Origin of the sequence: Microbispora triticiradicis, assembly GCF_005864065.1 — a bacterium.
Taxonomy (GTDB): Bacteria; Actinomycetota; Actinomycetes; order Streptosporangiales; family Streptosporangiaceae; genus Microbispora; species Microbispora triticiradicis.
The window spans coordinates 57,672-114,657 of record NZ_VANP01000006.1 but is presented as its reverse complement, the minus strand read 5'-3'; the positions used below and the strand labels follow the sequence as shown (position 1 = coordinate 114,657).

The following is a 56,986-nucleotide window of genomic DNA, read 5'->3' as shown; positions in this document are numbered from 1 at the left end:
GCGACCTGATGGCCGCCTGCGACGGCGAGCTGTACCTGGGCGACGCCGCCCAGCTGGGCCGGGAGACGGGCGGCCTGATGATCGGCGCGATGTCGCTGCCGAACATCCTGGAGCGCCTCACCGAGGGCCTCGCGGTCGTCGTCCCGGCCGACCGGGCCGCCGCGCTGGTGCCTGGCCTGCTGGCCGCGCACAAGTCGCGCACGTTCCCCGCCCTGTCGGCCATCATCCTGAACGGCGGCCTCGAACTGCCCGACGCGGTCGTCCGCCTGCTGAAGGGCATGGACATCCGGCTGCCGATCATCACGACCCCGGGCGGCACGTTCGAGACCGCGACGAAGCTGTCGAAGGCCGAGGGGCGGTTCAGCCCCGACGCCCCCGGCAAGATCGACACGGCGCTCGGGGTGTTCGCCGAGCACGTCGACGCCGCGGCCCTGCTGCGCAGCCTGCGGGTCACCAAGGCCGCCGCGATCACCCCGCTGATGTTCGAGTACGACCTGCTGGACCGGGCCCGCGCCGACCGCAGGCACATCGTGCTGCCGGAGGGCGCCGAGCCTCGCATCCTGCGCGCGGCCGACAGCCTGCTGCGCCGGGGCGTCGCCGAGCTGACCCTGCTGGGCGACGAGCGGGAGATCCGGCTGGCGGCGAACACGATGGGCCTGGCCGTCGACGGCGCCCGGGTGGTGAGCCCCTTCGACCCCGAGCTGCGCGAGCTGTTCGCCGAGGAGTACGCCCGGCTGCGCGGGCACAAGGGCATCACCCTCGGGCAGGCCCGCGACATCGTGACCGACGTGTCCTACTTCGGCACGATGATGGTCCACCTCGGGCTGGCCGACGGCATGGTCTCGGGCGCCGCCCACACCACGGCGCACACGATCCGGCCGTCGTTCGAGATCATCAAGACGTCGCCGGGCGTCGGCGTCGTCTCCAGCGTCTTCTTCATGTGCCTCGCCGACCGGGTGCTCGTGTACGGCGACTGCGCCGTCGTGCCCGATCCGACGGCCGTCCAGCTCGCCGACATCGCGATCTCCTCGGCCGCCACCGCCGCCCGGTTCGGGGTCGATCCGCGCGTGGCCATGCTGTCGTACTCGACCGGCGAGTCCGGGGCCGGGCCCGAGGTGGACAAGGTGCGGGAGGCGACGGAGCGGGTCCGCGCGCTGCGGCCGGACCTGCCGGTGGAGGGGCCGATCCAGTACGACGCGGCGGCCGAGCCCAGCGTGGCGCGCACCAAGATGCCGGACAGCCAGGTGGCCGGGCGGGCGACGGTGTTCGTGGTGCCCGACCTCAACACGGGCAACAACCTCTACAAGGCCGTGCAGCGCAGCGCCGGCGCGGTCGCGATCGGCCCGGTGCTGCAGGGTCTGCGCAAGCCGGTCAACGACCTGTCGCGCGGGGCGACGGTCGGCGACATCGTCAACACCGTCGCGATCACGGCCATCCAGGCCCAGGTGCGGGAGGAGGCGCCGTGAGCGCGCGGGCGCGGGAGGAGAAGCGGTGAGCGCGCAGGCGCGAGGAGACGGGGTGGGCGGGCAGGTCCTGGTCCTCAACACGGGGTCGTCGTCCATCAAGTACCGCCTGATCGACATGGCGACCCGCACCGGTGTGGCCGGCGGGCTCGTCGAGCGCATCGGCGAGGACGAGAGCGCGCTCGTCCACGACGGCGTGCGGGTCGAGCGCAGGGTGGCCGACCACGAGGAGGGCCTGAAGGCCGTGCTCGCGGCGTTCGCGGAGCACGGGCCGTCGCTCGACGGGGTGACCGCGCTCGGGCACCGGGTCGTCCACGGCGGCAGCCGGTTCGTCACGCCCGTTCTTATCGACGACGCGGTCGAGCGGGCCATCGAGGAGATCGCGCCGCTGGCGCCGCTGCACAACCCGGCCAACCTGGAGGGCATCCGGGTCGCCCGGCGGGCCTTCCCCGGGCTGCCCCACGTCGCCGTGTTCGACACGGCCTTCCACGGGACGATCCCGCCACACGCCCACACCTACGCGGTCCCCCGCGAGTGGACCCGCAAGCTCGGCGTGCGCCGCTACGGCTTCCACGGCACCTCCACCGCGTACGTCTCGCGCCGGGCGGCGGCCCTGCTGGGACGGCCGTACGGCGAGGTGAACTCGATCGTGCTGCACCTCGGCAACGGCGCGAGCGCGACGGCCGTGCGGGGCGGGCGGAGCGTGGACACGTCGATGGGCATCACCCCTCTCGCCGGCCTGGTGATGGGCACCAGATCCGGCGACGTGGACCCGGCGCTGCCCGCCTACCTCGCCCGGGTCGCGGGGATGGGGCTCGGCGACGTCGACACGGCGCTGAACAAGGAGAGCGGCCTGCTCGGCATGTGCGGCGCCAACGACATGCGGGAGGTCTGGCGACTGGCCGACGCGGGCGACGAGGACGCCCGGCTCGCGCTCGACGTGTACGGCTACCGGGTGCGCGCCTACGTCGGCGCCTACTACGCGGCGCTCGGCCACGTCGACGCGGTCGTGTTCACGGGCGGCGTGGGGGAGAACAGCGCGCGGGTCCGCGCGCTGGCGACGGCCGGTCTCACGCGGCTCGGCATCGAGGTCGATCCCGCCCGCAACGCCGCCGAGTCGGCGGAGGCCAGGGCGATCTCCCCGGAGGGCGCCGAGGTGACGGTGCTGGTGGTGCCGACCAACGAGGAACTGGAGATCGCCGAGCAGACCGCGGCCTGCCTCGAAGAGGGGTGACGTCGGTGACCGTGGCCAAGGGCCCGGCTGGCTATCGTGGGCAGCGGATGGGGGTGAGCCGTGTGGCTACGGCTGAGAGCGGTCGGACGGGCGATGAAGAGGGAGAGTCGCGGGGCCTGCTGGACCGGGTGCGCGCGACTCCGGCGGGCCGGCTGACGCTGCGGATCGTCATCGGGGTGATCGGGACCGCCCTCGTCGTCGGCGGGCTGATCATGGTGCCGTTCCCGGGGCCGGGCTGGCTGGTGGTCTTCACCGGCCTCGCCGTGCTGGCCACCGAGTTCGCCTGGGCGAGCCGGGTGCTGGAGTTCGCCAAGCACTGGGTCAGGCGGGCGACGGACTGGCTCAAGCGGCAGAACTGGTTCGTCCGCATCGTGGCGGGCGCGCTGACCCTCGCCTGCGCGGCCGTGATCGTCTGGGTGTCGGTACGGCTGACCCTGGGCGTCGACCTGATCCAGAAGGCCCGCGAGCTGCTGAGCTGACCCTCATGCCGACCTGAGCCGTGCTCGCGAGCCCGCGGGCGACGGTCAGACGGTGGCCCGGGCCAGCCTCCGGATCGCCAGTTCGGCCAGCAGCGCGGCGCCGTCGGCCAGGATGGCGTCGTCGAACTCCGCCTCCGCCGAGTGGTTCGACGGGGCGGTGGCGAGGTCCCGTCCGGGCGGGCAGGCGCCGACCACGAGGAAGGCCCCCGGCACCTGCTCCAGCACGTACGAGAAGTCCTCCGAGCCGGTCGCGGGGGTGGGGAGCGGGAAGTACCGGTCCTCGCCGAGCGCCTCCCGCACCGTCCGCGCGGCGAACTCGGCCTCGGTGTCGTCGTTGACCGTGACCGGATAGCCGATGCCGAAGACGCAGTCGACGGTGAGCCCGTGCGCCTCGCCGATGCCGCGGGCCAGCCGTACGAGGCCCTCCTTGACCCGGTCCCGCGTGGCGGCCGAGAACGTCCTCACCGTGACCTCGAAGCGCGCCTCGTCCGGGATCACGTTGTCGGTGGTGCCGGCGTGGAAGCTCCCCACCGTCACCACGACCGGGTCGAACACGTCGTACGTCCGGGTCACGTGGGTCTGCAGGGCCGTCACGATCTCGCAGGCCGCGGGGATCGGATCGAGGGCGCGATGCGGGGCGGAGCCGTGCCCGCCCCTGCCGCGCACGGTCACGGTCAGCGTGTCGGCCGCGGCGAGCACGGGCCCGCCCTTGGTCAGGAACAGGCCGCGGGGGATCGTGGTCGAGAAGACGTGCATGCCGTACGCCGCGACGGGCCTGTCGCCCGCCGCGTCGAGCACCCCCTCCTCGATCATGAGTTTGGCGCCCTCCTCGCCCTCCTCGCCGGGCTGGAACATGAGCACCACGTCCCCTTCGAGGTCGGAGCGCCGGTCGGAGAGCAGGCGGGCCGCCCCCACGAGCATCGCCGTGTGCAGGTCGTGCCCGCAGGCGTGCATGCGGCCGTCGACGCGCGAGCGGTACGGCAGGTCCGTCTTCTCGTGCACCGGCAGTGCGTCCATGTCGGCGCGCAGCAGCACGGCCGGCCCCGGCCGCGAACCCCGCAGCACCGCGGTCACCGAGGTGAGCCGCTCCCCGGTCGTGATCTCCAGCGGAAGGCCGTCGAGCGCCGCGAGCACCCTCTCCTGGGTCCGGGGCAGGTCGAGCCCGATCTCGGGCTCCCGGTGCAGAGCACGGCGAAGTTCGACGAGATCGTCCTGAAGGGTCATGGGCCGCCGATCGCGCGAGAAGGGTCGATGTCGCCATCACATTAGAGCGCGGCCGGGTGGTCCAGGCAGGGGTTGTGCGACGGGTTGCGCGACGGGGTGTGCGACGCGTCCGCCCGCCGTCGCGACAGTTGCGAACGCACCTGGCCGCCCCCCGGTAGTTGCAGAGTTTCTTAATTCCCTATAATGGCAACAGTGTCCGCCGACGAGGAGGCGATGGCTGTGGGGCGTGGCCGGGCCAAGGCCAAGCAGGTGAAGGTCGCTCGTGCTTTGAAATACAGCGGTGGCGGCGATCTGGAGTCCCTGCGGCGGGAGCTGGGCGTCGACGCGACGCCTGCCGCACCCGCACGTACGGAGGCCGGCGACGGCGCGGGCCAGGCGGACCTGGACCGTGAAGGTGAGCCGCGCGCGTGAGTTCCTTCGAGGAGAGTCTCCGGCAGCGGCTGGCCGCGACGCGCCGGGCGCTGGCGGCGGCACAACGGGACGGCGATCACTTCGGCGTGCAGACGCACGCCTCGGAGGCGGAGGAACTGGAACGGCTGGGCGCCGCCCACGGAGTCGTCGTCACACCCGAACCGGCGGACGGGCCGGCGGTCGAGGGTGAGGCCGGGTGATGCCGGTCCCGCTCTACCAGGCCAAGGCCGAGCTGTTCAAGACGCTCGGCCATCCGCTGCGCATCCGGGTGCTGGAACTGCTGTGTGAGGGACCCAGGCAGGTCCGGGAACTGCTGGCCGCGATCGAGGTGGAGGCGCCGAATCTGTCGCAGCAGCTGGCGGTGCTGCGCCGGGCGGGGCTGGTCACCGCGCGGCGCGACGGGACGACCGTGGTCTACGAGCTGGCCGGAGCGGACGTGTCGGAGATGATGCGCGCGGCCCGCCGCATCCTCACGGAGCTGCTGGCCGACCAGTACGAGCTCCTCGCCGAGCTGGAACAGACGAGGTGAACCTCCGGGAAGTGCCGCGCCGCTTCGCGGATCTGCTGCCCGGACGGTCGGACTGGACCGCCGCGCGCCGCTCACCCGGCCGGGACCTGGTGGCCGGGCTGATCGTCGCGGTGGTGGCCCTGCCGCTGGCACTGGCGTTCGGCGTCTCCTCCGGGCTCGGCGCCCAAGCCGGCCTGGTGACCGCCATCGTCGCCGGAGCGCTCGCGGCCGTGTTCGGCGGCAGCAACCTGCAGGTGTCCGGCCCGACCGGCGCCATGACCGTCGTCCTCGTCCCCATCGTGCACGCCTACGGCTCCGGCGGAGTGCTGATGGTCGGCCTGATGGCCGGGCTGGTCCTCCTGGCCCTGGCCGCGCTGCGCGCGGGACGGTTCGCCCAGTTCCTGCCGACCTCGGTCGTCGAGGGCTTCACCGCCGGGATCGCCGTGGTCATCGCGCTGCAGCAGGTCCCCGCCGCGCTCGGCGTGACCGCCGGAGACGACGGGAAAGTGTGGCAGGTCGCGGCCGGAGCCGTGGCGCACTTCGCGGCCCATCCGACCTGGGCGGCGCCGCTCATGGCGCTGGCGGTGGCCGCGGTGATGCTGGGCGGCGCCCGGCTGCGGCCGGGTGTCCCGTTCTCCCTCCTCGGCGTCGCGGTCGCGACGCTGGCCGCTCAGGCGTTCTCGCTCGACGTCGCCCGGATCGGGGCACTGCCGGCCGGGCTGCCCGCCCCGTCGCTCGGTTTCCTCGATCCCGGCATGGTGGGAACGCTCCTGCCGTCCGCGCTCGCCGTGGCGGCGCTGGCGGCGCTGGAGAGCCTGCTGTGCGCCACCGTCGCCGACGCGATGAGCGTCGGCGAGAGACACGACCCCGACCGGGAGCTGTTCGGGCAGGGCATCGCCAACCTCGCGGCGCCCCTTCTCGGCGGCGTGCCGGCGACCGCCGCGATCGCCCGTACCGCCGTGAACGTGCGCGCGGGGGCCCGGTCCCGGCTGGCGGCGCTCACCCACGCCGCCGTCCTCGCCGGGATCGTGCTGGCCGCCGGCCCCCTGGTCGGCCGGATCCCGCTCGCGGCGCTCGCGGGGGTGCTGCTGGCCACGACCGTCCGCATGGTCGAGGTCGGCTCCCTGCGCGCGCTGGCCCTCTCGACGCGCGGCGACGCCGTCGTGCTCATCCTGACCTTCGTCGTGACCGTCGTGTTCGACCTCGTCACCGCGGTGGCCGTCGGTCTCGGCCTGGCCGTCGTGCTCGCGCTCCGCGCGGTCGCCCGGACCTCCCGGCTCGACCAGGTCCCGCTCGACGCCGGTGACCACAGCGCCGAGGAGCGGCGACTGCTGAGCGAGCACATCGTCGCCTACCGGTTCGACGGGCCGCTGTTCTTCGCCGCCGCCCACCGCTTCCTGCTCGAACTCTCCGAAGTCGCGGACGTCCGCGTGGTCATCCTGCGGATGTCACGGATCACCGCCCTGGACGCGACCGGCGCCCAGATCCTCGGCCACGCCATCGTCCGCATGGAACGCCGGGGTATCACCGTCCTGATCTCCGGCGTGAAACCCGGACACGGTCAGGTCCTGGCCGCCCTCGGCATCGCCGGTCACCTTCGGCGCGACGGTCTGATCTTCCCCGACACCCCCACCGCCATCGCTCACGCCCGCGGCCTTCTGCACGACCACGGGCTCCTCCCGGCCGCCGCGGAGACCGGCCGCGTGACCACCACGGCGGATCTCGGCGGTGGGGCCTGACGGGCGAGTGCGGCGGCGGACCCGGTGGTGCGGCGCACGACGGGTCAGAGGTAGAGGCCGGTGCCGTGGTCGGTCTGCTGCGTCGCCACGGCGTGCAGGTCCCGCTCGCGCAGCACCAGGTAGAGCTGGCCCTGCACCTCGACCTCGTACTGGTCCTCGGGGTTGAACAGGACCTTGTCGCCGGTCTTGACCGTGCGCGCGCCGACTCCCGCGCCGCACACCTCGCCCCACACCAGCCGGTTGGCCATCTTGACCGTGGCCGGGATGACGATGCCCGAGGTGCTGCGCCGTTCCTCGGACTCCCGCTCGACCCTGACCATCACGCGGTCGTGGAGCATCTGGATCTCGAACTTCGGGTCAGGCACCCTCGCAGTGTACGCGGAGGCCGCCCGGGCGCCGTCATCGGAGGCGGACGGGGGTCAGGCGCTCACGAGCGGCCCATGGCCAGGTCGTAGCCGGTCCCCGAGTGGCGGTAGACGCGGCCCTTGCCCCACTTCAGCACCTGGAAGCGCACATGGACGGTGTTGGAGGCGACGCCCGTCAGGTCGGCCATCATCTTCTCGGAGAGGTCGACGATCGCGGGGATGTCGTGCTGGGCGACGGCCCACTCGGCCGGGCCGAAGTCCTCGACCACCCCGACCGCGCTCTTCCCCCTGTACGTGATCTTCACTTTCGTGCCCAGGGGCCAGTAGGGGCTGGCGAGCGTCGCGTACCGCATGCGCTTGCCTGAGGCGGTGGAGGCGTCCCAGAAGGACGTGGCGGTCGCCTTGCCGGAGGGAAGGGCGGCGATCCGCTTCGCGTCCGCGGCGGCCGCGCGGAGGGCCGCGTTGAGCGCGGAGCCGATGGCGACCGGGTCCAGGACCGGGCGGGGCGCGTCGGCGGGGGAGAGCGACGCGGTGGGCGGAGCCTGAGGCGTCACCGCGGCCTGGGCGGCCGTGGTGGCCGTGCCGAGGAGAAGGGTGGTTCCGGCCAGGGCCGCGGTGACCGCCTGACGGGCTCGCTTGTGCATGGAGTTCCTTTCGGGTCGCTCGCGGCGCGGTCCTCTGGGGGGAGGGCCGCACGTCGTGGAGGGCTCCCGGCCGGGGGCCGGGTCCCCGTACGCGCGTCCGGGCAGCGCGACGCAGCCCCGGGACGGGGTGCGAGTGCCGATCGGGCGCGCGGCCCCTGGGGGAGGGGCGATACGAGTCACGCGAGTGGTGGGGCTTGCAAAAGCGTCAAACGTGATGTGAGGCACGAGTATATGGAAAGAGATAGTAAATAGGACAAAACGGAGTCACTGCTTGGTAGATCGTCCTTGACCGGGAGGCCCTGAGAGCGCTCTCATAGGCAGATTCCGGCAAAGCGAAGGCAAGGGGGCGTCATGGCGTTCGAGGGATTCACCTGGGTCAACGAGCCCGCCGAATGGTCGGGGAACGGGGAGGGGCTGCGGGCCGTCGCCGGCGCCCGGACCGACCTGTGGCAGAAGACGCATTACGGGTACTCGTTCGACACGGCGCACATGTTCGGCCGGGAGGTGGCCGGAGACCTCCGGCTGACGGTGACGTTCGGCGCGGACTACGCGGAGCAGTACGACCAGGCCGGGGCGGTGCTGCGGATCGACGAGGAGAACTGGATCAAGGCGGGGGTCGAGTTCGTCGACGGCGGCCACCAGCTCAGCGTGGTCGTCACGCGCGGCTTCTCCGACTGGTCCGTCACGCCCGCGCCCGCCGGCCTCGTCTCCGCGACGTTCGACTTCGAGCGCGCGGGCGACGCCGTGACGGTCCGGTACGGCGTGAACGGCGCGGAGCCGGAGCACATGCTGCGCCTCGCCTACTTCCCGCCGAAGACGCCCGCCCTCGCCGGGGTCATGTGCGCAGCTCCGAGCGGCGACGGGTTCGAGACCCGCTTCACCCGGGTGTCGCTGACGTCCTAGCCGGGGGCAGGACCAGTTCGGCGAAGATCGCACGGTGGTCGGTCACCGGCAGCCGGTGGACGCCGAACGCCCGCACGGCGACGCGCGGGTCCACCAGGACGTGGTCGATGGTCACGGGCGGCACCGGCAGACCCCTGAAGTCCCACTGCCGGTACGGCCAGGTCCCGGCCAGGCCGTCGCCGGTCGCGTCGGCCGCGTCCCGGTAGCCCGCGTCGAGCAGGCGCCGGACCCGGCTGTGGTCCAGCGTCGCGTTGAAGTCCCCGGAGAGGATCCGCACCTGCTCACCCGGCTCGGGAAGCGCGGCGAGCACGTCGGCCCAGCAGGTGAACCGGGACACGTAGCGCGGTGCGCACGGGTGCACGGACACGACGCCGACGGGCTCCGCGCCGGGCACCTCGACGCCGCCCTGAGCCTGCCGTGAGTCGCCGGGGCCGGTGAGCGTCTCCGGGCGCAGGGGGAACCGGGTGAACAGCCCGGACCCGCCCGAGCCCTCCCGCGCCCGCTCGTCCCCGTACGGCAGGAGCCGGGTCAGGCCCGCGCCCCGCAGGCCCTCCAGGGCCTCCGGGGTCAGCTCCTGCACGGTGAGCACGTCCGGGCGCAGCGCCCGCACGAGATCGACCAGCGCGGCGGGCGGCACCGAGCCCTTCAGCAGGTTGGCCGACAGCAGCCGCAGGACCGGCCCGCGCGCGGCCTGCCCGCCCGCCGCCCGCACGGCGGGGCCGGACCCGGCCCGATCCGGGCCGGACAGCGCACCGTTCGGGCCGGGGAGAGCACCGTTCGGATCGGAGAGAGCACGGGGCAGCACGCAGGCCACGAGCACGGCGGTGACCGCCACGCCCGCGACCAGCGCGGCCCGGCGCCGCGCGAGCAGCGCGACCACCGGCGCGGCGACCGAGGCGAGGGCGGCGTACGGCGTGAACGCGACGAGTTGCACCCAGCGGAAGTGGACGTCGCCCGGCACCAGCCGCAGCAGGGCCCACAGCGCGAACGGCGCGACCACGAGCCAGGCGAGCAGGCCGCGCAGGAGGTTCCGGCAGCCCGCCCCGCCACCGGCGGTCCGCTTCGTCATCCTCGGCCCCTTCGCCAAGCCGCTCGGAGTGATGATCCACCCTACGCGCCGGACACCTCGCTCCTCAGGTGTCCACACCGTGGCGGGCAGGCCGTACATTTTCGGCATGGATGTCGAAGCGAGGGTCCTGGACGCGATCGACGAGGCCGAGACCGTGGGCCTGCTGGCCGATCTGGTCCGGGTGCCGAGCGTCACCGGCAGCGACGCCGAGTCGGACCTGCAGGACAGGTGCGCCCGCATGCTGGCCGAATGGGGCCTCGACGTCGACATGTGGAAGCTCGACCTCGACGATCTCCGCTCCCGCGAGGGGTTCCCGGGGACGGAGGCGGAGCGCGCCGAGGGGTACGGCGTCGTCGGCGTCACCGAGGGCGAGGGCGTGCCCGCGCTGATCCTGCAGGGGCACGCCGACGTCGTGCCGATCGGCGACCCGGGCAAGTGGGAGGGGCAGGACCCCTTCGGCGCCCGCCTCACCGCGACCACCCTGCACGGCCGGGGCGCCTGCGACATGAAGGCCGGTCTCGCCGCCAGCCTCGCCGTCGTCCGCGCGCTGCGCCGGGCCGGCGTACGGCTCGCGCGCCCGCTGGCCGTCCACTGCGTCGTCAGCGAGGAGGACGGCGGTCTGGGCGCCTTCGCCACCCTGGCCAGGGGGCACACCGGCGAGGCGGCCGTGATCACCGAGCCGACGAGCGGCGCGCTGATCACCGCCACCGCCGGGGCCCTGACCTTCCGCCTGGAGGTCGCCGGCCGGGCCGCGCACGGCGCCACCCGCTACGAGGGCGTCAACGCCGTCGAGGCGTTCTGGCCGGTCCTGCGGGCCGTGCGGGAGCTGGAGCGGGAGCGGAACCGGGACCGCGACGCGCTGTTCGGCGGCAACCCCGTGCCGTACCCGATCGAGATCGGCACCGTGCGGGCCGGAGACTGGGCGAGCACGGTGCCCGACCTGCTCGTGGCCGAGGGACGGCTGGGCGTGCGGCTCGGCGAGGACCCCGCCGAGGCGCGGGCGGCCCTGGAGGCGGCGCTCGCCGCCCTCGACGACCCCTGGCTGCGCGACAATCCCGTGCGCGTCACCTGGCCTGGAGGGCAGTTCGCCAGCGGGCGGCTGCCCGACGGACATCCGCTGGCGGAGGAGACGGCCGCGGCCGTCGCCGACGCGACCGGCGCCGCGCCGTCCCGGACGGCCGCGCCGTACGGGAGCGACCTGCGCCTCTACGCGGCGGCGGGCGTGCCGACCCTGCACTACGGCCCGGGCGACGTCCGCTTCGCGCACGCCCCGCGCGAGCAGGTGGACCTGCGGGAGGTCCGCGACGTCACCCGCGCCCTGGCGCTGCTCGCCCTGCGCCGATGCGGCGTGCGCTGAGCAGGCGGCGGCCGGGTCGTCAGGCGTTGACGACGGAGGCGATCTCGTTGAGGGGGAACTCCAGGTAGTCGCCGGCCTCCTCGCACCAGGCGTCGAGCACGCCGCTGCGCAGCTCGCCGTGGCTGACCGTGGCGGTGACCCCGTCGGCGAGCGTGATGAGCGCCCGGACGTCGCGGTCCACCACGAAGCCCAGCAGCGACTGCTGGGCCGCGGGCAGCCGCGTCGCCATCCGCCCGATGACCGCCCACGTCTGGCGGGCGCGCGCCTCGCCGGCCGACGGCCCGCCGCTGACGATCAGCCGCCGGGCGTGCTCGCGCGGGTCGGGCGGGGGTTCCAGGAGGTGCGCGGGGGGATCGAGCTCGGCGACCCGCCCGCCGGGCAGGAGGATGAGCCGCCCGCCCTGCGGCTCCCGCCTGACCGTGATCTCGCCGGTGTCGTCCACCGGCACGGGGGCGTATCCCGCCTCGCGAAGGGCGGCCAGCGTGGCCTTGGCGGGCGCCGCGCCCGCGAGGACGGTCGGCGCCAGCAGCCGCAGGCCCAGCCTGCCCAGTTTCTGGTGCCCGGCGATCTCCGCGAGCAGCGCGGGATCGGAGCCCTGGATGATGCAGCCGACGGACGACACGGTGACCTCGCCGTGGCGCCGCGCCACGTCCCGGATCAGGTACGTCAGGGGCTGCGGGAGCGTCCCGGCCTCCGTCAGGCCGGCGATGAGCGTCTCCGCGGTGTCGCCGGCGTCCAGCGCCCGCCGTACGCTCGCGGGGCCGAAGCGCCACACCGACGCCGTGCCCTGCGACTCCCGGTCGGCCGCGCGGTCGAGCAGCGCGGCGAGCTCGACCGACGGCGGGCCGGTCACCACGGCGGTGAGGTCGGCGCCGAACAGCGCGGTCCGCTGGGCGCTCGCCATGGCGTGGGTGGCGGCCCCGGCGAGCCCGGGATCGTGCTCGACCTCCGGCACGCACTCGTGGCTCTCGTTCCCGGCCACGGCGGCCAGCGGGGCCAGCGCCCGGCCGAGGCCCGTGAGCATGTCGCACGCGGCGAGCCCGAGCAGGCGGGCCTCGTCGAGGACGGCCGCGGCGCAGTCGGCGAGCAGTTCCCGGTCGAGCAGCGGGGCCCGCCAGTGCACCCGCTGCACGAGCTCACGGAGCGTCGCGAAGGCCCTGCCCTCGGGGATCTCGGCGAGCGCGGCGAACAGGGCCCACCGGATCCGGGCGATCGTCTCGCCCGCCGGGTCGTCGCCGAGCGCGGCGGGCTGACGGCCGTCCACCCGGCGCAGCGACGAGCGCTCCATGCGCCACCAGCCCGCGAGCAGGACGCACAGCCGCGCGGGGGCCTCCTCCAGCCGCCACGCGTCGAACCCCGCCGTCACCGTCAGCCCGCCGGCCTCGTCGTCGACGGCGATCAGCCGGGCGACGGCGCAGACCTCCAGCAGCAGCCGGGTCTCGTCCTCCGCGCAGCCGATCTCCCTGGCCAGCCGCTTGATCTCCCGCACGCCGACCCCGCCGTTCTTCAGCAGCGGCAGCGTCGTCTTGTCGATGTTCTCCAGCAACGCCGCCGCCCGGTCGAGCACCCGCGGCGCGGCCAGGCACATCGCGTGCTCGACCGCGCCGGCGTCGGCGCCGGACGTGGCCAGGTCGGGCGGGTACGGCGTGAACGGCCCGCGGTAGTCGGGCCCGCGCAGGGCCAGCGCCACCTCGCGGGGCATCCCGGCCAGGTTCCACTGGGTGCGGAAGAGCAGCCCCCGGTCGAGCGCCCATTTCTCCGGGGTGCCGGGGGTGACGAAACGGTCGCCGTCGACGCTGCGCACGGGCCCGTCCCAGGCGAAGTCGTCGAGCATGCCGAGCGTGCCGTCCGGGGCGTCGTCGAGGAGCGCCCCCAGGCGCTCGGAGTCGCCGAGCAGCGCCGTGATCCGCGCGACCACCTGGCGCCTGCCGCCGTGCCCGGGCAGGTCGAGCATCCGGCACACCCGGCGCAGCGCCTCGGTGCTGAGCTTCCAGGAGTCGAGGTACGCCCCGAGCGGCTCGCCCAGGCCGCAGGGCGCGGTCCACCAGCGGGCCACGGCCTGGGCCAGGGTGATCCGCCCGTCCGCGCCCGGCCAGGCGACGGCGTGGTCGTAGAGGTGATCGAGCCAGGGGATGACCTCGGAGGTGCTCACCCCGAGGAAGCGGGCCAGTTCGTCCTCCGTCGGGTGGCCCCCGACGACCAGGCACGCCTGCAGGAGTTCGAGCGGGGGCAGGGGGAGGCCGCGCATGACCTCCATGACGGAGAAGGTGTCGGTCAGCCGGTGCGCGAGGGCGTCCATGCGCCGGGGCCACGGCGGTGCGATCGCGTCCGGCCGGTTGGCCAGGACGCGGGCGAGCCTGTCTTCGTCAAGACTGGTCAGCCAGCCGATTATGTGATCGTCCATCGTTGATCTCTCGGGAGTCCCAGGCAGACACCGTAGTGCAGATCACAGCCTCGGCGGGGTCCGCGCACCGGTGGACAGATCGCGCTCACGAATTCCGGGATCACGATATGTCTCCGCCGATCAGTGGGAAACGGGCGTGCTGTTGGGCCGCTCCGGCCCGATGTCTGCACATCATCGCCCGCCACGCCCACGCTTCGGGAGTGTTCCGGGGAATCCGGGCCGCCGGCCGGAGGGCGCTCCCATGCATTCCGGGCTGCACGGGAGCGCTCTTCGGCCGGCGGACCGCGATCGGCGACAGCAAGATCTAACGACGGAGTTAGGTTTTCGGAGGGCGCGCCGCCTTCCGTCCGTCTTCCCGGCTCCGGGCCGGGGCTCAGGCCGCGAGCACGGCCCATACCGCCTTGCCCTGCGGGACGAGGGGACACCAGCCCCAGCACGCGCTCAGCGACTCCACGATGTGCAGCCCCAGCCCCCCCGGCTCGAAAGGGGAGGGGTCCCGCAGCACCGGCGCGTTCGACCCGGGGTCGGTGATCGCGCACGCCACGTGCGGTCCCCGGCGGATCAGCGACAACCGGATGACCTCCCTCGGGCGGTCGCAGGTGAGCGTCATGCCGTGCCGCAGCGCGTTGGTGGCCAGTTCGGAGACGACCAGCTCCATCCCGTCGAGCAGGTCGGTCATCCCCCAGCCCGAGAGCGTCCCGGCGGCGAAGCTCCGTGCCGAGTGGACCGACTCCGCGCGGGGCGGGAGGACGAATGTGGCACTGGCGCTCGCCGAACCGGGCTGGAGGAGGCCGCGTGCGGGCTCCGGCCACCAGCCGATAGGCGGCCACCAGTCGAGCGCCGACCAGTGAATCTGGCCACGAGTCAGGTTCGTGGACTGCACGAGATCATGATGAGGGACACTCCCGTGCATGTGCAAGAGCGAATGCACGTGCAAGCGCGTTGTGCAGGCGCTACCGTTACCCCCGACACCACTGGGACGAAGGGGGCGATCTTTGACAGACTGTGAACCAGTCCACAAAGCGGAGGAATAGCACGTGTCCATAGATCCGCCCGGATCCGGTTCCACCGTTCGGCGAATCATGCTCGGCGCGAGCCTTCGACGCCTGCGGGAGGAGCGCGGACTGACCCGTGAGGTCGCCGGCTTCCACATCCGTGCCTCGGAGTCGAAGATCAGCCGGATGGAGCTCGGCAGGGTCGGGTTCAAGACACGTGACGTCGAAGACCTGCTCACGCTGTACGGCGTCCACGACGACGACGAACGGCGTGGCCTGCTGGAGATGGTCCGCGAGGCGAACACGCCCGGCTGGTGGCACAAGTACGGCGAGGTGCTGCCGAACTGGTTCGTCACCTACGTCGGCCTGGAGGAGGCCTCCAGCGTGATCCGCACCTACGAGGTGCAGTTCGTGCCCGGCCTGCTGCAGACGGCGAAGTACGCCCGGTCGGTGATCCAGCTCGGTCATCCGGACGCCACGGAGGACACGCTCGATCAACGCGTCAACCTGCGGCTCCAGCGGCAGGAGAGGCTCACGCGCAAGGACGGCCCCCGGCTGTGGGCCGTCATCGACGAGGCCGCGCTCAGGCGGCCCATCGGAGGGAGTGCGACGATGCGGGAACAGCTCCAGCACCTGCTGGAGGTGTCCACGCTGCCCAACATCACCCTGCAGGTGATGCCCCTTCGCTACGGGATGCACGCGGCTGAGGGAGGCGCGTTCACCATCCTCCGCTTCCCGGAGTCCGATCTTTCGGACGTGGTCTACGTCGAGCAGCTCTGGGGTGCGCTCTACCTGGACAAACGTGAGGACATCGATCCCTACCTCACGGCCATGGAGCAGCTGTGCGTGGAGAGCACCACGCCCGGCGGCACTGCCGAGATCCTCGGCGATCTTCTCAGAGAGACATGAATGCAGACATATAACGGGATGCCCGCAACCGACCTCTCCGGGGTCACCTGGCGGAAGAGCGCCCACAGCAACTCGACCGGCAACTGCGTGGAACTGGCCGAGCTTCCCGACGGCAGTGTGGCCGTACGGAACTCGCGTTATCCCGAGGGGCCGGCCCTCATCTACACGCGGGACGAGATCCGGGCACTGGTGCTCGGGGTCAAGGACGGCGAGTTCGACGGCCTTCTGGTGTAATCCTCTGTTCACTCGCTTCTCGCGGGCGTAACACCACAAGGCGGGCGCCGTAACAAGGATCCGGCACATTGGACCCCAGGAGAATCACAAGGGGGACCCTCGTGCTGGAGCAGATGACTCTTTACCCGGTGGCCGACGACGTGCTCTTCGCACCCGGCGGCCGCGTGGTTATCCGCACCTACGGCGTCGCCTCCCCGGCCGACCCGCAGGACGGGCGGCCCAGGGCGGTCGCGTACCGGACGTGGGTCACCGGGGTGCGGGAGCAGCCCAGGTACTGGCGGTGGGGGCACTTCGAGGACGCCCGCCACGGCCACCGCAAGGTCCTTGAGTGGCTGACCGGCCGAGGGCCGCAGCCTCAGCCGGTCGCGCAAAGCTGATTTCAGAGCTGATTCAGAGCTGGTCCGAAGCTGATTCAGGGCTGAACGGGCCGGCTCAGGCGGGGGCGTTCCAGCGGAGCAGGACCGGCTCGTCGCCGTGCTCGTGGCCCAGCACCGAGTACGTCCCGGTGTCGAGGCGGAGGTACCTGCCGTGGGCGGGCGGCAGGCCGAGCCAGCGGGCCGCGAGCACGCGCAGGATGTGCGCGTGCGCGACGACCAGCACGTCGCCGTCCGTGGAGCGGATCCGGGCCAGGACCTTGTCCGCCCGCTCCCCGACGCGCTCCACGGTCTCGCCCGGGTGGCCCTCGTCACCCGGGACGACGCCGTCCCGCCAGACGTACCAGCCCGGGTGCGACTCCCGGATGGCGGCGGTGGTCACGCCCTCGTAGCCGCCGTAGTCCCACTCCCACAGGTCCGGGTCGACCTCGTACGACCCGGCGCCGGCCAGTTCGGCCGTACGCCTGGCCCGGCGGGCGGGGCTGACGAGGACCTGGGCGAACGACCGGCCCGCCACCAGGCGGGACAGGGCGCGCGCCTGCTCCTCGCCGTGCGGGGTGAGCGGGACGTCGGTGCGGCCCGTGTGCCGCCCGGCCTTGCTCCACTCGGTCTCGCCGTGTCTCAGCAGGATGACGTTCATGGGCTCCCACTCTTGCCGATGCGGCGCAGGCCAAGCGCACCGCCCCCGCCGAAAGGTGGGCCGCCGGGGTCCGAGGCCGCTGTCCGGCAGCCGATGCACGTGCATACGACCTTCTCGCCGCCGACGGCTCACGCGTGAACCTTTCACGCGTGGCGCCGGACGTGTCCCCCGGTGTCACAGGCATGAGCGCGTGGTGCGGCGGGGAAACGGACAGACTTAGCCGAGCGGATCCAAACAAGTCAAGGATGGTGGCGACGTCCGCGCTCTGCCAGGATTGCGCCGTGTCTGCCGGTCGGTCGCCCCTGCGCGCCTTACGCGCCGCGGTGTTCGCGGTGGCGTGCGTGCTGGTCTCGGCCGCGCTGCACGTACTGGCCGGAGGCGCTCCCGTGCGTGCGGGCGCCCTCGTCGCCGCGCTGGCGCTGACCTGGCTGGGCGCGTTCCTGCTCGCGGGCCGCCGGCGTGGCATGGACGTCCTGCTGGGCGCGTGCTTCGCCGCGCAGTACGGCCTGCACCACCTGTTCACCCTCGGCGCCGCGCACGAGTCGCCGCCCAGGTGGACGGGGGAGCACGGCACCGGGCTGGGCATGCTGCTGATCCACGCCGCGACGGCGGTCCTGTCCGCCTGGGCCCTCGAACGCGGCGAGTCGGCGCTGGACGTGATCGTGCACCTGGCCGTCACGCCCGTGCGCCGGCTGTGGGCGATGGCCGTCGTCCTCGCGGGCCCGCCGGCCGGCGTCGCCCCGATCCCCGCGGGGGTCCTGGGGCGGTTCTCCCTTCCGCTCCCGCGCCGGGCCGACTTCGCCGTGGTCGTCGCCCGGCGCGGTCCGCCTCCCGTCTTCTCCGTTCTCTGATCCGGGCTCGCCCCCTCCGGGGGCGGCGGCTGTCACCATGCCGCACGCCCGTTCCCGGCCGCCTGGACCGCGCCCCGCGCGGCCGCGGCTCGTGTCCGGCACGCACGCCCCGCCGCGCGTGGCCCGGGTGACGCCTCGCCGCGCCGCCGCCCACCCGCGGTGACGCCTCGCGGGCTCGGAACGCTCTCGCAGGGCCTGGAGCCGCCGGCCGGAGCCCCGCTCCGGCCCGATCCGCCGTGCGACGCGTCCACCCGGGTTCCGCTCGTGAAGGGCGGCGCTCGCCGGACACTTCCCCCCTGCCCTGGTGAGGCGTGCCCGCGGGCGCGCGCTCACGGCCGAACGGAGAGACCCCCCATGACCTCGACCGCCGACGTTCATCCCGTCGTCGATCCCCCACGCCCTCCTCGCGGCAGAAGCGCGACCTGGGCGGCGCTGCGCCCGCTCGTGGTCCGCCTGCACTTCTACGCCGGGATCCTCATCGCCCCCTTCCTGCTCGTCGCGGCCGCCACGGGCCTGCTGTACGCCGCCTCCTTCCAGATCGAGAACGTCGTCTACCGGCACGAGCTGACCGCGCCCGTCAGCCAGGTCACCGTCCCCCTCAGTGAGCAGGTCGCCGCGGCCCGCCGGGCGCTGCCTGAGGGGAAGGTCGCCGCGGTGCGTCCCGCGGCCGAGCCAGGCCTGACGACCCGAGTGCTGTTCGATGTGCCGGGCCTGCCGGAGAGCACCCGGATGGCGGTCTTCGTCGACCCCGGGACGGGTCAGGTGCGCGGCGCCCTGGAGAGCTACGGCGGCTCCGGGGCGCTGCCCGTGCGCGCCTGGATCTCCGACCTGCATCGCCGCCTGCACCTCGGTGAGCCCGGCCGGATCTACAGCGAGTTGGCCGCCAGCTGGCTGTGGGTGGTCGCCCTCGGCGGGCTCGCGCTGTGGCTGACCCGGCGCCGCCGCGACGGCCGCCGCCTGCGCGGCCTGTTCACCCCGGACCGCGCCGCGACCGGGTCGCGCCGCACGCTGTCCTGGCACGGCTCGGTGGGCCTGTGGGCGCTGCTGGGCCTGCTGTTCCTGTCCGTCACCGGCCTGACCTGGTCGAAGTACGCCGGGGACAACATCGCCGGGCTGCGTACGGCGTTCGGCTGGGAGACTCCCACGATCGACACCGATCTCGGTGCGCACGCCGGGCACTCGGGGCACGCCGGGCACGCCGCGAGCGGCGGGCAGGCCGGCGACACCCCGGACGTGGGGATCGACCAGATCACGCGGGCGGCGGCGAGCTGGCGGCTGTCCGGCCCGCTGGAGGTCGTCCTGCCGGGCGAGCCCGGGGACGCGTACGTTGTTAAGGAGATCCGCAAGACCGTCCCCACGCGCCTGGACCAGCTGGCGTTCGACCCGGCGACCGGGCGGTTCGTGGGCGAGCTGCGGTTCGCGGACTACCCGCTGGCCGCGAAGCTCACCGAGTGGGGCATCGACGCGCACATGGGGCTGCTCTTCGGCCTGGCCAACCAGATCGTCCTGGCCGCGATCGCCGCCGGGCTCATCACGCTGATCGTGCTGGGCTACCGCATGTGGTGGCGCCGCCGCCCGACCCGCGGCTTCGGCCGGCCCCACCCCCGGGGCGGCGTGCGGGGTCTGCACTGGGGGCTCTTGGTGCCGCTGGCCCTGCTCACCGCCGTGGCCGGCTACTACCTGCCCCTGATGGGCATCTCCCTGGCCGTGTTCCTGGTGATCGACGTCCTGCTCGGGCTCCGCGCCAGGCGGGCGGGCTGACGCCCGAAGCTGGCGTACGGCGTCGGTCCGGGCCGGTCCGCCTGCAGGGGGCCGGCCCGGGCGACGCCGCGCCTCGCCACGGCCCGCGTCCGCAGGAGGTCATCGACGTGGCGGAGCGGCGACTGCGGGCCGGCTGACCAGGCACAGGCCCCCGACCAGGGCGATCGACGCGATGACCGGCGCCGGCCCCGGGGCGAAGCCGGTCAGCGTGAGGGTGAGCAGCGCGCCGCCGACGAGCGGCGCGGCGACCGCCACGTGCCGTCCGGTGGCGGCTCCCGCCGGCTCCTCCCATCGGCCGAACAGGGCGGTGAGCCCGAGCAGGACCGGCGCGAGGGCGGCCGGCCACAGCGGGGCGCCGCTCCACCAGGCCGCCGAGCCGGGGAGAGGAGTAGTCGGCCCGAACCCGATGGTCGCGAGCCCGGCGACGGCGACGAGCGCCGTCATGTGCCACAGGTAGACGGTCATCATGCGGGGCGCGAGCGCGGTGAGCACCGCCTCGGCGCGGGGCCGGCGCGCCAGCGCGTTCAGGGCGGGGCGCAGCAGCATCGCCAGGCCGAGCTGGCCGGCGAAGAGCGCGAGCAGGCACGCGCTCGGCGGGGCCATGTTCGAGATCGCGCCGGGCATCCCGATCATGCTGGCCGGGTACGGTCCGGCCGCCACGAGGGCCGCCACCATCGCGAACCCGGCCACCGCGAGCGCCGCCGCGCGGCGTCCCCGCAGCCACTCCAGGCCGCCGTCGGCGTACCGGAAGCCGACCTGGTGGACGGCCAGCCACACGAACGCGACGTTGAGATAGCCGGCGGCCTCCAGCCCCGAGAAGCGGACCACGTCCGTCAGCACCGCGCCGCCCGCCAGCACGGGCAGCGCGACCCCGGCCCGTACGCGCAGCAGGCAGGGGGTGGCCACCACCGCGAGCAGGTAGACGGCGAGGAACCACAGCAACTGGCCGACGGTCCGCGCGGCCACCTCGACCGGCTGCGGGGGCACGCCGAGCGCCGTCAGGAGGTGGGGGAGCGGCAGCCAGACGGCCGCGAGCGGCGCCACCGGCCAGGCCAGGCGGCGCACCCGCCGCGCCGTCCACTCCCGCGCCGTCCACTCCCAGGCCGTCCGCTTCTCCGCGCTCGGCCGCCGCGTCGACCGCTCCCGGGCCGCCCGGCCCGTCTCGCCCGTGTCCGGCAGGCCGGCGCGGCGTGCCGCGGACCGGAAGCTGATCGCGTTGGCCGCGCCACCGGCGAAGAAGACCAGCGGCATCACCTGGGAGATCCAGGTGACGAACGGAGCCGCCGCCAGGGCGTTGCCCGTGGTCAGCCGTCCTCCGGCGTACGACAGGACCGGCATCGCCCAGTGCTGGACGACCACGAGGACCATCCCGAAGACGCGCAGGATGTCGATGAAGCGGTCCCGGGGCCCGGGGGCGGCCGGGGCCCGCGCGGGGGCGGGGGGAAGCATGGTCAGGGACACGGGGGAGCCGCCTTCGGTGTGTCGATCGTCGGTTGCCGGACGCCGGTCGTCCGTCGCGGACCCGGCCGGAGAGCGGACCGGAGCGGGGAGCGGTCGCGACCGCGCGATCCGGCGCCGGCCCGAGATATGAGGAGCGGGAGAGACAGTGAGCGGGGAGATGGACCGTCAGGAGCTTCTGCCGGGAACCGCCCGGCCGCTCCAGGGTCCCGCCCGGCCGCCGTCCGGCGCAGCGACGGAGCCACTACTCCCGATCATGGGCGAGCCCCCACCATCGGGGTGGGGCCTGCCCTACCACCCCGGCGTACGGGCAGGCGGGCGGACCTCGGCGGCCGGGGGAGGATGACGGCGCCGCGAGGCGGGTTGGTACCGTTGCGTCCGACGCGCGCAGCGCAGCGAAGTCCGGTGAGAACCCGGCGCTGTCCCGCAACTGTGGTTCCCCGCCCCCGGGGACGAGCCAGGTCGCCTGCGTTGTGCGCCGACGCCGTCAACCCTCGTGGAAAAGGGTGATCCGTCCAATCCCGCGGGTCTCTCGATTTCCCGGCTTTCCCCCTTTGGAGGACCCTCGTGAGGCCCCTGCGTACGGCCGTCGCGGGTGTGGTGCTGGGCATGCTCGGACTGGCCGGCTGCGGCCAGAGCGACGGCTCCGCCACTTCCGCGTCCCCCGCCGCCTCGAACCCCGCCGCTTCGAACTCCGCCGCCTCGGGCGGCGCCTTCCCCGTCACCGTCCAGGCGGGCAACGGCGCGGTGACCATCGCCAAGCGGCCCGAGCACATCGTGTCGCTGTCCCCGACGGCCACCGAGATCCTGTTCGCGATCGGCGCGGGGGCCCAGGTGGGCGCGGTGGACGACCAGTCGAACTACCCGCCCGAGGCGCCGAAGACGTCGCTGTCGGGCTTCAAGCCCAACGTCGAGGCGATCGCCGCCGCCAAGCCCGATCTCGTCGTGCTCGCCAACGACCTGGAGGGCGTGGTCGCCGGCCTGGGGAAGGTCGGCGTCCCGGTGCTGCTGGAGCCAGCCGCGACCAAGCTGGAGGACACCTACGACCAGATCAGGGACCTCGGCGCGGCCACCGGCAACGTGGACAAGGCCGAGGAGGTGGCCGGCGGCGTCAAGCAGAAGATCGACGCGCTCGTCGCGGCGGCGCCCAAGGGCAAGGGCCTGACCTACTACCACGAACTGGACACCACGCCGTACGCGGCCACGTCGAGCACGTTCATCGGGCAGGTCTACAGCCTGTTCGGGCTGAAGAACATCGCCGACGAGGCCCCCGACGCGGCGGGGGGCTATCCCAAGCTGTCGGCGGAGTTCGTGGCCAAGGCCGACCCCGACCTGATCTTCCTCGGCGACACCAAGTGCTGTGGTCAGAACGCCGCCGCGCTGGCCAAGCGGCCGGGCTGGTCCGGCCTGGCCGCCCTGAAGCGGGACCGTGTGGTGGAGCTCGACGACGACGTCGCCTCCCGCTGGGGACCGCGCGTCGCCGACCTCGCCCAGGTCGTCAGCGACGCCGTCCAGAAGGCGGCGGGCTGAGCCGGTGGTGACGCGCAGGCCCCCGGTGACGCGCACGCCCCCGGTAACGCGGTGAGAGCGGTGCCGCGGCGGGTCCGGGTGACGGGGTGACGGCGGCGGGCCGGTCACGCCGGGCGTTGCTCGTCGTGTCCGTCGTGCTGCTGGTCAGCCTGATCGCCGGCCTGGCGGCGGGCGCGGCGGTCATCTCGCCCCGCGCCATCGCGCTGGCCCTGCTCGACCGGCTGCCGCTGGTGTCCCTGCACTCCGGCCTGCAGCCGAACGAGGAGGGCATCGTCTTCCAGCTCCGGGTGCCCAGGGTGCTGCTGGCCGCCGTCGTGGGCGGCCTGCTCGCCCTCGCGGGGGCGGGCTACCAGGGCGTCTTCCGCAACCCGCTGGCCGATCCGTACCTGCTCGGCGCGGCGGCCGGGGCCGGGCTCACGGTGACGCTCGTCGTGGTCTTCCTGGGCGGCGACGCGGGGGTGGCGGCCGTGCCGGTCGCCGCGTTCGCGGGGGCCGTCGGCGGGGTCGTCCTCGCGTACGCGCTGGGACACACGGCGGGCCGGGGTGGCGGCACCGCGACGCTCGTGCTCGCCGGGGTCGCGGTCACCTCGTTCCTCACCGCCATCCAGACCTTCGTGCAGCAGCTCAAGGTCGACGAGCTGCAGCGCATCTACTCCTGGATCCTCGGCGACGTCGGCGGCGGGTGGGAGCAGCTCCGCATGATCGCGCCGTACGCGGTGGTGTCGACGGTGGTCGTCCTGCTGCACGGGCGGCTGCTCGACGTGCTGTCGGTCGGCGACGAGGAGGCGGTCAGCCTCGGCCTGCACGCGACGCGCGTGCGGTTCACCGTGCTGCTGGCCGCCTCGCTCGCCACCGCGTCCGCGGTGGCCGTCAGCGGATTGATCGCCTTCGTCGGGATCGTGGTGCCGCACGTCGTCCGGCGGCTCGCCGGGTGGTCCTACCGCGTCGTGCTGCCGCTGTCGTTCCTCGGCGGGGCGGCGTTCCTCGTGCTGGCCGACACCATCGCGCGTACGGTGCTCGCCCCGGCGGAACTGCCCATCGGGGTGGTCACCGCGTTCGTCGGGGCGCCCTTCTTCGTCGCCGTCCTGCGGATGACCCGGCGGGTGGAGACGTGAGCGGCGACGCCGCCGGCCCCGGCGTCCCGGCGGTGGAGGCGCGCGGGCTGGGCGTCACGCTGGGCGGGCGGCCGGTGCTCGCGGACGTCACCCTGTCGGCCGCGCCGGGGGAGTGGCTTGCGGTCATCGGCCCCAACGGCGCGGGCAAGTCGACGCTCCTGCGGGCCGTCGCCGGGCTGGTGGCGCGTCAGGGCGAGGTGCTCGTGAACGGCGCGGCCGTGGACGGCCTGCGCCCGCGCCGGCGGGCCCGGCTGGTGGCCTACGCCCCGCAGAGCCCGGCGCTGCCGCCCGACATGACCGTGTACGAGTACGCGTCGCTCGGCCGCACCCCGTACATCTCCTATCTGGGCAGCGAGAGCGCCAGGGACCGCGAGGTGACGAGGTCGGTGCTGGAGCGGCTCGACCTGGACGACTTCGCGACCCGGCCGCTCGGGCACCTGTCGGGCGGCGAGCGGCAGCGGGTCGTGCTCGCCCGCGCGCTGGTGCAGCAGGCGCCGGTGCTGCTGCTGGACGAGCCGACCACCGCCCTCGACCTGGGGCACCAGCAGCAGGTGCTCGAACTCGTCGACCGGCTGCGCCTGGCCGACCGCCTGACCGTCGTGACGACGTTGCACGACCTCAGCCTCGCCGGGCAGTACGCCGACAGTCTGGTGCTGCTCGCCGCGGGCCGCGCGGTCGCGGCGGGCCCACCCGGGCGGGTGCTGGCCGAGCCGCTGCTGACCGAGCACTTCGGCGCCCGCGTCCGGGTGGAGCCCGGCGCCGACGGGCGGCCGCTCGTCCACCTGGTGCGCCCGCCGCTGCCTGCACCGATCTCCGCCGGGGACGAGAGGTGACCGGCCTGCCGCGGCCGTCGCTGACCCACCGGGCCGAGGACGGCGCGCGTCTCGGCACGCTGCTGTGGCGGTTCGGGCCGGGCTGGCGGATGATCTCCTCGGCGATGCTGGGCGGCGGGATCGGCCCCCGGGAGTGGGTGCTGAACGCGCAGGTCGCGAGCGGCTACGCGCGCATGGACCCGGTGGAGCACATGGCCTCGCTCGGCCCTGAGGGCCCCGGCGTCGGCATGATGACGGCGGCACCGGTCGAGCGGCTCCGCGTGGCGGCCGACGGCGGAGCGGAGGCCGCCGCCACGGTCGGCCTGGGCGTGCCCACCTGGGCGGCGTCACCCGAGGGCGTGCCCGACCCCGGCCTGCCGGCCGTCCCACAGCCCGGGCGGAGGCCCCCAGGGCATGCCCCGGAGCGCGGGCGGGAGGCGACCCGGGAGACCCCCGGCCCGGGGGACGCGACGGCGTGCCTGCCCCGCCCGGGGACGGTCAACATCCTGGTGGCGGCGCCCGTGGCCTTTTCCGACGCGGCGCTGGTCAACGCCGTCATGACGGTTACCGAGGCCAAGACCCAGGCGCTGCTGGAGGCGGGTTTCGCCTGCACCGGCACCGCGTCGGACGCGGTCTGCGTGGCCGTACGGCGGGAGGGCCCGGCGGAGCCGTTCGGCGGCCCGCGCTCCGTCTGGGGCGCGCGGATCGCCCGGGCGGTCCACCGGGCCGTCCTCGACGGCGCCCGCGACTGGGCGGAACGCGCCGCTGAGTGAAGGCGGCTGCTCCGTGAGGGCGGCTGCTACTTGAACGTGACGGTGTTCACCATGTGGTCGATCAGGCCGCGGTCGCATTTGCCGGTAGGGCAGAAGAACGTGATCAGCACCGCGGTGCCGGTGTCGCCCTGCCGCACGAGGTAGGCGTAGAAGTCGAGCCGGCCGCCCTGCTGGGGGTCGCTCAGCACGCCCTCGATTTGGAACGCCGGCTTGGCCCCGACCGTCGTGGGGGACGGGACGCCGGTGTAGGCGACCGTGCCGGGGAAGGCCGTCTGCAGGCTCTCCTGGAGCTCCATCGGCGAGTCGGAGAGGCTCAGGGTATTGCTGACCTGGGCGAACACCCCTCTGGCGCGATCCGGCTGACCCGTGATGATCGGGTTCACCCTCGACCAGTCGGTGTTGCCCGGCACCGCGAACAGCGCGTCGAACTCGTCGCGGGCAGGGGAGGCGATCATCCACTGGTCGGCGTTGGTCCTGGCCTCGCCCCAGGTCGAGGGGTAGGCCATGGTGAACGGCGCGGCGGTGCTGCCCGGGTAGGTGTTCCACGTAGCGGCGGTGTCCCCGCCCCTGGTGAGCAGCAGCGTGGCGGCGACGGCGATGGCCGTCAGGACCGCCAGGCCGCCGATCAGCGGTCCGAGAGGGAGTTTGCGCCGGGCCGGCGGCCTCCCCGTCCCCGCCGCGACCGTGGCCTGCGTGTGGGACGACCCAGGGGGATACGACCCGTGATGCGAACCGTGGGGTGAGCCGTGATGCGAGGCCGCGGCCTGTGCGCCGGAGGGATGCGAGCCCGGAGGATACGACCCCTGATGCGAACCGGGGTGGGATCCGGGGTGCGATCCGGCCTGGCCGCCGGGGTACGAGCCCTGGTGGGGGCCGGGTTGTGTGCCCGGGTGGGTGGCGGGATACGAGCCGTACTGGGCGCCGGGGTAGGAGGCCGGCTGCCCGGCGGAGGGCCGGGAGACCGGCGGGACGGACGACGGCGGGACCGAGGACGGCGGGACCGAGGACGGCGGGACCGAGGACGACGCCGGGGGATACGACCCTGCCGGTTGGGACTGGGCCGGCTGGGACTGGGCCGGCTGGGACTGGGCCGGCTGGGACTGGGCGGGATGGGACCCGCCGGGGTAGGAGACCGGCGGGTAGGAGGAGGCCCCCTCCGCCGGGCCGCCCGCTCCGCCGCTGATCGCGTCACGCAGGGCCGACACGAACGCCAGGCAGGTCGCGTACCGGTCCTCCGGCGCCTTGGCGAGCGCCCGCGTCAGCACGGCGTTCACCGCGTGCGGCAGGTCCGGCCGGTACGGCGTGAGCGGCGGCGGATCGTGCGAGACGTGGGCGTAGAGCAGGGCGAGTTCGGTGTCCCGCTGGAACGGCGGCTGCCCGGCGAGCGCCTCGTAGACGACGCAGGCGAAGGCGTAGAGGTCGCTGCGCCCGTCGACCGGCAGGCCGCGGATCTGCTCGGGAGCGACGTAACGCGGGGTGCCCATGAAGTGCCCGTGACTGGTCAGCCCGGCCTCGGCCGACGAGCTCTTGGTCAGCCCGAAGTCGGTGAGGTAGACGTGCTCGGACCGGGTGACCAGGATGTTGGCCGGCTTCACGTCCCGGTGCACCAGGCCGTTGGCGTGCGCCGCGTCCAGCGCGGAGGCGATCTGCGCGAACAGCGGATTGGCCCGCCCGACCGGCAGCGGCCCCTCCGACTGCACCAGCTTGCGCATGTCGTAGCCCTCGACGTACCGCATCGCGATGAACAGCAGCTCGTCGCGCTCGCCGGCCTCGTACACGGGGATGATGTTGGGGTGGTCGATGCTCGCCACCAGCCGCGACTCCCGTACGAACCGGTCGCGGAAGCGGTCGTCCTGGGCGAGCTGCGGCGCGAGCACCTTCAGCGCCACGGCCCGCCCGAGCCGCTGGTCCCGCGCACGGTAGACCGTGGCCATCCCCCCGCGCCCGACGACCGCCTCGACCGTGTAGTCGCCGAGTCGCCGCCCGATGAGCGGAGGCATCACCGGCCCCTCCGTCATGCGGATTCCCCCCTGAACGTTCTTCGGATCACTGGTCGACCGGGTTCCCGCAGAAGCCGCAGAAACGATGTCCCTGGCCCAGTCGCATGCCGCACTGCGTGCAGAACTTCAGCTGCGCCTGTCCCCGTGGCGGCGAGAGGTCCGGCGGGTACGACCGCCCCTGCGGCGGCGACGGGTCCGGGGGGTGGGAGTGCCCGCCGGGCGGCGACGAGTCCACCGGCGTCTGGGCGGCCGGTCCACCCGAGGGCGCCGGCCGCATGACCTCGGGCGACCGGGCGGCCTCGGCTCCGAAGACCCGGGTGACCGCGTACGGCGGCCAGGAGGGGCCGGCGTCACCGGCCTCGCCCGCCGACCCGCCGCTCGGGTGACTGACGGGATAGGCGTCATGGTGGGCGTCGGCGTGGGCGAGGTCCTGGGGCTCGGGAGCGGCGCGGTCGGCGGCGCTCCTGCGCCGCAGCAGCACGACGCCCACGACGAGCAGGACCAGGACCACGACACCGCCCGCCGCCCAGACCAGTGGCGACACGGACGACTTGGGCTGCTCCGCCTGCACCGGACGGGTCGGCCGCTTGGCGCCCGAGTCCTCCGCCGTGCCCGCCTTGGCCTTGGCGACCCGCAGGTGGTCGGCCGCGACGGCGTGGTCGGGCCGGAGCTTGAGCACCTGCTCCAGCACCGGCGCCGCGTTCGAGTAGAGCTTGTTGTGGTAGGAGGCGAGCGCGTTCTCGTAAACCACGTCGACCGGGCCGCGGCGGGGGGTGATCCCGACGCCGACGAGCGCGGTGCGGATCTCGTCGGCGGGCGTGATGGTCAGCGGGACGTCGCCGCCTCCGGCGAGCAGCCCGACGACCTCGCTCTTGCCGTCGTCGATGAGGGCCGCGCCGGGCGCGCCCTCGGCGAGGAGCCCGGCGAGCTTGGCGCGCTCGTCGTCCTTGAAGGTCCGGCTGCCCGGCGGGTCGAGGTGCGCGGTGTCGAGCTTGGGCGGCAGCTTGGCCGACGGCCTGCCGGTCAGCGTCATCACGTCGAGCGACGCGATGCTGCCGGCGATCGTGGTGCCCAGGGGCGCCGTGGGCAGAGACTGCTTCTCGCCGCCCTTGGTGACCTTGAGCACGGCCGGGGCGGCCGGGGAGGTCCCGGTCGTGAGGATCTGCGCGGGCAGCCCTCCGGTCGGCGGGTCGAGGTAGGGGTAGACGGTGACGTTGGTGGTGACCGTCGCGATGCAGGTCGAGTCGCTCTCCTGGGGCGGGTAGCACCCCTGGAGCCGCCGGTCGAGGTCGGGATCGTCGAGCGTGTGCCGTTTGAAGTCCGCCGGCACCTTGACCTTGAAGTATTCGGCGAACACCCGGTTCGCGGCGTACACCCGGGGGTCCTGGGCCGACTGCACGACCTGGGTGGCGGTCACGACCACCCCGTCGGGCGTGATGGTGAAGCCGCTGCCTCCGTCGAGGTCCACGTCGTACTTCCGGGCGATCTGCTTGATCACGCCGCGGTCGTCCAGCAGTGTGATGGACACGGTGGAGGACGACTCGACGCGTACGGCACCCGGGGTCACGCGGTCGGTGGAGCCGCTCGGGTGTGGGTGGAGCATGGGCGCCGCGAGCACGGCTAACGCGCCCAGCCCCGCGACAAGAGAGTGCAGGCGGGGCATTCTGCGTCTCCTCGGCCTTCTCGGATCGGTTAAAGCGTCTCAGTGCGGACGGTGCTCGACAAGCTGAGCACCGTGACTGACATCCACTTGATACAGGGCAATGATCAGTCAGTCACTTGACAACCACTTGCAGGGCGATTGCTGGGCAGATTCGACTGATGCGCGTTATGCCGGATAAGAGTTACGCTGCGCGTCATGCGCGTTTCCCCCCTTCGCTCGGTTCCCCGCGTCGATCTGCTGATCGGCCTGGCCATCATGGCGCTGGGCACCCTTGAGGCGTTCACGGTCGCCGGCAGTTACGGCGCGGCCGAGACACCCGAGCTGTGGTGGGTCGGGCAGGCGGTGGTCACCGGCGTGCTGGTCTGGTACCGCCGCAGGTCGCCGGTGACGGTCTTCATCCTGATGATCCTCGCGCAGTACGTGTGGCACCGGCAGGGCTACGAGCAGTGCCCCGTCTGGCAGCTCGCCGCGCTGCTCATCGTCTTCCACACGATCGGCGCCCATCTGCCGGTGCGGCACGGCGGGCCCTGGGGGCTGGCGGGCATCCTGATCTTCGACTCGGGCGCCGTCGACCACCGGTTCCTGCCGTTCGAGGAGGTCATCTTCCTCACCGTGATGTTCGGCTCGGCGTACGCCACGGGCCTGGCCCTGCGCGGCTACCTCCTGCGCGCGCACCGGATGGCCGATCGGGCGGCGCGCCTGGAGATGGAACGGGAGCGGCGGGCCGCCGAGGCCGTCGCCGCCGAACGGAACCGCATCGCCAGGGAACTGCACGACGTGGTGGCCCACAGCGTGAGCATGATGGTCATGCAGGCCGGGGCGCTGCGGCGCAGGATGGGCGTGGCGCGGGAGGACGGCCCCGGCCCGGAGGCGGCCATCCTCTCCGGCATCGAGCAGGCGGGCCGCGACGCGGTGGAGGAGCTGCGGATCATGCTCGGCGCGCTGCGGATGCCGCAGGACGAGGCGCTGCCCCAGCCGGGGCTCGACATGGTGCCCAACCTCATCTCGACGGTCGCGTCCTCCGGCCTGCGCGTCACGCTGGAGACCGAGGGCGACCCTGTACGGCTCGCGCCCGGTCTCGACCTGTCGGCGTACCGCATCGTCCAGGAGGCCCTCACCAACGCGGTCAAGTACGCCGGCGAGGCCGACGCCCGCATCGTCGTGGCCTACCGTCCCGACCGGCTGGAGCTGGAGATCGCCGACAACGGCGGGCGGGCCGCGACGGCGCTGTCCACGGGCAACGGGCTCATCGGCATGCGGGAGCGGGCCGAGCTGTTCGGCGGACGCCTGGAGGCGGCGCCGCGGCCGGAGGGCGGCTTCCGCGTCCGCGCGACGCTGCCGATCGCGCAGGCGGCGCCGATGAGCGAGGCGGCGAGTTGACGATCCGCATCGTCCTCGCGGACGACCAGGCCATGATTCGGGCGGGGCTGCGCATGGTCGTCGAGAGCGAGCCCGGCATGGAGATCGTGGGCGAGGCCGCCGACGGCGCCGAGGCCGTCGCCCTGGCGACCCGGGTGCGGCCGGACATCGTGCTGATGGACATCTCCATGCCGCGCATGGACGGCCTCGCCGCGGCCAGGCGGGTGCTCGACTCGCCCCATCCGCCCAAGGTCATCATGCTGACCACGTTCGACACCGACGAGAACCTGTACGCCGCGCTGCGGGCGGGCACCAGCGGCTTCCTGCTGAAGGTGTCGCCGCCCGAGCAGCTCGTGGAGGCGATCCGGGTCGTCGCCGCGGGGGACGGACTGCTCGACCCCGCGGTCACGACGCGGGTGATCGCCTCGTTCGCCGGCCGGCACGAGCCGGTGCGGCCCCCGCAGCTCGCCGAGCTCACCCCGCGTGAGCTGGAGGTGCTGCGGATGCTCGCCCGCGGCCACACCAACGCCGAGATCGCCAAGGAGCTCTTCGTCGGCGAGGCCACGGTCAAGACCCACGTCGCCCGCGTGCTCATGAAGCTGAACCTGCGCGACCGCGCTCAGGCGGTCGTGTTCGCGTACGAGTCGGGCGTGGTGACGCCGGGGTCGGCGCTCGGGTAGTACGACCGCCACTGGGCGTTCGTCATCTTGAGCACCTTGAGGCCGAGGTAACCCATCGCGATGACGGGGGCGCCCCAGAACGGGATCGTCGCCGGGCTGTAGGGCACCGCCACCGCGCCGAGGTAGCCCACGGCGACCACGGCCGGCACCCACCAGTGGACGAACCCGGTGCGCGAGACGGCCAGCAGGAGCAGCGGCAGCCCGACCATGCCGAAGTAGATCCACGGCAGCGTGAAGCCGAAGACGACGCCGGGGATGTCGAACACCTCGTTGAACATCTTCTCGCCCTGCTCGACCGGGTAGTGCTGCCCGAACCACCACTCCACGGGGTCCATGAGGAGCAGGGCCGAGACGCTCATGTACCCGATGATCGTCATGCCGCCCGCGATGTGCCCGAGAATGACGGACTTCTTGCGCACCAGGTGCAGCAGGCCGAAGGCCGCGATCGGGACGAGCATCCAGCTCCAGTGGTAGAGCGCCGACTCCAGCTGGGCCAGCGCCGGGTTGGCACCGTAGCTGACCATCTCGCGGTCGTCGCCCCACGTGCCGGGGTCGACCAGGAGCGCGACGAACTGCAGCAGCGGCGCAACGAACAGCAGGACTCCGGTGACGCCTCGCCGGAAGGCCACCGAGTCGGACAGTTTGAACATCGATCTTTCCCCTTCGGGTCCGTCTTCCTACAGCCGGGGACCGTAGGTGACGGAACGCGGCGGACTCGTCCGCCGCCCGGATGATGCGTCCTCATCCGCTGGGGCTACTTATCGCCTTCAGGCGAGGTATGTGTATATTTTTCGGAAGACGGCTCACACTACGGGAGATTTTTCATGAAGGCTTTCCCGTCGGTCCTGTTCGACGAGGCGCACAGCGAGGCCTGGACCATCCGGCGGGAGGTCGCCGAGGCCATCAATCCCGCCCATCCCGACGACAACAGCTACGCGGAGGCCGCCGGGACGCTGCGGCGGCTCGGCCACACGGTCCGCGCGCACACCGAAGGTCCCGTCACCCCGGCCGTACTGGACGGGTGCGACGTCTTCGTGGTGGCGCACCCCTCCGACGCCCGCTGGGAGCGCACGACCGGCTCCGGCAGCCCGGTCTTCGCCGACGCGGAGATCGACGCCGTCGAGGCGTACGTCGCGGGCGGCGGCGGGCTGATCGTGCTGGCCGAGCACGAGCAGGACAAGTACGGCAGCAACCTCGGCGCCCTGCTCACCCGCTTCGGGGTCACGGCCGAGCACGCGACCGTGCAGGACCCCGGCAACTGCCACAACACCGTGGCCACCTGGGTCCTCGGGGTCCCCTCCGCGCAGGCCGTGACCGAGCCCGGCGGCGTGGCCCAGGATCTGCTGGCGGAGGTTCGGCGGGCCTGCTTCTACCGCGCCGGGACGCTCGGCGTCCCCGCCGGGGCGACCGTGCTGTTCGCCGCCTCCGCGTCGGCCGACCCCGCGGGAGCCCCGCTCGCCGTCGCCGTACGGCACGGCAGGGGCCGGGTGGTCGTGCTGGCCGACTCCGACCTGTTCGGCGACGACTCGATCCGCGACTACGACCACGAGAAGCTGTGGGGCAACCTCGTGACCTGGGCCGCCCGGGTGCCCGAGGCGTCCGGAGCCGCGGCGCGCGACGCGCGGCACGAGGAGGTCGCGGCCGGTTTCGCCGCGCTCGCGGCCGCCGTCGAGCGGCTGCGCCCGCTGCAGGCCAAGGACGGCTCGGTCACCGGCGACCACGACGAGGCCGTGGCGTGCATCAGCGAGATCGTCGACGGCGTCGCGCGGCTCGCGCCGCACTTCCCGCACGACGCCGAGTATCTCGACGCCGTGATGAAGGACTTCCGCGCGTGGGTGGCGGCCGGGCTGGGCGTGCCCGACTTCCTCGACTCGCTCAACGCCTTCCACCCCGACACCCAGCGGACCGACGGCCTGGAGCACCTGGTCGTCTTCCCGATGTACACCCAGAACGGCAACCTCAACCGGAACGTCGAGGCGGTCTGGATCCGGGTCGTGTGGCCGGCGTGGCTGGCCGAACTGGAGCGGAACGGCTACGACAACCCGATGTTCGTGCCGATCGCGTTCGAGGGCTTCACCTCCGGCTACGACACCAACTCGGCCGTGCTGTTCCCCGAGACCGTCGCCGTGCGGCAGACGCCGCCGCGCTTCACCTGGGGCGGCATCTTCTGCGACCGCGAGGCGGCCCGGTTCCGCCGGGTCAGCGAGGCGGCCGCCGCCACGCTCAAGCTGGAACTGCCGCCGGACGCCGCCCGGCTGCTGGCCTCGCAGGACCTCGCCCAGGACACGTTCGTGCTCTGGGACCTCGTCCACGACCGCACGCACAGCCACGGCGACCTGCCGTTCGACCCGTTCATGATCAAGCAGCGCATGCCGTACTGGCTCTACAGCCTGGAGGAGCTGCGCTGCGACCTCACGGCGTACGGCGAGGCCGTGAAGCTGGAGGCCGCGGGCGTGCCGCACGCGCGGTACGTGCAGTACGCCATCCTGTTCGACCGGCTGTTCCGGTTCCCGATCACCGGTGAGCGGGTGCGCAACTACGACGGGCTCGGCGGCCAGCTGCTGTTCGCCTACCTGCACCGGCAGGGCGTCGTCCGGTGGACCGACAACCGGCTCTCGGTCGACTGGCCGCGGGTCGCGGACGGCGTCGCCGACCTGCGGGCCGAGGTGGAGAAGCTCTACCGGGACGGCATCGACCGGTCCAAGCGCGCCCACTGGCTGGCCGCGCACCGGCTCGTGTCCGCGTACGTCGAGCCCGACCCGGCCTCGGTGTGGCAGCGGGGCGCGGAGGCGCTGCCCGCCGAGCAGAAGGCCATGGTCGACGCCGTGCTGCCCGACGAGTTCCCCCTGAGCATGTTCTATGAGGCGCTGCGCCGTAAGCTCACCGACGTGGTGGAGTCGACCCGGGGCATCCGGGCGTGAGCGCGGACCTGGAGGAACGTGCGATGAGCAGGGTGATCGTGGTCACCGGGGCGGGCGGCCCGGCCGGGCGCGCCGTCGTCGGGCGGCTCGCCGGCCGGGGCGACACCGTCGTCGCCGTGGACAAGACCGGGGCGGACGGGGCCCTGGCCGTCGACCTGCTCGACCGGGACGCCGTACGCGGCCTGGCCGAGCGGGTGCGGGCCGAGCACGGCCGGGTGGACGGCGTCGTCCACCTGGTCGGCGGCTGGCGCGGGTCGAAGACCTTCGCCGAGACCTCGCTCGACGACTGGGACCTGCTGCACGACCTGCTGATCAGGACCCTGCAGAACGTGTCGCTGGAGTTCGAGCCGCTGCTGCGGGCGAGCGGGGACGGCCGCTTCGTGATCGTGTCGGCCCGGGCGGCGCGCAAGCCCGTGAAGGGCGGCGCGGCCTACGCCGCCGCCAAGGCCGCCGCCGAGGCGTGGACGCTGTCGCTCGCCGACGCGTTCACCGGCACCTCCGCCGCGGCCGTGGTCCTCGTCGTCACCGCGCTGGTGCACGACGAGATGCGGGCCGCGAACCCGGAGAAGCCGTACCGTACCTTCACGGACGTGCGGGACCTCGCGGCGGCCGTCGAGGCCCTGTGGGACCAGGACGCGGCGGAGGTCAACGGCCGGCGGATCGACCTCACGCCCGATCCGGTCGGCTGAGCCGGCGCTGTTCCGCTGAGTGTTGTGGGGAGAGATTTCGTGACAACCGATGCCGTACGGCGGCACGACCCGGCGATCCGCACCTTCGCGAGCGACAACTACGCGGGAGTGCATCCGGAGATCCTGGAGGCGATCGCCCTCGCCAACGAGGGGCACCAGGTCTCCTACGGCGACGACGTCTACACCGAGGCGCTGCAGGGGGTCTTCCGACGCCACTTCGGCGAGCAGGCCGAGGCGTTCCCGGTCTTCAACGGCACGGCGGCCAACGTGGTGTCGCTGCGGTCGATGTGCGCGCACTGGGAGGCGGTGATCTGCCCGGAGACCGCCCACGTCAACAACGACGAGGGCGGCGCCCCGGAGGTCGTCGGCGGGTTCAAGCTGCTGACCGTGCCCACCCCGGACGGGAAGCTCACGCCCGATCTCCTCGACCGGCAGGCGTGGGGCTTCGGCGACGTGCACCGGTCCCAGCCCCGGGCCGTGACGATCTCCAACGCGACCGAGGTGGGCACCGTCTACACGCCCGACGAGATCAGGGCGCTCTGCGACCACGCGCACGAACTCGGCCTGGTCGTCCACCTCGACGGCTCGCGGCTCACCAACGCCGCCGCCGCCCTGGACGTGCCGCTGCGCGCCCTGACCACGGACGCGGGCGTCGACGTGCTGTCGTTCGGCGGCACCAAGATCGGGCTGATGCTGGGCGAGGCCGTCGTCGTGCTCAACCCGTCGGCGACCAGGGGCCTGCCGTACCTGCGGAAGACCGGCATGCAGCTGGCTTCGAAGATGCGGTTCGTGTCGGTGCAGTTCGAGGCGCTGCTCGCGGGCGACCTGTGGCTGCGCAACGCGCGGCAGGCCAACGCGATGGCCCGGCGGCTCGCCGCGGCCGTACGGGACCTGCCCGGCGTGACCGTGCCGCGGCCGGTCGAGGCCAACGGGGTCTTCGCGATCCTGCCCGCGGACGTGGCCGACCGGCTGCGCAAGCGGTTCCGGTTCTACAACTGGGACGAGCAGGTCGGCGGGGGGATGATCGAGGTGCGGTGGATGTGCGCCTTCGACACCACCGAGGCCGACGTGGACGCCTTCGCCGCCGCGCTCGCCGAGGAACTGCGCGCCTAGGGAGTGCGTCTCCCCGGGATCAGGGACCTGGACTGCCGGCCGACGGGAGGTCCGGTCCGGCGGGAGCCTCCCGGCTGGGCCATGCGATGTCGTCGACCGCCAGAAACGGCTCGCCCGCCACGTTCGCCGGGGTCACCCCGATGAACTCCATGACGTCTCGATGCAGATGGGACTGGTCGGCGTAGCCGGCTTCCACCGCGACTCGGGCCGCGCTGTCGCCCGCGACCAGGCGGTGGGCGGCGTGATCGAAGCGGACCAGCTTCGCGGCGCGCTTGGGCGGCAGGCCGATCTGTGCGTGGAATCGGGACCACAGGCGCTTACGGCTCCATCCGAGCTCGGCCGCCAGCCGATCGACCCGGACCAGGCCGCGACCTCCGGCGATCCGGCGCCAGGCCCAGGCCACCTCAGGGTCCACCGGCGGCCCCGCCTCATGCCGGCGGGCGAGCAGCGCGCCGGTCAACGCGAAGCGATCCTCCCAGGAGGAGACGTCGGCCAGCCGCTCACGGATCCGCGACGCCTCCCGGCCCCACAGGTCGTCGAGGGCCACCACGGCGCCGCCGAGGTCGGCGGGGGAGACGCCCAGAATCGCGCGGGCGATGACCGGGGACAGGCGTACCTGCACGCACTCGACGTTCTCCCCCCGTGCCCAGGCCGCGCCTCCGGACCCGAGCCCGGGCCCCGCGACGAGGCTTCCGCGCTGCCGCCGCCCGGCGGCGTAGTCCACGACGGGCGAACCGGCGCCGAATTCCAGCAGCAGCGTCACGGCCGGGTGCGGGACCATCCGGAGCGCGTCCAGGTCACCGACGCGGAACCCGGCCATGGTGACACCGGCCACCCGGCCGGGCCCCCGTGGACAGGCGACGTCCCACACCGTCTCACCGTGCACGAAAGCCGACACGACCGCCAGGCTATGCCGAGCGCCGCGCGGAACGACCGGAGGGAACGACCGAGGGGAACAACCGGGGGGAACATTCGTCCAAGACGCCTGCGCGCACCGGCGGCGACAGTGGGCGCATGACTGTTTCCGACGGCGATCGGCATGCGCAAACCGAGACCACCGAAAGTTCGACGCTGTCCCTGGACGACGGCGACATCCACGTGTGCCAGGACGGCCCCCGCGACGCCCCGGCACTCCTGCTGATCCACGGGTCCGCCTCCTCGGCCCGCTCGTGGGACTCCCTGGTTCCGCTGCTGACCGGCTCGCATCGCGTCATCCGGATCGACCTGCTCGGGCACGGGCGGTCGGCCAAACCGGCCGGCCCGAGCTACGCGACCCCGGACCAGGGACGCCGGGCCGGCGTGGCACTGGACCGGCTCGGCGTCGAGCGCGCGATCGTGGTCGGTCATTCCAGCGGCGGCGCGGTCGCCACCGCTCTCGCCGAGCGACGACCCGACCTGGTGATCGCGCTCGTGCTCATCAACACCGGACCCGGCATGGCCGCCTTCATCGCATCCGAGTCCGCCGTGATCGCACCGTCGCAGTGGCCGCCGGCCGACGAGCAGATCCGCCGGTTCGCGAGCACCGGTTTCAGCCGCGCGGGCTATCAGATCCCACAGGAGCTTCTGGACGAGGTACGCATGATGACCTACCACACGCTCACCGCGACAATGGCGGGCACCCGCGCCTACCTGGAGGAACAGGCGCTCCCCGAGCGGCTGACGGCCCTCGGCAAGCCGCTTCTGGTGATCTTCGGCGAGGACGACCGCAGGTGGCGATCCTCGTCCGCCGCCGACTACCGGACGGTTCCGGGCGCGAAGGTCGAGTTGCTGCCCGGTCTCGGGCACTCGCCCATACTCGAGGACCCGGCGAGGACCGCCGGCCCCCTGCTGGCCTTCACCGCGATCCACGCCGGGAGGGGCTGAAGGCCCGCCCGCCGTCACCCCCAGCCGACGGCGGGCCGGCCGGAGAGGGTCACGGTGCGGAGAGGGTCACGGTGCGGGGAGGGTCACGGTGCGGGGAGGGGCTGGGCGCCGCGGGCGGCCAGGAACTCCTTCATCGTGCGGATCTCGGCGTTCTGGCTGTCGACGATGTGCTGGGCGAAGGCCCGCACCTCCTCCCGCGACGAGAGCCGGAGCAGGCCCTCGGCCATCTCCACCCCGCCCTGGTGATGGCGGATCATGAGCTGGAGGAAGAGGATCTCGGCGTCCTTGCCGGTGGCCGCCCTCAGCCTGTCCATCTCGGCGGGAGTGGCCATGCCGGGCATGGTCCCGCCGGGCGCCATGGCGGTGGCGGCCCCGCCGCCGTGGCCGTGCCCGGACATCCAGGCCATCGGGGGGCGGCTCGCACTCTGGTCCAGACCCCACTGCTGCAGCCAGCCCATGAAAATTCCACGTTGCGTGCTCTGCGTCGTGATGATGTCGTACGCCAGGCCGCGCAGCGCCTGGTCGGAGGTCTTGTCGCGGAGGGCGAAGGACATCTCGACCGCCTGGGCGTGGTGGACCCCCATGTCCCGCGCGAACCCCGCCTCGGGCGAGGAGTCCGAGGGCGTTCCCTGCCTGGTGAAGAACACCACGAGCACCGCCGCCGCGAGCAGTACGGCGATCAGCCCGAGGAGGGGGAAGGAGCGCCGGGGCGGGGAGGCGGTCTCGACCGCGGCGTCGAGGTCAGTGCTCATCACCCACAGGGTACCGCCGCCAAACAAGATCTACCCGAAGTGGTAGGTATAACCACTATTCTCCATACCCAGCGGGGGCGTCAGTGATCAGTGCTTGGAGGAGCGATGACCAAGGAGAAGGCGCAGGCGAGGCGTGAGCACCTCGCCCGCATGCGCGCCGACCAGAAGCGCAAGGAGCGGCGCGCCGCGCTTCTCATGTGGGGCATAGGCGGCCTCGTCATCGTGGTCCTGGTCGCTCTTGTCGCCGTCTGGGTGGTGAAGGACCGTTCGGGCAAGTCGCTCGGCGCGGTCAAGTCCTTCAACTACAAGGGCTCCGACCACTCTTGGGCGAAGGTGGACTACAAGGAGAACCCGCCCGTCGGCGGCCAGCACAACTACTACTGGCAGAACTGTGGCATCTACGACAAGCCCATCCACAACGAGCACGGCGTCCACTCGCTGGAGCACGGCGCGGTGTGGATCACCTACCGTCCGGACCTGCCGAAGGCGGAGGTCGACAAGCTGAAGACCATCGCTTCGGCCGACTACATGCTGCTGAGCCCGTACCCGAACCTGCCGGCCAAGGTCGTCGCCTCCTCGTGGGACCACCAGATCATCCTCGACGGTGCTGAGGACCCCCGCCTGCCGGAGTTCGTGAAGAAGTACAAGCAGAACCCGACCTACACCCCCGAGTACGGCGCGTCCTGCACGGGCGGCGTCGGCACCACCTCCGAGCAGCCGCTCCCGCCGCCGCAGGCGGAGACCAGCCAGGAGCCGATGCCCGGCGCGTCCCCGTCCTCCTGACCGGGGTAGTAGCCCCTTCTGGAGGGAGTCAGGGAACCAGCAGGCGGTCCACGGGCACGGCTTCGAGCCCGTGGGCCTCGGCCACCGGGCGGCTCGCGAGGTGGCCTTGATGGGTGCTCAGGCCGAGGGCGAGCGCGGGGTCGGCGGTCAGCGCCCCGCGCCAGCCCAGGTCGGCGATCGACAGCGCGTACGGAAGCGTCACGTTGGTCAGCGCGTACGTCGAGGTGTGCGGCACCGCCCCGGGCATGTTGGCCACGCAGTAGAACACCGACCCGTGCACCCGGTAGACCGGGTCGGCGTGCGTGGTCGGCCGGGAGTCCTCGAAACAGCCGCCCTGGTCGACGGAGATGTCGACGAGCACCGACCCCGGCTTCATCCGGGCCACGAGATCGTTGCTCACCAGGGTCGGCGCCTTGGCGCCCGGCACGAGCACCGCGCCGATCACCAGATCGGCGTCCACCACCGCCCGCTCGACCTCGTACGCGTTGGACGCGACGGTCTGGCAGTCGCCCCGGAAGACCAGGTCGGCCTGGCGCAACCGGTCGACGTCGCGGTCGAGCAGCAGCACCTGGGCCCGCATGCCGACGGCGACGGCGGCGGCGTTCATGCCGGACACGCCCGCGCCGATCACTACGACCTTGGCCGGATAGGTGCCGGGGACGCCGCTCATCAGCACCCCCCGCCCGCCGCCCTGCCGCATGAGGTGGTAGGCGCCCACCTGGGGAGCCAGCCGCCCGGCGACCTCCGACATCGGCGCGAGCAGCGGCAGCGTGCGGTCGGGCTGCTGCACGGTTTCGTACGCGATGCCGGTGACGCCCGACTCCAGCATGGCCCGGGTGCACGGCTCCGATGCGGCGAGGTGGAGATAGGTGAACAGCACCTGGCCCGTACGCATCCGGTGGTACTCGTCCGGTTCGGGCTCCTTGACCTTCAGGATCAGATCGCCCTCCGCCCACACCTCGTCGGCGGAGTCGAGGATCACCGCCCCCGCGGCGGCGAAGTCCTCGTCGGGGATCGCCGACCCCCTTCCGGCGTCCTGCTCCACGACGACCTGGTGGCCTTTGCGGACGAACTCGTTGGCCCCGGCAGGGGTGAGCGCGACGCGATACTCATGGGTCTTGATCTCTCGGGGCACTCCCACCTTCATGTTCTCACTGTCTGCTCCCCGTGTTTGCCCTGGCAGTGGGCAACGAGCAACAATTTGGCTGGCATTCATGACAAATGGTCAGGATTGGAAGCCGCTGAACCGCATATGGTCGCCCGGTTACCTACCGTTGGCATAGGTCGGTAGGCTCTGCGAGCGATGTCAGGGATCGAGGTGGGGATGCAGAACGCGCCCGTGCCGGGAGACGAGGAACCCGGTCCGCGGCCCGGCGGACCGACCCCGGGGACTGAGACGGCACCGTTGCAGAGCGTGGCCGGCCCGGACGACGCCGGCGGTGTGCCCGCCGGGACGTACGGCCGGACCGGCGGCAGGCACGCCGCACCGTACGGCCCGCCCGGCGGCAGCCACGCCGCGGAGTACGGCGCGCCCGGAGACGGACCGGGTGCGGCCGGCGACCCGTACGGCCCGCAGGAGATCCCGCCGGACGGGTTCGGGCAGACCGAGGTGATCGGCGCCGTTCCCGGCGTGGGCGGCGACCCGTACGGTCCCCGCGTGACCGATGACCCGTACGGGGTCGCGGGCCTCCCCGACGGCGGCCTCCGCGATGCGGAGGTACCCGCGGGGCTCGGCGCGCCCGGGCATCCCGGCGCCGCTGGGCCGGACGACCTGCCCCCCGGCGTGTTCGCTGACGTTCCTCCGGGCGTCCCCCTCGACGTTCCTCCCGGCGTTCCCGTCGAGGTGCTCGCCGACCTTCCTCCCGTTCCGTCCGACGTCGTGGTCGAGGTGGTCGAGGAGGCTCCGGCGGATGTGCCCCTTGACGCACCCGCCGGCCCCGCGGCTCCGGAGGGGCCGTCGGAGCCGCGCGCGGCGAGGGGGACGACGATCGCCCTCGTGGCGGCGCTCGTGACGGTGGTCGTGATGTCCGGCGTCCTCGGGGCGGTCGCGGTCCTGATGACCCGCAATCCGGACGCGCCCCCGCTCAAGCAGACGCCCGTCCACACGTTGACCACTCCCGTGCACTTCGCCCCGGTCACCGGGGTGCGGCCCGCGCCCTGCGAGGGGACCGACGCGATCCCGGACGACAAGGGAACCACCTGCTACCTGCTCGACCCGGGCGTCACGGTCAAGACAGTGCAGAAGATCGAAGAGGTGCCCGACAACGACGGCACCTATTCGGTCCGGCTCGTGCTGTCGCCGTCGAGCCGGGAGGAGATCGCCCAGCTCACCCGGGACACCGTCAAGCAGCAACTCGCGGTCGTGGTGGGCGAGAAGGTCGTCGCGGCGCCCCGCGTCGCCCAGGAGATCACGCAGGACAGCCTCGGCATCGCGGGCTTCGACAAGGCGCAGGCCGACGCGATCATCGGGTTGCTGACCGGAGGATCGGCCCCCGCGGGCCAGCAGCAGAACCCCACGCCCGGCGCCGGCCAGCCGGACGGAACCCAGCAGGGCGGGACTCAGCCGGGTGGAACCCAGCCCGGTGGAACCCAGCCCGGTGGCACGCAACCGGGCGGCACGCAACCGGGCGGCACACAGCAGGGTGGCACACAGCAGGGTGGAACTCAGCAGGGCGGGACCCAGCCGGGCCTCGACCAGTCCGGCACGAACCAGAACGCCCCTCAGCCCGGCTCGACCCCGCCCGGCGTCTCCCAGCAGAACGGCGGGCAGGGCACGATCAGCTCCGGCTCCCGCACCGGCTCCTCTCAGCCCGGGGCCACGCAGGCCGCTCTCACCTCGGCGGGCACGGGCGGAGGGAACGGCGGCCGGTACGCCTCGTGCAAGGAGGCGAAGGCCCACGGCGCCGGGCCGTACACGAAGGGCCGTCACCCCGAGTACGACTGGTACGTCGACGTCGACCACGACGGCGTCGCCTGCGACCCCGACGACATGGTCTGACCCCTCGCCCCGTCAGGCGTACGGCGCGACGGGAACGCCGTGCCGCACCCACCGACGGCCCATGTCCGCTACGGCCCATGTCCGAGCGGGCCGCGGTGCCGATACCCGGCCGAGCCGGGGCTGTCCGGCGGGCGTGCAAGCCGCGGGCAATCGGGGTGCAAGCAGAGCCCGGTAGCGTGCGGAGCGTGTCAGCACCATGGTTGCGAGGCGTGGCCGGTTCGGCCGCCGCCGCCGCGTTGCTTCTCCCCGCCGCTCCGGCGCTCGCGCACTCCGCGCACTCCGCGAACTCCGCCGCGCAGGCCCCGGCCCCGTCCGCCGCACAGGCGGCGTCCATGGGGCTCAGGCCCGCGCCCGCGACGGTCGCCAAGAAACTCTTCGGCGCGTGGCTGCGCCGGGACCGCCACGCGGCCTCCCGGGTCGCCACCGCCGGCGCGGTCTCCACGATCTTCGCCTACCCCTTCCGGGCCCCGGACAGGTTCGCGGGCTGCACCGGAGGGCGCGACTGCCGGTTCGTCCACACCAGCGTGAACGTCCCGGGCGGGCTCGACGGCATCCTGATGGTCGTCTCGGGCTCGAAGGTCGTGAAGGTGTACGAGTCCCGGCACCTCGTCAAGCCGTCCGCCGCCGCCACCCACCTCTTCAAGGCATGGCGCGCGGGCGACCGCTACCGGGGTCTGGAGGCCGCCACGAACAGGGCCGTCACCACGCTCTTCCGGAACAGGTTCGACCCCAAGGGCGTGGCCTACATCTTCCAGGGCTGCAACCGCGACTCGAAGGGCTACAGCTGCGCCTACTCCTACGAGGGGGGCGCGATGTTCATGCGGCTGGGCGGCTCGAAGGCCCGCGGCTACGAGGTGACCTCCATCGGCTACATCGCCGACTGAGCCCGAGAGCGGACCGACCCGGCCGGTCCTCAGGGCCGGGAGGCGGGCACGAGGGCGATGTCCTCGGGCCGGATCGGCACCCGGGGGAGATCCAGGCCCGTCGCGGCCCTGACGGCGGCGGCCACGGCCGGGGTGGACGACAGCGTGGGCGGCTCGCCCGCCCCGCGCAGCCCGTACGGCGCGTGCGGGTCGGGGTTCTCCAGGATCGACAGCCGCATCGGCGGCATGTCGAGGATGGTGGGGATCAGGTAGTCGGTGAACGAGGGATTGAGCACCCTGCCCTCCCTGACCTGGATCTCCTCCATCAGCGCGAGCCCCAGGCCCTGCGCCGAGCCGCCGTGGATCTGCCCTTCGAGGGCGAGCGGGTTGAGGATCTTCCCCACGTCCTGCACGGCGGCCAGTTCGACGACCCTGACCAGGCCGAGATCCACGTCGACGTCGACCACCGCGCGATGCACGCACAACGCGAGCTGGGTGTGGGAGTTTCCCTGGCCGGTGACCGGGTCCATCGGGAAGGTCGGCCGGTGGCGGAACTCCCGGGTCTCCTCCACCGGCCCGGACCGCTCCAGCACCTCACAGAGCGACAGCCCGGGATGCGCCGCGCGCAGCGCGCCGAGGCGTTCCCGCACCGCCACGCAGGCGGCCCGGACGGCCCCGCCCGTGACGTACGACTGGCGGGAGGCCGAGGACGACCCGGCCGAGCCGACCGCGGTGTCCGCCGGAGCGACGGTGACCCGCTCGATGCCCAGCTCCGTACGGGCGATCTGGGCCTGCACGGTGACGAGGCCCTGCCCCACCTCGGCGGCGGCGGTGTGCACGAGCACGTGCGGCTCGTCACCGGCGAGCTCGACCCGCACCCGCGCCGTCGAGTAGTCGTCGAAGCCCTCGGAGAAGCAGATGTTCTTGATGCCGACGCCGTAGCCCACGCCCCGCCGCACGCCCTCGCCGCGCGTCGCCTGGGCCACGCCGCCCGGCAGCAGGCGCAGATCGGGCCCGGCGCCGTCCACCCCCGCGCCGTCCGGGCCGGCGGGCGGCGGCTCGGCGGGTAGCGGCATCGCGGCCAGTTCGGCGAGCATCTCCGCGAGCGGCGCGGGGCTGTCGATCAGCTGCCCGGTGGCCAGCCGCGATCCCTGCGACACCGAGTTGCGGACCCGGATCTCCACCGGGGACAGCCCGCAGGCCGCCGCGAGCCGGTCCATCTGCGACTCGTACGCGTAACAGGCCTGCACCGCCCCGAACCCGCGCATCGCGCCGCAGGGCGGGTTGTTCGTGTAGACGCCGTACGCGTCGATCCAGACGTTGTCCACCTCGTACGGCCCGACGCCGAGGGAGGCGGCGTTGCCGACCACGGCGGGCGTGGACGAGCAGTAGGCCCCGCCGTCGAGCAGGATCTCGGCCCGCACGTAGACGAGCCGCCCGTCGGCCGTCGCGCCGTGCTCGTACCGCATCCGGGCGGGATGCCGGTGGACGTGGCCGAAGAACGACTCCTCGCGGCCGTACACCATCTTGACGGGGCGGCCGGTCCGCAGCGCCAGCATCGAGGCGTGGACCTGCATCGACAGGTCCTCTCTCGCCCCGAAGGCACCGCCGACCCCGGCGAGCGTCAGGCGCACCCTCTCCGCCGGCAGGCCCAGGCACGGAGCCACCTGACCCTGGTCGACGTGCAGCCACTGCGTGGCGACGAACAGGTCCACCCCGCCGTCCTCGGCGGGCACGGCCAGTCCAGACTCCGGGCCGAGGAAGGCCTGGTCCTGCATGCCGACCTCGTACTCGCCGGTGACGACCACCTCGGCCTCGAAGGTGCTCCCCACCCTGACCGGCTGGTGCCGTACGACGTTGCCCCCGGGGTGGACGGCCGGGCAGGACGGGTCGAAGGCGGCGCGGCGGGGGTCGACGACGGACGGCCGCACCTCGTAGTCCACGACGATCGCGGCGGCGGCCCGGCGCGCGGTCTCCGGATGGTCGGCGGCCACGATCGCCACGGGCTCGCCCTGGTAGCGGACCTGGTCGATCGCCAGCACCGGCTGGTCCCGGTGCTCCAGCCCGTAGAACCTCTCACCGGGGACGTCCTCGTGGGTCAGCACGGCGAACACGCCGGGCATCGCGAGGGCGGGGCCGACGTCGACCGAGCGGATCCACGCCGACGGGTGCGGGCTGCGCAGGGTGGCGCCCCAGAGCATGCCCTCCAGCCACAGATCCGAGGAGTAGGCGAACTCCCCGCTCACCTTCAGCCTGCCGTCCGGGCGCGGCACGCTCTCGCCGAGCCCCGAACCCGGCCCCGAGGGGCGCTGGGTGTCCGTCGTCATCGGCCGCGTCATGCTCGTAGTACAGCAACCGGACCGGGCCCCGGCCTATCGGCGTGGTCATGGGAAACGGGACAGCGGACGGGGTCGATGCTTGTACATACCTCCAAATAGGCTGTCGGTCGTGCTGCTTCGTGATCTGCTCTCCGCCCCGGAGCTGCGGCTCGTCCTGCTGACGGGCGACGAGACGCCGGACCGTGAGATCAGCGGGGTGCTCATCACCGACCTGCCCGACCCCCGGCGCTACCTGTCGGGAGGCGAGCTGGTGCTGACCGGGCTCATGTGGCGGCGGTCTCCCGGCGACTCCGCGCGGTTCGTGGCCGCCCTCGCGGAGGCGGGGGTGGCCGCTATCGGTGCTGGAGACGCGCGGCTCGGCATGGTGCCCGACGATCTGGTGGCGGCCTGCCGCGAGCACGGCCTGCCGCTGCTGGAGGTGCCCGTCGAGGTGTCGTTCGGCGCCGTCACCGACTTCGTGGGCCGGCGCGTCGCCGCCGTGCAGGCGGGTGACCTGCGCGGCGCTCTCGGGCGGCACCGCAGGATCGTGGCGGCGGTGGCCGAGGGAGCGGGGCTGAGGGAGCTGTTCGCGCTCGTGGAGACCGAGCTCGGCGTCACGGCCGCCGTGGTGTCCGCCTGCGGCTCCGTCGTCGCGGGCGCCCTGCCCGAGGACCAGGCCGTACGGCTGGCCCGCGACTACCTCGCCGCCGTCCGCCTGCCCGTGGTGGTGGACCGCGGCGGGCGGTTCACGCTGTTCGCCGTGGACCGCGCGCACCGGGCCGCCGGCTGGGCCCTCGTGTGCCGGGGGGAGGTCGACGCGGAGATCGGCTTCGAGCTGGCGGCCTGCGTCGCGCTGGAGCGCACCCGGGCCGAGGCGGGCCGGCGGGTGGAACGGCGGCTGGCCGAACAGCTGATCGCCCTGGCCTGCTCGGGAGGGGAGCCGACGGAGCTGTCGGCGCGGCTGCGGACCTGCGGCGTCGACCCGGCGGAGCCGTACGCGCTGGTCGCCGCGGCGGCGAGCCGGCGCGGGGCGACCGACGGCCCCGATCCCGCCCTGCTGGGCGGCCAGGTCGTGGAGGAGCTGCTGGACCGGCGGGTGGTGGCGGTGGCCGGGGCGGACGCGTCGGTGACGCTGGTCCCGCTGCGCGGCGACGCCTACGGCGACGACCGCGACGCCCTCGCGGAGCGGCTGCGCGACCGGGCGGCGGTGATCGCGGCCGGGCTGCCGGCGCTCACCGTGTCGGTGGGGGTGAGCGGGGCGCTGACCGGCGCGCAGGCCATCCGGGGCGGGGTGGAGGAGGCGGGCCATGCCCGGCGGCTGGCCGCGGCGCGCGGCGGGGGAGTCGTCACCGGCGACGAGATCTACACGCACGCGCTGCTGCTGGCGACCACGCCGGGCGAGGTGCGGTCGTCCTTCGCCGAGCGGCTGCTCGGGCCGCTGTTCGACTACGACCGGCGGCACGGCGCCGAGCTGGTGCGCACGCTCGGCGCGTTCCTCGACTGCACCGGTTCGTGGAACGCCTGCGCCGAGCGCCTGCACGTCCACGTCAACACGGTGCGATACCGGATCAGGCGGGTCGAGGAGCTGACCGGCAGGGACCTGTCGTCCATGGCCGACCGCGTCGACCTCTTCCTCGCCCTGCGCGCCGGGTAGCCCGCCGCGGTCAGCGGCTCAGCGCCTCCTCCGCGGAGCGCGGCGGCGTGACCTCCACCCCGGGGAACGCCTCCCCGATCTCGCGAAGCTCGTCCTCCGCCTGACGGCGTAGCTGCTCGTCCCCGGACCGCTGCCCGATGGCCAGCGACTTCAGGGCACAGCGCAGTGCCGGTTCGGGCTCACCGAGCAGGCGATGCGCCTGCGCCAGCCTGCCGAGCAGATGGCCTTCACGTCCTCGCTGGCCGCTCTCGCGGGAGAGGCGCAGGCCGCGTTCCAGGTAGTCCCTGGCGGTCGACGGATCGCCCTGGTCCAGACACAGCTCGGCGAGGAAAAGAAGGCTGCTGGACTCGTGGTGCCGGTCCCCGGCGACTCGAGCGAGACTGAGCGCCTGTTCGAGCAGGTTCATCGCCGCGGCCGTGTCGCCCAGACCCCGGCGTGCGCTCCCCGCCATGAGCAGGGAGTGCCGCTCTCCCACCGCGGACCCGATCTCCCGGGCTATGGCGTTCTGGGCTTCGGCACTCCTGTAAGCCTCGGCGTATCTACCGGAGTCGAACTGAGCCGTGCTCAGGTTGCCCAGGGCGCGCATCTCGCCGAACCGGTCCCGCTGAGCGCGCCGGAGTTCGAGTTCGGCCTCCTGATACGGCAGCGCCTCCTCCGGCCGTCCGAGACTCGCGAGAGACGTGGAGATCTGGCCGTATGCCAGAGCCTGGATGTCCGGATCGCCGGTCCGCTTCCCTATCGACAGTGCCTGACGGCTCAGTTCGAGCTGCTCCTTGTAACGCGCCTCACGGATGAGCTGCCAGGTCAGCGCGAACCCGACATAGGCGCCCAGGCGTGCGCTCTCGTCGTCATCCTTCGCCATCGCCTGCGACGCGGCGGAGATCACATGTGTCAGCTCCTGGTCGAGCCACGCCCTGGCCTCGGCCGGGGTGGTCAGCGTCAGCGGGCGCTGCGGTACGTCGGGCCAGGGAAGGTGCACGCGGTGGGGATCGAGCAGGGTGCTGGCGTGACGTGTGGTCGCGCCGTAGAAGCCGAGCGCCCGCATGAGCGCGTCCTTGCGCGCATGCGGTGTGAGATGGGTGTCCGCGAGTTCGATCGTGAACAGCCTCACGAGGTCGTGCGGCTGGTAGCGGCCGGCCTCACCGGTCTCCAGCAGATGCGCCCGCACGAGTCGGTCGAGGGCGCGCTCGGCGGCGTCGGCGGGTTCGCCGACGAGGGCGGCCACCACGTCGGCGGTCACGCTCGCCACGTGCAGGACGCCGAGATGACACAGCGTCCGCGCGGCCAGTCGATCGAGCGCGCCGCCGCGGGCGAGCGCCTCGTAGCTCAGCTCCAGACTGGATCGCACGGCGATCTGGCCCGACTCCAGCTCGTGCAGCGTGCGCCGCCGGTCCTCCAGCCTCACACCGAGGTCCCGTGCGTTCCAGTCCGGTCGCTCGCCGAGCCGGGCGGCGGCCAGGCGCAGGGCGAGCGGCAGCCCGCCGCACAGCTCGACCAGATGGGCCGCGGCGGCCGGATCCCCCAAGATCCGCTCCGCCCCGACGAGCTTCGACAGGACGGTGACCCCCTCGGACCGCCGCATCCTGCGGAGGATGATCCGCACGCAGTCGTCGGCCACGGCGAAGGACTCCCGGCTCGTGATGAGCACGGTGTTGCCCGACGGCAGGCCCAGCAGGGAGCGGACCTGTTCCGGCCCGGCCGCGTCGTCGAGCAGGATGAGGGTCCTGCGACCCTCCAGCCGGTCGCGCAGCACCGCGGCGGCCTCGTCCTCCTCGGTCGGCACGGCCTTGCCCTCCAGCCCGAGCGCACGCAGGAGCCGGGCGAGCACGCCGATCGGCTCCAGACGCCCGACGCCCGGTGTCGCTCCCAGGAGGTTCACATAGAGCTGACCGTCGGGGAACGCGTGTGCCGCGGTGTGCGCGGCCTGGACGGCCAAGGCGGATTTGCCCGTTCCGGGGGCACCCGTGATCGCGACCACGGCCTGCGGGACGCCACCGTCCCAGGGGGTGAGCAGCGATCGCAGGCGGACCAGCTCCTCGACCCGGCCCACGAAGCCGGTGGCCGCGCGCGGAAGCTGGCGTGGCGGCCGAGCCCCGGGACCGGCGTCGGTCGTCTCGCTCCGCTCCGGGTCGAGGGAGGGGTCGGCCCGCAGGATCAGTTCGTACCGCTCGCGCAGGGCCTCGCCGGGGTCCACGCCGAGCCGCTCGGCGAGCAGCCGCTTGACGTCCAGGTAGGTGTCGAGCGCGTCGGCCTGCCTGCCCGTCCGATAGAGCGCCAGCATGAGCAGGTCACGGGTCCGCTCCCGCAGGGGAGCCTCCGCGACCAGTTCGGTGAGGGCCGTCACGGCCTCCTGGTGTAGTTCCAGATCGAGCATCGCGTCGGCCCGGTCCTCCAGAGCCGTCAGGCGCAACTCCTCCAGCCGGACCCGCTCGGCCTCGGCGAAGGGGCCGGGCACACCGCAGAGGGCGGGACCCGACCAGCAGTCCGAGGCGGCGTCCAACGTCCGCAGGACGCCACGCGGATCCTCCGCGGCCTGGAGCCGCCGGGCCTCGGCCAGGTGGCGTTCGAAGTCGCCGACGTCCGCCTCCACCACCCCGCGTTCAAGCACATAGCCCCGCGATCGGGAGATCAGGGTGCTGTAGGGGCCGCGCCGGCCCGGCGCCCTCTCCAGCACCCGCCGCAGACCGGCGATGTAGGTGTAGACGCTCTGTTCGGCGGTGTTCGGCGGACGATCCCCCCAGAGCCCGCCGATCAGCGTGTCCTTGGTGACGACCCGTCCCGCGCGGGCGGCGAGGACACACAGGGCCGCACGCTGCAGGGGTGGCCCGAGGTCGACGGTCCGGCCCTCGCGCCACGCCGCCACGGGCCCAAGCAGTTGCAGGCGATACGGTGAGCCTTGCGACGTTCCGTGCTCTTCCGCGTTATCCATACGTCGTCGGACTCCATAGGGTAACGACACAGACGCGTTCTGTGGAAGTCTGTCAGGGGCGGTTGAAGGCACCGGCTTGGCAGTTCGTGGCTGCACCCCACCGCATCCCCGACGTTCTTCACTACTACCGCATTACGAGGTCATCGGACTTCGCTTCCCCACTCTGACAGAAGCTCTAATATGCCACTACATATCTAGATTCCGTCTAGATATGAGGATGACGTGGGCCCCCTCCGAGGAGTGCGCGGAACAGGGTGGTTCTCGTGTGCACGAGGCAACGCCCGGCGGAAGCGTGGGGTCTGCCGAGGCGGCGGTTTGGTGGGCTTCCGTGCCCCTGCGGGGGCTAAGGTCCGAGTAGGGCGCTTCGCGGGGCCATGACGCGACGGGTCGAGTCGCGGAGGAGGCGGCCGGGAGGCGCGTGCGACAGTCGTCGCGACAGCCGAACGGAAAGGGCTTCCATTCGGATCTGCCGAACAGGTGAAAGCCGGCCTGTGAATATATCGCCGAATATGATGTCGGAGATGGGGAGAGCCGGTGGCCGATGATTCTCGTTGAGAATATTTCCGATGAGGGGGGTTGGTGAAGCGATTCTCCCTGCCGGCTTATTCGGCCAAACTGATTGTGAAGATAGTTACGAAGTGACGGTGCCGATGCGGCCGTAATTTTCGATTGGGGCGCCGGGGCATCGGAGAGGGTGTGGTGCCGGGCAATATCTGATCTTGGTCTCCGGCGCCCCGGCACGCCACCGGACGTCTGTTGTGATCAGCAGCACGCGTTCGAGGCGGGCAAATTCATCTGGTCAGAAGACGCGGGGGCACTTACTAGCGTAACATCGCCTCCAACGGCCAGTGTGGCCGAAATGATGAGGGTAAGAACGGGTAGGGCAAGGCGGCGCACGGTGGATCTCCCATCAGCTCAGACTGCCGGGCCTACAATATTGCAGGAGTTGCCAATGGCCGCGCAAGATCTGGTCGGACAGCGCATCAAGGCGATTCGCCGTCAGCGGGGTCTCTCACAAGCACAGCTGGCGCATCCCGAACTTTCTGACAGTTATGTATCACTGATCGAAAGCGGCAAGCGTACTCCCACCCCCGCGGTCCTGGAACTGCTCGCGCAGAAGCTGGACTGCTCGCTCACCTACCTCGTCAACGGCGTCACCGCCGAGCAGATGGAGGACCTCGAAGTCGGCCTCAGCTTCGCCCGCATGGCGCTGGAGAACGGCGAAGTCGCCGAGGCCCGCCGCCGGTACGCCGAACTGCTCGCCGACGGCAACCTCCTGGGTCTCCCCGCCCTTCGAGTTGAGGCCCGCTACGGCTACGCGCTGGCCTCCGAGGCGTGCGGCGAGGTTGCCGAGGCCATCTCCGTGCTGGAAGAGCTCGGCGGGTCCGAGGCGGAGGCGATGACGCAGGAGCGCAAGGTCGCCGTGGCTCTGGCGCTGTGCCGGTGTCATCGGGAGCGCGGTGACTACTCCGCCGCCGTTCAGGTGGGCGAGCATGCGCTGGAGACGATGGCCAGATCCGGATGGAACGACGGTCTGGTCGAACTCGGCGCCACACTGCTGAGCGTCTATCTGTGGCGCGGCGATCTGCTTCGGGCGGGGCACTTCGCGACCGAACTGCTGGCGGCCGCCGAAGCCCTGGGCACCCCCCGATCCGCTGTCGCCTCGTCCTGGAACGCCGCCCTCGTCGCCGAGCAGGTGGGACGCGGGGAGGAGGCGATCAACCTGATCGAGCGTGCGCTGGCGATCCAGTCCGAGACCGGTGAGCCGCGAAACCTGGCGCGCCTTCGGCAGGCGTACGCGAACATGCTCCTCAGATTGCACCCCGAGGAGTCGGAGAAGGCACGCGACCTCCTGCTCAGGGCGCAGCGGGAGATGGAGGCGGCAGCCACAAGCACCTTCGACAGGGCTCATGGCGCACTCGCCCTCGCGTGGGCGGAGATCGTCCTCCAGTATCCCGAACAGGCCGTGGAGTACGCGCAGACCGCCATCGATCTGGTACGAGGCACCTCAGGGTGGCTGGAGACACGAGCCGCCCTCCTCCTCAGCCAGGCGCGTTTCCTGCTGCATCAGGATGACAAGGCAGCGGGCGAACTGGACATTGTGAGCGACTGGCTGGAGGACGCGCTGCCCACACGGAAGACGGCCGAGGACTGGATGACCATCGGCGAGATGCGCCGGCGGATCGGGGACGACCGGCAGAGTGTGGCCGCCTACCAGCGGGCCCTCGCCTGCGCCGGGCTGTGACAGGCGTCCCCGCACACCGCTCGTCCACCGGGCCTCATATATAGGCCCCGTACAGACCTGACCCACCGGGCCGGAGCGTCGCGCTCCGGCCCGGATCCGTCTGTGCGGTCGGACCCCTGAGCAGGGGACATGACAGGTCGTCCCCGTCTTCCGGTGCGGGGGTGTGGACCGCGCACACGCGTCGGTAGCCTGGGACTGTCATGAAGAGACCCATCCTCGCCGCCTTCGCCGGCCTCGCCGCGTTCCTGGTGTCGCTCCTGCTGTGCGCGGCCCAGGTCCTGCCGGCCCAGGCGCACACCTCGCTCAAGAGCAGCGACCCGCAGAAGAACGCCCAGGTCAAGACCTTGACCAAGGTCACCCTGGAGTTCGCGGACTCCGTGCGCTTCCCGGTCGTGGTCGTCCGCGGCGAGGACGGCAAGCGCTACGAGAAGGGCGCTCCGGCCGTCAACGGCCCCAAGGTGACCGAGGCGGTGGCCGACGCGGTACCGCCGGGCCGGTACACGATCGCCTGGCGGGTGGTCTCTCCCGACGGTCACCCCCTGGAGGGGGAGATCCCCTTCACTGTGGTGGGTGACCAGGCGCTGGGCAGCGCGACCTCGGTGGCCGAGCCCCAGGACACGGTCGCCGCACCCGTCGCGTCGGCCGCTACGACGTCCGAGGCTGCGCAGGCGTCCCAGGCCGGCGACAGCGAGGGCGGCGGCGTGCCCGGCTGGTTCTGGGCCGTGGTCTTCGGCATCGCCGGCATCGGCATCGGCATGTTCCTGAGCCTGCGGAAGAAGCCGTGAGCAGGGTCGTGCGCCTGACCGTCGCGGCGCTGTGCGCGACGGCGGGCGCGCTCGTGGTCGCGATGGTGCTCGGCGGCGCCGCGACCCCCCGGATCATCCCCGGCCTGCCCGACGAGGGCACGCTGACGCGCTGGATGCTTCCGTTGTCGAAGCTCGCTATGGACGTCTCCGGCGTCCTGACCGTGGGACTGCTGGCCGTGGCCGCGGCCTTCCTGCCCAGTGACAAGGGGCTGCTCGGCAGGCCGGCCCAGAGCTATGTGAAGGGCGCCTCGTGGTCCGCCCTGGCCTGGGCGGTCGCCGCGGCGGTGGCGCTGGTCTTCAGCCTGTCGGAGACCCTCGGCGCGCCCGTGGGGGAGATCCTCGCCGGCAACGAGCTCACCAGCTACGCCAGCCAGGTGCCGCAGGGCATCGCGCTGACCCTGGTCGTGCTGTTCGCCGTCGCCATCGCGTTGTTCGCCCGGGGCGCGATCACGGCGGGCGCCGCCGCGGGACTGCTGGTCTTCGCGCTGGTGACGCTCCTGCCGCCCGCGCTGACCGGGCACTCCTCCTCCGCGCCCAACCACGGGCTGGCCACCACCTCCGTCGGCATGCACCTGCTCTTCCTGGCATTGTGGGTCGGGGGGCTCGCCGCGACCTGCGTCCACGCGCTCCGCGGGCAGGCGCAGATCGACGTCGCCGCCGCGCGCTTCTCGAGGATGGCGCTGTGGTGCTTCATCGGGGTCGGCCTCTCCGGCGTCGCCGCGGGCGCCTCGCGCCTGGCCACGATCGGCGACCTGTTCACCTCCGCCTACGGCCTGCTCCTGATGGCCAAGGTCGCGGCGTTCGCCGTGCTGGGGTACCTGGGATGGCGCCACCGGGGCCGTACGCTGCCGAGGCTGTCGGCGGGAGAGCCGCACGCGTTCCTGCGCCTGGCCCTCGGCGAGGTCATGCTCATGGGCGCGACGATGGGGGTCGGCGTGGCGCTGTCCAGGACCGCCCCGCCGCCCGTCAACACGCCGGTCGACCGCGCGTTCGAGCTCCTCGGCTACCTGCTCCCGCCTCCGCTGTCCCTGGGGAACCTGTTCACGCTGTGGTGGTTCGACCTGTTCTTCGCCGTGCTCGCCGCGGCCCTGGCCGGACTGTACGGCGCGGGGGTCGTGCGGCTGGCCCGGCGGGGTGACAAGTGGCCGGTGGGCCGCACGGTGAGCTGGGGTATCGGCGTCGTCATCCTGGTGCTCAGCACCCAGAGCGGCATCGCGCGGTACGCGCCCGTGCTGTTCAGCGTGCACATGACCGAGCACATGATCCTGTCGATGCTGGTCCCGATCTTCTTCGTGCTGGGCGCGCCGGTGACGCTGGCGCTGCGCGCGCTCAGGCCCGCCGTACGGCGCGGCGACCGCGGACCCCGCGAGTGGATCACGGTGATCCTGCACAGCAGGGTGATGAGGTTCGTCAGTCACCCCGCGATCGCGACGGCGATCTTCGTGGTGTCGACGTTCGCGCTGTACTTCACCCCGCTGTTCGCCGCCGCGATGGAGGAGCACCTCGGGCACATCGCGATGACGACGCACTTCCTGCTGAGCGGCACCCTGTTCTTCTGGGTGATCATCGGCGTGGACCCGGCGCCGCACAAGCTGCCCCACGCCGGGCGGCTGCTGCTCCTCATGGTGACCATGCCGTTCCACGCGTTCTTCGGCATCGCCCTGATGAGCATGGGCACGGTGCTGGCCGGCGCGTACTACGACCAGCTCGGCCGCACCTGGGGCGCCTCGTCCCTGTCCGACCAGCAGACCGGAGGCGGCATCGCCTGGGGTTTCGGCGAGATCCCCACCCTGATCGTGCTGCTCGCGCTGGGCTTCCAGTGGTGGCGCGACGACGAGCGGGTCGCCCGGCGGGCCGACCGCCGGGCAGACGCCGCCGCGGCGAAGCCGGGCGGCGGCACCGGAGACGCCGAGCTGGACGCCTACAACGACTACCTGGCCAAGCTGAACCGGCGCGACCGGTCCCGCTGACCACGCGGGACCCACGCGCCCGCACGCGGGGCGGGCCTCAGGGCAGGGTCAGGATCTCGTGGCCGGTCTCCGTCACCACGATCGTGTGCTCGAACTGCGCGGTGCGCTTGCGGTCCTTGGTGACGGCGGTCCAGCGGTCGGGCCAGATCTCGTAGTCGATCGTGCCCAGTGTGAGCATCGGCTCGATCGTGAACGTCATTCCGGGCACCAGCGTCACCGACAGCGACGTGTCCTCGTAGTGGGGGACGATGAGCCCCGAGTGGAACGACGCCGCGATGCCGTGGCCGGTGAAGTCGCGGACGACCCCGTAGCCGAAGCGCTTGGCGTACGCCTCGATGACCCGGCCGACGATGTTGAGCTGCCGGCCCGGCGCGACCGCCTTGATCGCCCGCATCGTCGCCTCGCGGGTCCGTTCGACCAGCAGGCGCGACTCCTCGTCGACCTCCCCGACGAGGAAGGTGGCGTCGGTGTCGCCGTGCACCCCGCCGATGAAGGCCGTGATGTCCACGTTGACGATGTCGCCGTCGCGCAGGACGGTGTCGTCGGGGATCCCGTGGCAGATCACCTCGTTGATCGACGTGCACAGCGACTTCGGGTAGCCGCGGTAGCCGAGCGTCGAGGGGTACGCGTCGTGGTCGCAGAGGAACTCGTGGCCGATGCGGTCGAGCTCGTCGGTCGTCACGCCGGGAGCGACGTGCCTGCCGACCTCCTCAAGGGCCTGCGCGGCGATCCGGCCCGCGATCCGCATCTTCTCGATGGTCTCGGGGGTCTGGACGTCGCTGTCGCCCTTCCTGGGCTCGGCCCTGCCCACGTACTCGGGGCGGGGGATGTGGGCGGGGACCTTGCGGGTGGGCGAGATACGCCCGGGGCGCAGCAGCGTGGACATGCCGCCAAGTCTAGTTGCGCTTCCGCTGGGCACGATTAGTGCCGTGAGCGATCAATGGTGGTTCTGCCTGAAGCACATGACCGTCGAGCCGGAGAAGGGCTGCCCCAACAAGGACCGGCTCGGGCCCTACGACTCCCAGGACGCCGCCTCCCACGCCCTGCAGACGGCGGCCGAGCGCAACAAGAAGTGGAAGGAACAGGACAAGGAGTGGGACGAGTGACCCCCTGACGTACGCGAGCCTATGCGCACGGGCTGACGTACGCGGGTTCAGCCGGCCGGGGTGTCGGCGGCCTGGACGTGGACCGCGCCTGCCTGCACTCCGCCTGCCTGCACCCCGCCTGCCTGGACCTCACCCGTCTGAACCGCGGCGGCCGGGGGCGCGGCGCCCGCGGACCCGGCCGCCCGCCGCCGCGCCGCGCGGCGGGCCACGAGCCGGCCGAGCGTCCACACGCCGATCCCGCTCCACACCAGGTTGAGGATCGCCGAGGGCCAGGCCGAGTGGTAGGCGCTGTTGACCATCAGCGCCGCCGCCCCGCCCAGGTTGAGGAGCTGGTACGGCAGCCCGTCCCCGGACATCCGGCCCGACGACACCATGGCGTACGCGGCCAGCAGGACGACGGCCCCCACCGTGCCGGTGATCGTGATGAAGGCGGACATCAGGACTGCCCTCCGTCCGGAGAAGTGCTCATGGCCCAATGATCCCGCCGCTCGCGTCAGTCGCTCACGCGCGGGCCGGTGATGCGGTCGGCCAGCAGGGCCAGGCGTTCCCGCAGGCCGGCCCGGCGGCGTACCTCACCGGCCGCGCTGCTCACAAGGTGCTGCGCGGCGTCGAAGCTGAGCACGCCCCCCTCGGGCGGTACGGCGATGGCGTCGTGGGCGAGCGACTCCAGCTCCGGGTCTCCGCCGTCGACGGCGAGGATCGTGGCGCCGGTGCGGCGGGCGTCGTCCACGCGCTCCAGCAGCGGCACGGGCGCCCGCTCCTCGGCGACCACGAAGAGCGTCTCGCCCCGCCCCGCGCTCCGCAGCCGGTCCATCCCGACGCGCAGATGAGGGGGAGCGCCGGGCGGCGGCGCCCAGCGGACGAGCGTGGGGGAGAGCTGGGCGAGGCCCGACAGCCGGGCCTCGTCGGCGAGATGGGCGGTGACGTGCCACGGCTCGTCCTCGGGGGTGCCGACGACCAGGAGCCCTCCGGGCGACCTGGTGGCCCGGAGGGCGAGGCCGAGCTCACGAGTGCGTTCCAGC

Annotated in this window: 51 protein-coding genes (2 of these 51 only partly in view); 32 read left to right on the top strand and 19 right to left on the bottom strand. The window is 72.8% G+C overall.

What is annotated here, in order from left to right:
- From pta to FED44_RS17270, 3 genes are all read left to right on the top strand, one after another.
- A protein-coding gene (gene pta / locus FED44_RS17280; RefSeq protein WP_111700021.1) for a phosphate acetyltransferase crosses the window boundary here: on the top strand, nt 1-1,466 show its 3' portion. It extends 592 nt beyond the left edge of the window; only the last 1,466 of its 2,058 coding nucleotides appear in the window; its start codon lies beyond the left edge, outside the window; the stop codon is at nt 1,464-1,466.
- 25 nt (nt 1,467-1,491) lie between these two features.
- Nucleotides 1,492-2,697, top strand: coding sequence for an acetate/propionate family kinase (locus FED44_RS17275; RefSeq protein ID WP_279633881.1), 1,206 nt, complete (start codon nt 1,492-1,494; stop codon nt 2,695-2,697).
- A 62-nt stretch (nt 2,698-2,759) separates the two neighbouring features.
- Nucleotides 2,760-3,176: a TIGR02611 family protein gene (locus FED44_RS17270; protein ID WP_244302021.1), complete on the top strand. Its 417-nt coding sequence runs from the start codon at nt 2,760-2,762 to the stop codon at nt 3,174-3,176.
- A 45-nt stretch (nt 3,177-3,221) separates the two neighbouring features.
- On the opposite strand, the gene FED44_RS17265 is transcribed toward FED44_RS17270, so the two are convergent.
- Nucleotides 3,222-4,400: a M20 metallopeptidase family protein gene (locus FED44_RS17265; RefSeq protein ID WP_111700023.1), complete on the bottom strand. Its 1,179-nt coding sequence runs from the start codon at nt 4,398-4,400 to the stop codon at nt 3,222-3,224.
- Between the two features lie 192 nt (nt 4,401-4,592).
- Between FED44_RS17265 and FED44_RS17260 the strand changes: the two genes are divergently transcribed.
- The 4 genes from FED44_RS17260 to FED44_RS17245 are packed head-to-tail and all read left to right on the top strand — an operon-like array spanning nt 4,593 to nt 7,058.
- The gene (locus tag FED44_RS17260; RefSeq protein ID WP_396699289.1) at nt 4,593-4,811 is read left to right on the top strand and encodes a DUF3073 family protein; all 219 of its coding nucleotides are present in this window, start codon (nt 4,593-4,595) and stop codon (nt 4,809-4,811) included.
- The gene (locus tag FED44_RS17255) at nt 4,808-5,011 is read left to right on the top strand and encodes a hypothetical protein (protein WP_138461296.1); all 204 of its coding nucleotides are present in this window, start codon (nt 4,808-4,810) and stop codon (nt 5,009-5,011) included. The genes FED44_RS17260 and FED44_RS17255 overlap by 4 nt, the downstream gene beginning before the upstream one ends.
- Nucleotides 5,011-5,340 carry an ArsR/SmtB family transcription factor gene (locus FED44_RS17250; protein WP_111700025.1) on the top strand — a complete coding sequence of 110 codons (330 nt, stop codon included), beginning with the start codon at nt 5,011-5,013 and terminating at the stop codon, nt 5,338-5,340. The genes FED44_RS17255 and FED44_RS17250 overlap by 1 nt, the downstream gene beginning before the upstream one ends.
- Nucleotides 5,337-7,058, top strand: coding sequence for a SulP family inorganic anion transporter (locus FED44_RS17245; RefSeq protein ID WP_138461295.1), 1,722 nt, complete (start codon nt 5,337-5,339; stop codon nt 7,056-7,058). The genes FED44_RS17250 and FED44_RS17245 overlap by 4 nt, the downstream gene beginning before the upstream one ends.
- 44 nt (nt 7,059-7,102) lie before the next feature.
- On the opposite strand, the gene FED44_RS17240 is transcribed toward FED44_RS17245, so the two are convergent.
- Entirely contained in the window at nt 7,103-7,423 is a 321-nt protein-coding gene (locus FED44_RS17240) for a GroES family chaperonin (protein WP_111700027.1), read from the bottom strand.
- Nucleotides 7,424-7,485: 62 nt separating this feature from the next.
- Entirely contained in the window at nt 7,486-8,067 is a 582-nt protein-coding gene (locus FED44_RS17235) for an RlpA-like double-psi beta-barrel domain-containing protein (RefSeq protein WP_138461294.1), read from the bottom strand.
- 351 nt (nt 8,068-8,418) lie between these two features.
- On the opposite strand from FED44_RS17235, the gene FED44_RS17230 reads away from it, so the two are divergent.
- The gene (locus FED44_RS17230; RefSeq protein WP_138461293.1) at nt 8,419-8,970 is read left to right on the top strand and encodes a DUF1349 domain-containing protein; all 552 of its coding nucleotides are present in this window, start codon (nt 8,419-8,421) and stop codon (nt 8,968-8,970) included.
- Here the strand turns inward: FED44_RS17230 and FED44_RS17225 are convergent.
- The gene (locus FED44_RS17225) at nt 8,945-10,039 is read right to left on the bottom strand and encodes an endonuclease/exonuclease/phosphatase family protein (protein WP_138461292.1); all 1,095 of its coding nucleotides are present in this window, start codon (nt 10,037-10,039) and stop codon (nt 8,945-8,947) included. The genes FED44_RS17230 and FED44_RS17225 overlap by 26 nt on opposite strands.
- A gap of 106 nt (nt 10,040-10,145) precedes the next feature.
- Here FED44_RS17225 and FED44_RS17220 point away from each other — a divergent pair, with 106 nt between their 5' ends.
- Nucleotides 10,146-11,396, top strand: a complete 1,251-nt coding sequence (locus FED44_RS17220; protein ID WP_138461291.1) for an ArgE/DapE family deacylase — start codon at nt 10,146-10,148, stop codon at nt 11,394-11,396.
- Between the two features lie 19 nt (nt 11,397-11,415).
- Here FED44_RS17220 and FED44_RS17215 read toward each other — a convergent pair whose 3' ends face one another.
- Both FED44_RS17215 and FED44_RS17210 read right to left on the bottom strand, forming a co-directional pair.
- Complete coding sequence (locus FED44_RS17215) at nt 11,416-13,800, bottom strand: helicase-associated domain-containing protein (RefSeq protein ID WP_138461290.1); 2,385 nt, start codon at nt 13,798-13,800, stop codon at nt 11,416-11,418.
- Nucleotides 13,801-14,173: 373 nt separating this feature from the next.
- A complete protein-coding gene (locus FED44_RS17210; RefSeq protein ID WP_244302019.1) occupies nt 14,174-14,683 on the bottom strand; it encodes an ATP-binding protein in 510 nt (169 codons plus the stop codon).
- Between the two features lie 199 nt (nt 14,684-14,882).
- On the opposite strand from FED44_RS17210, the gene FED44_RS17205 reads away from it, so the two are divergent.
- The 3 genes from FED44_RS17205 (at nt 14,883) to FED44_RS17195 (ending at nt 16,315) form a co-directional block, all read left to right on the top strand.
- Nucleotides 14,883-15,704, top strand: a complete 822-nt coding sequence (locus tag FED44_RS17205) for a helix-turn-helix domain-containing protein (RefSeq protein WP_208759029.1) — start codon at nt 14,883-14,885, stop codon at nt 15,702-15,704.
- Nucleotides 15,705-15,938, top strand: a complete 234-nt coding sequence (locus FED44_RS17200; protein WP_111700033.1) for a DUF397 domain-containing protein — start codon at nt 15,705-15,707, stop codon at nt 15,936-15,938.
- A 101-nt stretch (nt 15,939-16,039) separates the two neighbouring features.
- Nucleotides 16,040-16,315: a hypothetical protein gene (locus FED44_RS17195; RefSeq protein ID WP_111700034.1), complete on the top strand. Its 276-nt coding sequence runs from the start codon at nt 16,040-16,042 to the stop codon at nt 16,313-16,315.
- A 55-nt stretch (nt 16,316-16,370) separates the two neighbouring features.
- On the opposite strand, the gene FED44_RS17190 is transcribed toward FED44_RS17195, so the two are convergent.
- Complete coding sequence (locus FED44_RS17190; protein ID WP_111700035.1) at nt 16,371-16,952, bottom strand: histidine phosphatase family protein; 582 nt, start codon at nt 16,950-16,952, stop codon at nt 16,371-16,373.
- A gap of 281 nt (nt 16,953-17,233) precedes the next feature.
- Between FED44_RS17190 and FED44_RS17185 the strand changes: the two genes are divergently transcribed.
- Nucleotides 17,234-17,803 (top strand): hypothetical protein, encoded by a 570-nt coding sequence (locus tag FED44_RS17185; protein ID WP_117408106.1) that lies wholly within the window; start codon nt 17,234-17,236, stop codon nt 17,801-17,803.
- Nucleotides 17,804-18,157: 354 nt separating this feature from the next.
- A complete protein-coding gene (locus FED44_RS17180; RefSeq protein WP_138461289.1) occupies nt 18,158-19,564 on the top strand; it encodes a PepSY-associated TM helix domain-containing protein in 1,407 nt (468 codons plus the stop codon).
- Between the two features lie 99 nt (nt 19,565-19,663).
- Here FED44_RS17180 and FED44_RS17175 read toward each other — a convergent pair whose 3' ends face one another.
- A complete protein-coding gene (locus FED44_RS17175; RefSeq protein WP_244302017.1) occupies nt 19,664-21,025 on the bottom strand; it encodes an acyltransferase family protein in 1,362 nt (453 codons plus the stop codon).
- Between the two features lie 564 nt (nt 21,026-21,589).
- Here FED44_RS17175 and FED44_RS17170 point away from each other — a divergent pair.
- The 4 genes from FED44_RS17170 to FED44_RS17155 all read left to right on the top strand — a co-directional run bounded on the left by FED44_RS17170 (nt 21,590) and on the right by FED44_RS17155 (nt 25,252).
- On the top strand, nt 21,590-22,552 hold the full coding sequence (locus FED44_RS17170; RefSeq protein WP_138461288.1) for an ABC transporter substrate-binding protein: 963 nt from the start codon (nt 21,590-21,592) through the stop codon (nt 22,550-22,552).
- Nucleotides 22,553-22,638: 86 nt separating this feature from the next.
- On the top strand, nt 22,639-23,667 hold the full coding sequence (locus tag FED44_RS17165; RefSeq protein ID WP_111701876.1) for a FecCD family ABC transporter permease: 1,029 nt from the start codon (nt 22,639-22,641) through the stop codon (nt 23,665-23,667).
- Nucleotides 23,664-24,500, top strand: a complete 837-nt coding sequence (locus tag FED44_RS17160) for an ABC transporter ATP-binding protein (RefSeq protein ID WP_244302015.1) — start codon at nt 23,664-23,666, stop codon at nt 24,498-24,500. The genes FED44_RS17165 and FED44_RS17160 overlap by 4 nt, the downstream gene beginning before the upstream one ends.
- Nucleotides 24,497-25,252, top strand: a complete 756-nt coding sequence (locus FED44_RS17155; RefSeq protein ID WP_396699275.1) for an adenosylcobinamide amidohydrolase — start codon at nt 24,497-24,499, stop codon at nt 25,250-25,252. The genes FED44_RS17160 and FED44_RS17155 overlap by 4 nt, the downstream gene beginning before the upstream one ends.
- A 26-nt stretch (nt 25,253-25,278) precedes the next feature.
- Here FED44_RS17155 and FED44_RS17150 read toward each other — a convergent pair whose 3' ends face one another.
- A complete protein-coding gene (locus FED44_RS17150; RefSeq protein WP_138461287.1) occupies nt 25,279-27,270 on the bottom strand; it encodes a serine/threonine-protein kinase in 1,992 nt (663 codons plus the stop codon).
- Nucleotides 27,271-27,298: 28 nt separating this feature from the next.
- Entirely contained in the window at nt 27,299-28,915 is a 1,617-nt protein-coding gene (locus FED44_RS17145) for a zinc ribbon domain-containing protein (protein WP_111701878.1), read from the bottom strand.
- Between the two features lie 195 nt (nt 28,916-29,110).
- Here FED44_RS17145 and FED44_RS17140 point away from each other — a divergent pair, with 195 nt between their 5' ends.
- Together FED44_RS17140 and FED44_RS17135 are read left to right on the top strand one after the other, a co-directional pair.
- Nucleotides 29,111-30,295 (top strand): sensor histidine kinase, encoded by a 1,185-nt coding sequence (locus FED44_RS17140; RefSeq protein WP_111701880.1) that lies wholly within the window; start codon nt 29,111-29,113, stop codon nt 30,293-30,295.
- Nucleotides 30,292-30,954 (top strand): response regulator, encoded by a 663-nt coding sequence (locus tag FED44_RS17135; protein ID WP_138461286.1) that lies wholly within the window; start codon nt 30,292-30,294, stop codon nt 30,952-30,954. The genes FED44_RS17140 and FED44_RS17135 overlap by 4 nt, the downstream gene beginning before the upstream one ends.
- On the opposite strand, the gene FED44_RS17130 is transcribed toward FED44_RS17135, so the two are convergent.
- Nucleotides 30,894-31,604, bottom strand: coding sequence for a hypothetical protein (locus tag FED44_RS17130; protein ID WP_111701884.1), 711 nt, complete (start codon nt 31,602-31,604; stop codon nt 30,894-30,896). The two genes, FED44_RS17135 and FED44_RS17130, sit on opposite strands and share 61 nt — an antisense overlap.
- Nucleotides 31,605-31,778: 174 nt before the next feature.
- Here FED44_RS17130 and FED44_RS17125 point away from each other — a divergent pair, with 174 nt between their 5' ends.
- The 3 genes from FED44_RS17125 to FED44_RS17115 are packed head-to-tail and all read left to right on the top strand — an operon-like array spanning nt 31,779 to nt 35,677.
- Nucleotides 31,779-33,875 (top strand): DUF6421 family protein, encoded by a 2,097-nt coding sequence (locus FED44_RS17125; protein ID WP_138461285.1) that lies wholly within the window; start codon nt 31,779-31,781, stop codon nt 33,873-33,875.
- A 23-nt stretch (nt 33,876-33,898) separates the two neighbouring features.
- The gene (locus FED44_RS17120; protein WP_111701908.1) at nt 33,899-34,564 is read left to right on the top strand and encodes an SDR family oxidoreductase; all 666 of its coding nucleotides are present in this window, start codon (nt 33,899-33,901) and stop codon (nt 34,562-34,564) included.
- A gap of 39 nt (nt 34,565-34,603) precedes the next feature.
- Nucleotides 34,604-35,677: a threonine aldolase family protein gene (locus FED44_RS17115; protein WP_187406041.1), complete on the top strand. Its 1,074-nt coding sequence runs from the start codon at nt 34,604-34,606 to the stop codon at nt 35,675-35,677.
- Between the two features lie 19 nt (nt 35,678-35,696).
- Here FED44_RS17115 and FED44_RS17110 read toward each other — a convergent pair whose 3' ends face one another.
- Nucleotides 35,697-36,575: an AraC family transcriptional regulator gene (locus FED44_RS17110; RefSeq protein WP_138461284.1), complete on the bottom strand. Its 879-nt coding sequence runs from the start codon at nt 36,573-36,575 to the stop codon at nt 35,697-35,699.
- Nucleotides 36,576-36,691: 116 nt separating this feature from the next.
- Between FED44_RS17110 and FED44_RS17105 the strand changes: the two genes are divergently transcribed.
- Nucleotides 36,692-37,540: an alpha/beta fold hydrolase gene (locus FED44_RS17105; RefSeq protein WP_138461283.1), complete on the top strand. Its 849-nt coding sequence runs from the start codon at nt 36,692-36,694 to the stop codon at nt 37,538-37,540.
- Between the two features lie 83 nt (nt 37,541-37,623).
- On the opposite strand, the gene FED44_RS17100 is transcribed toward FED44_RS17105, so the two are convergent.
- Nucleotides 37,624-38,292 carry a DUF305 domain-containing protein gene (locus tag FED44_RS17100; protein ID WP_138461282.1) on the bottom strand — a complete coding sequence of 223 codons (669 nt, stop codon included), beginning with the start codon at nt 38,290-38,292 and terminating at the stop codon, nt 37,624-37,626.
- 105 nt (nt 38,293-38,397) lie between these two features.
- On the opposite strand from FED44_RS17100, the gene FED44_RS17095 reads away from it, so the two are divergent.
- Entirely contained in the window at nt 38,398-39,075 is a 678-nt protein-coding gene (locus FED44_RS17095) for a DUF3105 domain-containing protein (RefSeq protein WP_111701894.1), read from the top strand.
- Between the two features lie 28 nt (nt 39,076-39,103).
- Here the strand turns inward: FED44_RS17095 and ald are convergent, their stop codons facing one another.
- Nucleotides 39,104-40,222: an alanine dehydrogenase gene (gene ald, locus FED44_RS17090; protein WP_111701896.1), complete on the bottom strand. Its 1,119-nt coding sequence runs from the start codon at nt 40,220-40,222 to the stop codon at nt 39,104-39,106.
- Between the two features lie 156 nt (nt 40,223-40,378).
- On the opposite strand from ald, the gene FED44_RS36470 reads away from it, so the two are divergent.
- Nucleotides 40,379-42,073 carry an excalibur calcium-binding domain-containing protein gene (locus tag FED44_RS36470; RefSeq protein ID WP_138461281.1) on the top strand — a complete coding sequence of 565 codons (1,695 nt, stop codon included), beginning with the start codon at nt 40,379-40,381 and terminating at the stop codon, nt 42,071-42,073.
- A 185-nt stretch (nt 42,074-42,258) separates the two neighbouring features.
- Nucleotides 42,259-42,957 carry a hypothetical protein gene (locus tag FED44_RS17080; protein WP_133306060.1) on the top strand — a complete coding sequence of 233 codons (699 nt, stop codon included), beginning with the start codon at nt 42,259-42,261 and terminating at the stop codon, nt 42,955-42,957.
- Between the two features lie 29 nt (nt 42,958-42,986).
- Here FED44_RS17080 and FED44_RS17075 read toward each other — a convergent pair whose 3' ends face one another.
- Nucleotides 42,987-45,275 (bottom strand): xanthine dehydrogenase family protein molybdopterin-binding subunit, encoded by a 2,289-nt coding sequence (locus FED44_RS17075; RefSeq protein WP_244302014.1) that lies wholly within the window; start codon nt 45,273-45,275, stop codon nt 42,987-42,989.
- Between the two features lie 109 nt (nt 45,276-45,384).
- Here FED44_RS17075 and FED44_RS17070 point away from each other — a divergent pair, with 109 nt between their 5' ends.
- Nucleotides 45,385-46,908, top strand: a complete 1,524-nt coding sequence (locus FED44_RS17070) for a PucR family transcriptional regulator (protein ID WP_138461280.1) — start codon at nt 45,385-45,387, stop codon at nt 46,906-46,908.
- A 10-nt stretch (nt 46,909-46,918) separates the two neighbouring features.
- Here FED44_RS17070 and FED44_RS17065 read toward each other — a convergent pair whose 3' ends face one another.
- Nucleotides 46,919-49,771 carry an AfsR/SARP family transcriptional regulator gene (locus FED44_RS17065; protein WP_167521499.1) on the bottom strand — a complete coding sequence of 951 codons (2,853 nt, stop codon included), beginning with the start codon at nt 49,769-49,771 and terminating at the stop codon, nt 46,919-46,921.
- A 1,018-nt stretch (nt 49,772-50,789) separates the two neighbouring features.
- Between FED44_RS17065 and FED44_RS17060 the strand changes: the two genes are divergently transcribed.
- The 3 genes from FED44_RS17060 (at nt 50,790) to FED44_RS17050 (ending at nt 54,858) form a co-directional block, all read left to right on the top strand.
- Nucleotides 50,790-52,082, top strand: a complete 1,293-nt coding sequence (locus tag FED44_RS17060) for a helix-turn-helix domain-containing protein (RefSeq protein WP_138461278.1) — start codon at nt 50,790-50,792, stop codon at nt 52,080-52,082.
- A 200-nt stretch (nt 52,083-52,282) separates the two neighbouring features.
- Nucleotides 52,283-52,867: a copper resistance CopC family protein gene (locus tag FED44_RS17055; RefSeq protein ID WP_138461277.1), complete on the top strand. Its 585-nt coding sequence runs from the start codon at nt 52,283-52,285 to the stop codon at nt 52,865-52,867.
- Nucleotides 52,864-54,858 carry a bifunctional copper resistance protein CopD/cytochrome c oxidase assembly protein gene (locus FED44_RS17050; RefSeq protein ID WP_244302013.1) on the top strand — a complete coding sequence of 665 codons (1,995 nt, stop codon included), beginning with the start codon at nt 52,864-52,866 and terminating at the stop codon, nt 54,856-54,858. The genes FED44_RS17055 and FED44_RS17050 overlap by 4 nt, the downstream gene beginning before the upstream one ends.
- A gap of 37 nt (nt 54,859-54,895) precedes the next feature.
- Here the strand turns inward: FED44_RS17050 and map are convergent, their stop codons facing one another.
- Nucleotides 54,896-55,744 carry a type I methionyl aminopeptidase gene (gene map, locus FED44_RS17045; RefSeq protein WP_117410383.1) on the bottom strand — a complete coding sequence of 283 codons (849 nt, stop codon included), beginning with the start codon at nt 55,742-55,744 and terminating at the stop codon, nt 54,896-54,898.
- A gap of 43 nt (nt 55,745-55,787) precedes the next feature.
- Between map and FED44_RS17040 the strand changes: the two genes are divergently transcribed.
- A complete protein-coding gene (locus tag FED44_RS17040; RefSeq protein WP_244302012.1) occupies nt 55,788-55,964 on the top strand; it encodes a hypothetical protein in 177 nt (58 codons plus the stop codon).
- A 47-nt stretch (nt 55,965-56,011) separates the two neighbouring features.
- On the opposite strand, the gene FED44_RS36465 is transcribed toward FED44_RS17040, so the two are convergent.
- Nucleotides 56,012-56,401 carry a CBU_0592 family membrane protein gene (locus tag FED44_RS36465; protein WP_187406040.1) on the bottom strand — a complete coding sequence of 130 codons (390 nt, stop codon included), beginning with the start codon at nt 56,399-56,401 and terminating at the stop codon, nt 56,012-56,014.
- Nucleotides 56,402-56,457: 56 nt separating this feature from the next.
- A protein-coding gene (locus tag FED44_RS17030) for a hypothetical protein (protein ID WP_138461276.1) crosses the window boundary here: on the bottom strand, nt 56,458-56,986 show its 3' portion. It continues 53 nt past the right edge of the window; only the last 529 of its 582 coding nucleotides appear in the window; its start codon lies beyond the right edge, outside the window; its stop codon occupies nt 56,458-56,460.

Excerpts from the sequence above, each read along its gene's own strand:
- FED44_RS17095 (WP_111701894.1), top strand. The coding sequence starts at position 38,398 with ATGACCAAGGAGAAGGCGCAGGCGAGGCGTGAGCACCTCGCCCGCATG.
- FED44_RS17200 (WP_111700033.1), top strand. The coding sequence starts at position 15,705 with ATGCAGACATATAACGGGATGCCCGCAACCGACCTCTCCGGGGTCACC.
- ald (WP_111701896.1), bottom strand. The coding sequence starts at position 40,222 with ATGAAGGTGGGAGTGCCCCGAGAGATCAAGACCCATGAGTATCGCGTC.
- FED44_RS17060 (WP_138461278.1), top strand. The coding sequence starts at position 50,790 with ATGGCCGCGCAAGATCTGGTCGGACAGCGCATCAAGGCGATTCGCCGT.
- FED44_RS17220 (WP_138461291.1), top strand. The coding sequence starts at position 10,146 with ATGGATGTCGAAGCGAGGGTCCTGGACGCGATCGACGAGGCCGAGACC.
- FED44_RS36470 (WP_138461281.1), top strand. The coding sequence starts at position 40,379 with ATGTCAGGGATCGAGGTGGGGATGCAGAACGCGCCCGTGCCGGGAGAC.
- FED44_RS17230 (WP_138461293.1), top strand. The coding sequence starts at position 8,419 with ATGGCGTTCGAGGGATTCACCTGGGTCAACGAGCCCGCCGAATGGTCG.
- FED44_RS17100 (WP_138461282.1), bottom strand. The coding sequence starts at position 38,292 with ATGAGCACTGACCTCGACGCCGCGGTCGAGACCGCCTCCCCGCCCCGG.
- FED44_RS17120 (WP_111701908.1), top strand. The coding sequence starts at position 33,899 with ATGAGCAGGGTGATCGTGGTCACCGGGGCGGGCGGCCCGGCCGGGCGC.
- FED44_RS17190 (WP_111700035.1), bottom strand. The coding sequence starts at position 16,952 with ATGAACGTCATCCTGCTGAGACACGGCGAGACCGAGTGGAGCAAGGCC.
- FED44_RS17140 (WP_111701880.1), top strand. The coding sequence starts at position 29,111 with ATGCGCGTTTCCCCCCTTCGCTCGGTTCCCCGCGTCGATCTGCTGATC.
- FED44_RS17235 (WP_138461294.1), bottom strand. The coding sequence starts at position 8,067 with ATGCACAAGCGAGCCCGTCAGGCGGTCACCGCGGCCCTGGCCGGAACC.
- FED44_RS17215 (WP_138461290.1), bottom strand. The coding sequence starts at position 13,800 with ATGGACGATCACATAATCGGCTGGCTGACCAGTCTTGACGAAGACAGG.
- FED44_RS17105 (WP_138461283.1), top strand. The coding sequence starts at position 36,692 with ATGACTGTTTCCGACGGCGATCGGCATGCGCAAACCGAGACCACCGAA.
- FED44_RS17075 (WP_244302014.1), bottom strand. The coding sequence starts at position 45,275 with ATGACGCGGCCGATGACGACGGACACCCAGCGCCCCTCGGGGCCGGGT.
- FED44_RS17055 (WP_138461277.1), top strand. The coding sequence starts at position 52,283 with ATGAAGAGACCCATCCTCGCCGCCTTCGCCGGCCTCGCCGCGTTCCTG.
- FED44_RS17125 (WP_138461285.1), top strand. The coding sequence starts at position 31,779 with ATGAAGGCTTTCCCGTCGGTCCTGTTCGACGAGGCGCACAGCGAGGCC.
- FED44_RS17225 (WP_138461292.1), bottom strand. The coding sequence starts at position 10,039 with ATGACGAAGCGGACCGCCGGTGGCGGGGCGGGCTGCCGGAACCTCCTG.
- FED44_RS17130 (WP_111701884.1), bottom strand. The coding sequence starts at position 31,604 with ATGTTCAAACTGTCCGACTCGGTGGCCTTCCGGCGAGGCGTCACCGGA.
- map (WP_117410383.1), bottom strand. The coding sequence starts at position 55,744 with ATGTCCACGCTGCTGCGCCCCGGGCGTATCTCGCCCACCCGCAAGGTC.
- FED44_RS17205 (WP_208759029.1), top strand. The coding sequence starts at position 14,883 with ATGCTCGGCGCGAGCCTTCGACGCCTGCGGGAGGAGCGCGGACTGACC.
- FED44_RS17150 (WP_138461287.1), bottom strand. The coding sequence starts at position 27,270 with ATGACGGAGGGGCCGGTGATGCCTCCGCTCATCGGGCGGCGACTCGGC.
- FED44_RS17180 (WP_138461289.1), top strand. The coding sequence starts at position 18,158 with ATGACCTCGACCGCCGACGTTCATCCCGTCGTCGATCCCCCACGCCCT.
- FED44_RS17145 (WP_111701878.1), bottom strand. The coding sequence starts at position 28,915 with ATGCCCCGCCTGCACTCTCTTGTCGCGGGGCTGGGCGCGTTAGCCGTG.
- FED44_RS17250 (WP_111700025.1), top strand. The coding sequence starts at position 5,011 with ATGCCGGTCCCGCTCTACCAGGCCAAGGCCGAGCTGTTCAAGACGCTC.
- FED44_RS17265 (WP_111700023.1), bottom strand. The coding sequence starts at position 4,400 with ATGACCCTTCAGGACGATCTCGTCGAACTTCGCCGTGCTCTGCACCGG.
- FED44_RS36465 (WP_187406040.1), bottom strand. The coding sequence starts at position 56,401 with ATGTCCGCCTTCATCACGATCACCGGCACGGTGGGGGCCGTCGTCCTG.